Genomic DNA, 56,805 nt, shown 5'->3' with positions numbered 1-56,805 from the left:
CTCAACGCTTGCTTCGTGATCATCATCAATTTCGCGACGGACCTCATCTACACCGTCCTCAACCCAAAGGTGCGTATCTAGTGAGCGTCCCGGCGAAACAATCAGCGCGGAAGGCGCCGCGTCCGGTGAATCCAAACCGCTTCTCAGCCCGCTTGAAGAAGCAGCCCGTAGCAATGGCCGGCCTCGCCATCCTGTGCATTCTCGCAGTGGTAGCAATTGTGGCCCCGTGGATCACCCCCTACGACCCCAATGCAACTGACCTTAACACTGTGTTGCTACAGCCCGGAGCGCCAGGGCATCTGTTGGGAACCGACGAACTGGGACGTGACGTGGCCAGCCGGCTCCTGGTCGGAGGACGGGTGTCTCTGATAGCGGCGCTCCAAGGAACCGGTATTGCCTTGGTCATCGGGGTACCGCTGGGACTGGTGTCCGGATTCTTCGGCGCCTGGGTCGACAAGGTGATCATGTTCGTCACAGACGCCCTCATGAGTTTCCCGGCCCTGTTGCTGGCCATGGCGATCGCGGGAATTCTCGGTCCAAACCTGACGAACGCGATGACAGCCATCGGCCTCAGCACCGCGCCCAGGGCCATCCGGCTCGTGCGTGGATCCGTTTTGGGAATCCGCGAAGAGACCTATATCGAGGCCGCGAGGAGCATCGGCACCCCGTCCTATCAGATCGTGTTCCGTCACATCCTGCCGAATGTCCTGGCACCCTTGGTGGTCTTCGCGGCAATCCTGGCAGGCACCGTCATGTTGATCGAAGCGGGGCTGAGCTTCATCGGACTCGGAGTCCAGCCACCAGAAGCGAGCTGGGGAGCGATGCTTGGCAGCGCGTTCACCTACATCTCCCGCTCGCCGTGGTTGGCAGTCTTCCCCGGCGTCTGCATCGCCATAAGCGTGCTGGCCCTGAATGTCCTGGGCGACGGCGTCCGGGATTCGATTGGAAAGAAGGTACGTCGATGACCGGCGCCAAAGACCCATTGCTGAACGTCGAGAACCTCCGTGTTGAAATCGACTTTAACGGCGCTTGGGTGCCCCTGGTTGACGATGTGTCCTTCTCGGTCAAGCCCGGGGAGACCCTGGGCCTGGTGGGGGAGTCCGGTTCTGGGAAGAGCGTCTCTGCCATGTCGCTCATGGGTTTTATGGGGCGCCAGCGTGGCCAGCGGCTTTCCGGTACGGCGGCGTTCCAGGGCAAAGACCTGCTTCGCCTCAATGACCGTGAACTGGAAAGCATGCGCGGGAACGAGATCGCCATGGTGTTCCAGGAACCCATGACCAGCCTGGATCCTGCCTTCAAAGTGGGCCACCAGATCGCCGCCGGCATCCGCGTCCACCAACACGTGACCGCGGCGCAGGCCAAGGAGATGGCGATCGAGGCCATGGATAAGGTGCGGATCCCCAGCGCACGCGTCCGGGCTGACAGTTACCCGCACGAATTCTCCGGCGGAATGCGCCAGCGTGTCCTGATTGCCATGGCGATAGCGAACAACCCGTCGATGCTCATTGCCGATGAACCCACCACCGCACTTGATGTCAGTGTCCAGGCGCAGATACTGGCCCTCCTGACCGAGATGAAGGAGGACCTGGGGCTGGCGATGATTTTCATTACCCACAACATGGGCGTGGTCGCGGACATCTGCGACCGCCTGGCCGTGATGTATGCGGGCCAGATCGTGGAGGAAGGGGACGTATTCGAGACTTTCGCGGCCCCCCAGCATCCTTACACAGACCGCCTGCTGGCAGCCATGCCGAGTATCGCGAGCCGGCGGGGGAGCCTTGAATGGATTCCGGGATCTCCGCCCAAGCCCACGGATTTTCCCGCAGGGTGCAGGTTCGCTCCGCGCTGCCGGCACCGTCTTGACTCCTGCGAACAGCCTACGACGCTGTTGGAGATCTCCCCGGGGCGTTCGAATCGTTGTTTACGGGGAAATACCTGGATGGAGGAGAACGAATCATGAGCACGGATAAAATCGTGATGCAGACCGAAGACCTCAAGGTCTCGTTCCCCGTCCGGCGGGCCGGCCATTCCACCACCGTGCAGGCGGTCCGAGGAGTGGACATCACACTGCGCGCCGGTGAGACGCTGGGCCTGGTGGGGGAATCCGGCTCAGGGAAGTCGACACTGGCACGGGCCCTGATGCGGCTTATCCCGTCAGAGGGGACAGTCAAGCTGGACGGCCGCGACGTTTCGGGCTTGAAGCCGGGCGCATTCCGCAAGGAGCGCAAGCGGATCCAGATGGTCTTCCAAGACCCTTACTCATCGCTGAACCCATCGCTCACGGTGGGTGCGAGCATCGCTGAACCGCTGAAGGTCCACACGAAGCTGAGCGCAGCTGAGCGTGCCGAACGGATCAGCGAGGTACTCGCTCTGGTGGGCCTGAACGCCGATTACGCGGACCGCTACCCGGACGAGTTCTCCGGCGGCCAGCGGCAGCGGGTGGCGATCGCCCGGGCCATCGTACTCAACCCCGAGATTTTGGTGTGCGATGAAGCAGTCAGCGCCTTGGACGTATCGACCCAGAACCAAGTCATCAACCTGCTCGAAGAACTCCGTGACAAGATCGGTCTGTCCTACCTCTTCATTTCGCACGATCTTGCGGTGGTCCGCCACATATCTGACTACGTCGCCGTCATGTACCTCGGCGAGATCGTCGAAGAAGGACCGGTCGACCGAATCTTTGGAGCAGCAGCCCACCCGTATACGCAGGTCCTGCTGAACGCCGTACCGGTACCGGATCCGGTGGCGCAGAGGGCCACGACGAAGCTCTTGCTGCGGGGCGACATTCCCGATCCCACGAACCCGCCCAGCGGTTGTGCCTTCCACCAGAGGTGCCCGTTCGCCATGGAGATCTGCGCGCAGAAAGCCCCGCCCAAGGTGGAGATCCCGGGTGGCGGCGTCGCCAAGTGCCACCTTCACACCAGCGGCCCTGTGTTGGCCGGCCGAGCGATCAGCTCCTTGACGGAAGCCGGTACCGAAACCGGAATCGGCGCCGCGTATGACGGGACCCCCAAATCAACACTGCCCGCCGTAGCTGTGTCCGGAAACCTGGAGTCCTCGTTATGACCGGCCTGAAGGAGAGTCCCATTACAGAGATCAAGGCCGCCCCCGCGTGGAAGGGCGCGCGGAGCAAGAAGCGCCTCGCATCTTCGGCCGAGGCCACCGCCCTGAACCGCGCCTACACCACTCGGATGTGGGAGGACATCGCCAACGGCGAGTCGTTTGTCTTCGGCTACGGTCCCATGGAGCTGTTCAATGCCATGGATCTGTACCTGGTGTTACCCGTCCAGTACGGATCGGTCATGGCAGCAAAGCAGCTCTTCGAGCACTACCAAGGCGCGATCGATGAACGGGGCTACTTCCGCTCCCTCTCCAACTACGAGAGCCTTCCCCTGGGGTACTGCTTCCAGCCGGACCCGGAGATCGCACCATATGGTGGCTTGCCTAAGCCCTCCGCCATCGTGGGCGGCTACATGACCGAACCGGCCATCTACGAGTTGTACGCGCGGGAGTTCGGCTCGCCCATCTACCTAATGGATGATCCGCACCGCCAGGCCTCGATCCCTCCGCGGTGGTGGGAGGGCCCTGAGTGGCGCAATGAGAACCTGATCGACTTCAATGTGCGCGAGTTCGAAGGTTGCGTCCGGTTCCTGGAGTCGGTGACCGGCAAGCCGTACAGCGAGACGCGCCTGCGTGAATACCTGCAACGGGCCGACGAGATGGCCGAGTACTACTGGAAAATCACGGACCTGGCCTACAAGTCGGCCGGTCCGGCGCCCTACACTGCGACGGACGCATACACGGAGGTGGGCATCTTCGAGACCCACTTCGGGCATGAGTGGGCTTTGGACCACGTCAAGGGCATGTACCGGGAGGTCAAGGAAAAAGTCGAGAACCGTGAAGTCGCCGTCGAAGGGGAGCGGATGCGACTGCTCTGGGCCGGCACCCCGCTCTGGTTCAACCTGGGCTTCTACAACGCCTGGGAAGAAAGCCACGGTGCGATTTTCGTGGAGACGATGTATCTTCCCCGGGCGCAGCGCATGATGCAGCCGGACCGAAGGAATGCCCTGCGTGCGGCGTATATGCGCCGGCACATGAAGTACACGGGCCCGAGCCAGCGGTCAGCGGCGGAACTCATCGTCGCCCAATCGCGGGACTACCGCATCGACGGCGTCGTACTTCCTGCCAGGGGTGCTACCCGCGAAGCGTCCGCGAGTTCGCGCTTCATGGCTGAGGCCCTCCGCCGGGAGGGAATCGCTGTCCTGCTCCTGGACTACTCGCCGTTCGACAATGCGGCTTGGGACGAGGACGCGATGCGCGCCGAGGTCACCGAATTCATTGAACAGATCGAGGGATCCCGATGAAACAAGCCGTCAACTTCCCTGGATTGGAGCTGATTCCGTGAATGCCCTCAGTCTTTTCCGGCAAGTCGTGGAGAACCGCTTCGATCCGGACGCCGTCGATGCGCTGGCCTCGTTCGGCGGACGTCCGGTGATCGGATTCCTCGACACCGGCTTCCCTGAGGAGTTGGCGATCGCCGCCGGCTTCCATCCGATGCTTTTGACCGGCGACCCTAGCTCGGGCACCGCCACCGTGGATCCCTATCTGGATCTCTCGGTACCTTCGCGAGTGCGCCATCTGACCGAGGCGATGGTCACCGGCCGCCACGATTCGGTCGATGTGCTCTGTGTGACCGGCGGCGACCGCTGGCTGGCGAACACCCACGGGTTCCTTGAGGCCTACCGGCAGATTTCAGCTACCCCGGACTTCGGCGACGTGTACTACCTGGAGCGTGTGCGGGGCACGTACCGGGAGCATCGGGATTACAACCTGCGGTTGCATCGTGAGTTCCGCGCTTACCTTGAGGACCGCTCAGGTAATGTCATCGACGACGGCGAACTCGCGGCCGCGATCAGTCTCACCAATGAGACCCGCGCGCTGCTTCGCGACGTCGCCATTCTGCGCACGGGGGACGATCCTCGGATCTCCGGCGTTGACGCACACACCATCACCATGGCCTCGATGCTGATGCCGAAGAAGGCGTTCAACGCGGCCTTGCGACAGTTCTTGGCCAGCGAGGTGCCAACAGCACCGGCGGTGGCCCGAGACAGCACGCGGGTGTTCCTGTCCGGCAGTTCACTGGACCACCAACGCCTGCATGAAATAGTGGAATCGCTTCCTGCCGTGGTGGTGGGTGAAGACACCGAGTTCGGTGCGCGGTATGCCGAAACCCCCATCAACGAGTCCATCGATCCGATGGAGGCGATCGCAGACCGATATACCTTCAAGGCTCCGGAGTCATGGGCCTTCGGGATCAAACGACGCATCGCAATGAAGGTTGACGCTGCAGTGGCCGCACGTGCCGACGTCGAAGTCTTCCTGCACCTGCTCAACGACACAGCCACCGGATGGGACTTCCCCGACCAGCGGCGTGCACTCCAGGAGCAGGGGATCCACGTCGTTGCCCTCACCGACCAGGACTATGCCTTCGACGATGCGCAGGCCGTTTCCGAAAAGCTGGCGGAGTTTATCTCCCACTCCAGTGGAGAACACAACATTATGAAGAAGGCAGAGGCATGAATAAGGGACTCCTGAGCGGTGCTCGGGCTCTTGACCTGACGGACGAGACAGGATTCGTCTGCGGCAAGGTACTAACTGAGTTGGGCATCGATGTCATCAAAGTCGAACGGCCCGGAGGCGACGCCTCGCGGATGATCCCGCCGTTCCACCAGGACATCCCCGGGGTGGAACGCAGCCTGTACTGGAAAGCGTTCAATACCGGTAAGCGGGGCATCACCTTGGGCATTGAGAACCCACGGGGAACGGAAGTATTCCGTGATCTGGTCAGCCGCGTGGATTTCGTCATGGAGTCCTTCGAACCCGGCTATCTCGAGCGGATCGGCCTGGGCTACGAGGCGTTGCGAGCCATCAACCCGAAGCTTGTGGTCATCTCGATCACCCCGTTTGGCCAGGTCGGCCCGTACAGCCACTACAAGGGCTCTGAATTGATTGCGATCGCCATGAGCGGGGTCCTCAACAACACCGGCGACCCCGACCGGCCGCCGGTGAAGGAATCCCTGGACTCGGGTCTGTTCCATGCAGGGATCGCCGGGGCGTTGGGTGGGGTGATGGCGTACTACCACGCGCTGATGTCCGGCGAGGGCCAGCAGGTGGATGTCTCGGTCCAGGAGGTTGCCGCGAGCCGTCTGACGTCCTCAATCCTGGCCTGGGACATGGAACGGGTGTCCCTGACACGGGATGGCCACAAGTCGCAGATGGGACCGACGTCGACCGACTGGTTCTGGGAGTGCAAGGACGGGCACCTGTTCTGGCACATGCTCGGCGGCGCGTTTGGCGCTCCCGCCAACAAGGCCCTTTCCGATTGGATGGACGAGTACCTCGAGGAGAATCCCCTGCGCGAGGTAACGGACTGGATGAAATTCGACAAGGCCGGCATTCCGCAGGAGCAGTGGGACCGGTTCGCAGACGCGATCCGGCCATTCTTCCTCCGCTTCACCAAGGACGAAATCCGCGAACAAAGCCTCAAGCGCGGCACAAATGCCACGGTGGCCAACGACCCGCACGATCTGCTTGAGAGCGAGCAACTGAGGTCACGCGGCTACTGGACCCGTTTGGAGGACCCCGTCCTCGGAAGCCTCGAGTTCCCGAAATACTTCTTCCAGTCCCGGGACACCGAGAACTTCAGCCTCACGGCCGCGCCCCAGGTGGGTGCCGACAACGAGGTTGTCTTCCGTGACGAACTCGGTCTGAGCACCGAGAAGATCGACGAACTTAGGAGCGCCAATGCCATCTGAATCCGCCTCCCAGTTTCCGGCCGCCAAGGGCGCGTTGGCAGGAGTCAAAGTGCTCGACTTCGGTTGGGCGATCGTAGGGTCCTTGACGGGCAAGTTCCTAGCCGATCACGGCGCCGAAGTGATCCGTGTTGAGTCCACCTCCCGCCCGGACATGACCCGGGTGGACCGCCGTTATTCGAAGTCCTCCCACACCAGCCTCGATGACAAGCCCTGGTTCGCCCACCTCAACAGCTCCAAGTACAGCCTGTCCCTGGATTTGAAGAATCCCCGCTCCCGCGAAGTACTCGACCGCCTGATCGCCTGGGCGGACGTCGTGAACGAAAACTTCACCCCGGGAACGCTGCAGCGGCTCGGACTGGACTACGACTACATGAAGACCATCAACCCGGACATCATCTTCATCAGCGGCAGTCTCTTCGGACAGACCGGACCGCTGGCGGAGGAATGGGGTATTGACGGCACCGGCGCTGCCATTTCGGGCCGCCTCAACCTGACCGGCTGGCCGGACCGGGTGCCCGTCACGCCGAGCTCGGGCATCTACGGGGACTACGTCGTGCCGCAGATGAACGCCGTGGCTGTCGTCGCCGCTCTGGCGCACCGCGAAAAGACCGGCCGGGGGCAGTACATGGAGGCGAGCATGTTCGAAGTCACGACCCAGGAGATCACGCCTGCCGTGCTCGACTGGCAGTCCAACGGCCGCCTTGAGGGCCGCACCGGCAACCGTGTAGTGAACGCCGCCCCCCACGGCGTCTTCCCGTGCACGGGCGAGGACCGCTGGTGCGCTATCGCGGTCTTCTCGGACCAGGAGTGGAACGATTTCGTGGCCGCCATCGGCAATCCCGGCTGGGCTGCTGATGCCAGATTCGCCACTTTGGAAGCCAGGAAGGCTAACGAGGATGAGCTTGAGCGGCTGGTGGGGGAATGGACGTCCACCCGCGACCCCCACGACGTCATGGCGTACCTGCAGGAGCGTGGCGTCCGTGCGGCCGCTGTCCAAGGAGCGGAGGACATTATTGACAACGATCCCCAGTTGCGGGAACGGGGATTCCTGCAGACCGTGGAGCACTCGGTCCTTGGCCCCTTCGGCCACCAAGTGCCTCCATTCCGGCTCAGCGCAACACCAGCCCGGTTGCGCCCCGCACCCGGGATGGGCGAGCACAACGAATACGTCGCCACCGAGCTCCTGGGCATGTCCGACCCCGAATACATTGAGCTGCTGCTCGAGGACGTTTTCCGCTGAGGCGGAACCCACCGAACCTTTGATGAAGGGAAACAAAACCATGGATCGTCTGACTGGCAAAACCAGCATTGTTACAGGTGCCGGCGAGGGCATCGGACGCGCAATCGCCCGGATGTTTGCACATGAAGGAGCGCAGGTTGTTATCGCCAACCGCAACGAGGCGAAGGGCAAGGAAACGGTGGAGCTCATCAAGGACGCGGGCGGCCAGGCTACCTTCATCCGGACCGACGTCACCGACACCGAAGACGTGAAGCGGCTGGTGGAGGAGACCGTGGCCATCTACGGCAAACTCGATGTTCTGTGCAACAGCCACGGCGTCTATGGGCTGGACACGCGCGAGATCAGTGACCTACCCGAAGGGGACTGGGACCTGATGATGGACACCAACGCGAAAGGCGTGTTCCTCACTACCAAGTACGCCGTTCCGGCGATGCGCACCGCAGGTGGAGGCTCCATCGTCAACATCTCTTCGATTGCGGCCTTGGCCAAGTCCGCGCAGCCTGCCTACGCGGCTTCCAAGGGCGCAGTGAACGCCTTCACCAAGGGTGTTGCCACCCAGGTCGCCGAGTTCAACATCCGCGCCAACGTGATCTCCCCGAGCACGATCGAAACCGATCGTCGCACGGAGTTGGCGCAATCGGCCCAGTACAAAAACGACTTCCTTGCCCATACCTCGGAGGATGAGGCCGCGGGGAGCGTCGAGATCATCAATCGCGTACTGCCTGGTTTCGGAGAACCGGACGACATCGCCTACGCCGCGGTGTACCTCGCCTCGGATGAATCCGCTTACGTCACAGCCACCGTCCTTCCCGTCGACGGCGGCACCACCCGGACCCGCACTGACTAGTGCGACGTCGGATTTGTCCAGATTTGTGCAGGAAGAAAGCTAAGTGAGGGATCGAATGAATAGGCTCCAGGGCAAAGTCAGCATTATCACGGGCGCCGGCAGCGGCATCGGCCGCGGGATCGCGGAGAAGTTCGCCGAGGAGGGCTCCATCGTCGTCGTCGCAGATGCGTCACCGGCCGGCGGGGAAGAGACTGTCGAGCTTATCCGGGCAGCCGGAGGCACGGCCAATTTCCAGCAGGTGGACGTCACCAAAGCCGAAGACGTGGAGCGCCTCGCCCAGGACACGATTGAACGTTACGGGGAGATTTCGGTGCTGGTGAACAACGCCGGCATCTCTTCGGGGGACACCCTGCGGATCCACGAGGTCACCGAAGAGGCGTGGGATCGGATCATGAACGTGAACCTCAAGGGTGTCTTCTTCTGCTGCAAGTACGTGCTCCCTGCCATGCTCGAACGCGGCGGCGGATCGATCGTCAACATCGCCTCGGCTGCGGCCATGGGGATGGGCCCCCGTGCGGCCTACGCGGCGTCCAAGGGCGGGGTGGCCTCGCTGACCCGCAGCATCGCGTTCCAATACGGCGAGTACAACATCCGCGCCAACGCTATCTGCCCAGGCCCCGTGGATACCCCGATGAGCCGTGCAGCACGCGCAAACGGCACCTACAAGCAAGCCCCGATTGTGGATCTCTGCGTCGATCGCAGGGGCGAGCCGGAGGACATTGCCTACGCCGCGCTTTACCTGGCATCGGATGAGTCAAAGTACGTCACCTCGGACATGATGCTTGTCGACGGCGGCGCCATGCGCCTGCGCGCAGAGCAGTTCCGCAACAACTGAGTCCCCCAACAGAATTAGGCAAGGAGAATCATGTCCACCATCACCCCCGGACAGCGGTTGTACAGCGCAAGCTCGACCGCCGAGGTAATCGTCGTCAAAGCCGCGTCCGTTGAGCTTGCCTGCGCAGGAGAACCGATGCTGGCCACACGCCCTGAGTCCGCTCCTGCGGGCGGGTCCGATACGCCGGTGCTGCTGGGAAAGCGGTATTCGGATGAGGCGAGCGGCCTGCTGGTGCTGTGCACCAAAGGCGGTGCCGGGCCGTTGGCGGCCGACGGGCGCACGATGAACGAGCTCCAGACCCAAGCTCTTCCATCTTCGGACTGAATGCCATGAACATTTCGGTCCTCCTTTCCATCGTCGCCGAAACCGTGCCGGACCGGGCGGCAGTGCGCGATGCCACTACTGAGCTGAGCTACGAGGGGCTGAACCGTGCATCGTCCGTCCTCGGCGCGCAGCTGAAAGCCGCAGGCTATGGGAACGTCTCCATGGTGGACACCAACTCGGTGGTCTTTCCGCTGCTGTTCTTCGCGGCTGCCAAAGCCGGGATACCCTTCGTGCCGCTGAACTACCGGCTCGCCGACGAGCAGCTGCGCCGGCAGGTGGAGCGGCTGGAGAATACCCTTGTGGTGACCGATTCCGTCGGCGCGGCCCGCCTCGAAGGCCTGAACAATCCGACCATCCGCCTTCGCGCCGAGATCCTGGAGTCGGCGCTGGAACCTGCCGGGGACGTCGTCGTCGATAGCGACGATGACCAGGCCGGTACCGCGGCGTGCTGGCTCTTCACCAGCGGCACCACCGGTGAGCCGAAAATCGTGGTCCTCAAGCATGACAGCCTGGCGTCCTACGTTCTGGGCACGGTGGATGCCGTTTCGGCTGATGAGATGGAAGCCGTGCTGGTGAGCGTTCCTCCGTATCACATCGCTGGCCTGGCCTCGGTCCTGACGTCCATGTTCGCCGGGCGTCGGATGGTCTACCTCGATTCCTTCGAAGCCGGGAGCTGGGTTGCAGCCGTAGTCCGTGAGGGGGTCACCCAGGCAATGGTGGTTCCAACCATGCTTCAGCGGATCCTTTCCGTGCTCTCGGATGAGGGGGAGACCTTGCCCCAGCTGCGTAACCTTTCCTATGGGGGCGGCCGCATGCCGATCGAACTCATTGAGTCCGCATTGGCGCAACTGCCTCACGTTGGATTCACGAACGCTTACGGACTGACCGAAACCAGTTCAACGATCACCTTGCTCGGTCCCGATGATCACCGAGTAGCGTTGGAAAGCGAAGACCCGGCCGTCCGCGCCAGGCTTGGATCCGTGGGGCGTCCGATCCCCGGCCTGGAGCTTCAAGTTCGCGACGCCGACGGGATGCCGGTCGGTTCCCGCGTCCAAGGAGAGATTTGGGTTCGCGGCCCACAGGTCTCCGGCGAATACAAAGGCAACGGTTCGCAGCTGCTCGACGGTTGGTTCTGCACCCGGGACGAGGGCTGGCTTGATGAAGAAGGCTACCTGTTCCTCCTGGGACGCGTAGACGACGTCATCGTCCGCGGTGGGGAAAACATCTCCCCGGGCGAAATCGAGGACGTACTCCGTACAGACCCAGGAGTGGCCGACGTCGCGGTCGTCGCTGAACCGGACGAGACCTGGGGCGAGGTGCCCGTGGCGGTGATCGTGGCCTCTGAGGGAGCTGCCATTGACCGCGAGGCGCTAAAGGCCTTGGTCCGCAGCAAGCTTCGCTCCTCGCGCGTCCCCGCAAGCATCGTCGAGGTGGAGCAGCTTCCCTATAACGAAACCGGCAAGCTGCTGAGGCTTTCCGTGCGTGACTTGCTGCGGGCGCACACGTCCTGAGGGAGGCGCGGGGGCCTTCTTTCGACGCGGCTGTGTTGCTTATCGCCGTAGTTGTCCCCCGCCGCCCGCGGGCCAAAACCATAACGAAAAGGAATAAGAAAGAATGGATCTTGGACTTAAAGCTCGTGTGGCCCTTGTTACCGGCGCTGGCAGCGGTATCGGCCGAGCGGTCGCCCTTGAGCTCGCCGGCGAGGGCGCGCACGTCATTGCCGTAGACATAGATCCGACGCGTGCCGAAGCTACTGTGAAGGATATCGAAGAAGCTGGCGGATCTGCTCGCAGGATCGCCTGTGACGCTTCGGACGAGGATCAGGTGCTCGCTTGCGCCCATGAGGCTGGAGCCTGGCGCGGTCCCGTCACGGCCCTGTGCCTCGCTGCTGGCATCGGCGCCAGCGGCTCGATTGAGAATATGGACCTGGCGACGTGGCGCAAGGTCATGTCAGTCAACCTGGATGGAAACTTTCTTTTCCTTAAACACTTCATCCGCCCCATGGTGGAAGCCGGTGGCGGGTCAATTGTGACCATCGGATCGACTGGAGCGATCTTGTCGCGCCATGCAGACTCGGCAGCGGTATATGGGGCTTCGAAGGCGGGATTGGCCCAGTTCACCCGGCATGTAGCGGCTAGGTATGGCGGTGAAGGCGTGCGGGCCAATTGCGTCCATCCCGGATCAACGATGACGAATTTCGGTGAAAGCATCCTTGGAGGAAAGGCCATGGGGCACCAACCGATCACCGCACCCATTGGACGGCGGGCTGATCCAGTGGAAATCGCGGGGCCAGTCACATTTCTCCTTTCCGAGAGGGCATCCTTCATCACCGGGCAGGCTATCGCGGCCGATGGCGGGCTTACCGCGGTCTGAGCAGAACGGGGGTTGCGATCACAGCGGAGAATTCCCGCGATACGAGGACTGGGTTGGCGCTACATTTCGGGGAGCGCAGCGAGCCAATCGGCCAGCCAAGCCGCAGCGTCCGTGTGAACGTTGTGTCCACTCCGCGGGGCCACTTCAACAGTCGCTTGCGGCACGTATCGCAGGAATTCCTCCGTCATCCCGTTCGTAACCAGCTGTGAATGGCCACCCCGAATCAACGTAATGGGGATGTCAAGCGAAGCAAGCGAGTTCCATACAGCCATTTTCTCGGCCCGGCGCAGTTGCGCTGATTCGCTGAACCTTGGATCCCACCTCCACTCCACGAAGCCGTCGCTGCGTTTCCGGACGTTCCGTGAGACCCCTCTGACCAAGGATTGCCGATCCCGACCCGGGGCCCCAGCATGGACCGCGTCCACCAATTCGTCGAGGGTTCCGACGTGCTGAATCGGAACCACCGGATCTCCCGGGAATCCACCGAGCCCATGGGGTGTTGCATCCAGCAATACCAGGCGCTTGACGGGAAGCTGGTGGCGTGCCGCCAAGGCTATGGAGACCATGGCGCCAAGTGAGTGCCCCACGAGTGTGAAATCCTGCGGCACGTCACGGCGGATGGCATGGGCGAGGATACCGGCCATGGCAGAAATGGTGTATTCATCCGGCGCCAAATACCGGGAATGGCCATGGCCTGGCAGGTCGTAAGCCAGGGCGGGCACGCCGAGGCGGAGCAGCACCCCGTTCCAGGTGTGCGCCTCCAGACGGGCGCCGTGAAGGACTACGAGCCGGGGATTGCTTGCCCATTGGAGGCCGCTCACCTTCGCCGGCCCATCCGTCACCGAGAGTCTATCGACTGCGGGGACAGCGACGCCGAGAGCGCGTGCATGGTCTTTGATGAGGGAGATTTCGTCCATGTAATGACACCTAAATTGTGGGCAGCCATCCGAGATACATATAAGACATTATTTAATGCGACAGCGGCAAAAAAGTAGTATATCTCTTGAAGCATACCAAACAACTGGCCCCGGGGTGCGGTCAGGGTCGGTGCTAAGCGCTCACTGTCTCCCGGGCGGGGTTCGTTCTACCAAGTTCAGCGAAGGGGACTTCGGTAAGGGCCGCCATGTGCTCGCCGAGTTCGGGATCATAGCGGCTGAAAACCTGGCGGACCCTGATGGCGGCAAGGACGGCGAGCTCATCGAAAGCTTGCATGAACGCGTCCCGCGCAATCGGTCTCGGCCAGCCGGACGGCATCATGCGCAGCGGTAGTTCGGGATCCATGCGGACGGTCCTTCTGAAGCTGATAAGGAGTTCGGTCCTTCGCCTGAGCGCGGAGGCGGGATTCATGTCACCTTGCATGGATAGCTCGTGAAGAGCATCAGAACGTTCCTTGAGGTCGACGTACCTCTCGCGCACGGGATCCAAGTCCCATGCGTCCAAGGGCTGCCGCCCTATGATCTCGATGTCCGCGTGGGGGACTGTGAATACAGCTGCATGGTCCACATTCAGGGCTCGAATCTGTCCCAAAATTCCCTCGGTGCGGCAGCCGGGTGTGATCCACATGCCATCGTAGTACGGGGCAAAACCTTCAAACCTCAGTTGCGTGCGGAATGCTGCCCGGATCTCGCGGTGCTCCTCGGGTATGGAAAAGGCCACCATTGTCCAATTGCCATCCCAGGAGTCCGAGGCTCCGAAAGACAGCACCCGCTTGGTGCCGGATTCAACACGGGTAACCGTCTCATCGCTAATTCGATAGAGGGTATGGCGCCCAGTCCGTCGCAGTTCCAAAATCCCGTCCCGGGCCATGCGACTCAACGTCGCCCGGGCGTTAGCTGGTCCAACTTCAAAGCCGGCCATCAGCTCCACGAGGGCTGCCGAGGGAAGAAAGGCGCCCGGGTTGCGCCATACAAATCCAAACAATGTGACCATGAGGTCCCTGGCGAACGGACCCGGCTCTGCTTCGGTTACCCGGGCGAGCTCGTTCTGGACCTTCTTTGGCATGACCATGCAATACAGAATACATCCGATGGCGGCTCAAACTGTCAAGGGTTTTGCTGGTCCCGAGAGCGTGGGGCAGCAGCTTGCGGGTCGGGTATTGCGGCCCGGGGGATTCATCCCCACAATGCTTTTCGCAGCAGGGTTTTGAGCAGCGCGGCTTCCTCGGCGTCTAGCGCGGAGAGCACTTCCGATTCGGCCCGGCGGGCAGCGATAGCGGCTTGTGCCAGGAGCTGGTTTCCCTTGGCCGTGGCGGTCACGGTCTTGGCGCGGCGGTCCTGTTTGCCCGGCGCTCTGGCCACGAGCTTCCGCTTTTCAAGCTCGTCCACCAAGGCGACGATCTGGCTGGGATCGAGGCTGAGGAAGTCCGCCAACTCCCGTTGGGTGGGTTCCAGGCCGCTGTCGGCAAGAATGAGCACCGAGTAGGAGCGTTCCTTGAGGTCGAACTCCGCAAGGGCCCGGTTGTTGACGACCGAGCCGCCGGCATGGAGTTTGGCCAGCAGGAAACCCGCGTCCTGGCTGATCGGAGCGCCTGCCAGCCGGTCCTTCGCGGCAGGGTGCTGCTCAGCCTTCGCTTCGATCGTCATAAGAAACTCCAATAATCTTCAAAATAAATCGTTGACATTTTCAACTATACGTATTTTCATGGAAGAAGAACAGCATCCCATGCCCAACGGCTGGATGCATAGAGATCGAGCAAGGGAGCACAGCATGAGCTTGAACGGCAAGGTTGCCATCGTTACCGGGAGCGGGCAGGGCCTGGGTCTGGCTTATGCGAGGGAGCTGGCCCGCCAGGGTGCCGCCGTCGTGATCAATGACGTGAACGCGGAGACCGCTTCGGAAGCCGTCGCGCGGATTGAGGCCGACGGCGGCCGGGCCACCGCCGTGGTTGTTCCGGTAGGCACGACGGAGGCTGCGAAGGCGCTGGTGGCAGGTGCTGTCGAAGCCTTCGGCCGGCTGGACATCCTGGTGACCAACGCGGGGATCCTGCGGGACAAGTCCCTGCTGAAGATGACGGACGAGGATTTTGACCTGGTGATCAACGTGCACCTGAAGGGCACCTTCACCTGCGTCCGGGAGGCTTTCGCGTACTTCAAGGAAAACAATATTGCCGGCCGGATCATCACGATCGGTTCCCCTACGGGGCAGCGCGGCAACTTCGGCCAGAGCAACTATGCGGCAGCAAAGGCCGGCATTGTGGGCATGGTCCGGACCTGGGCTTTGGAGATGAAGAAGGCGGGGGTGACGGTCAATTCCGTGATCCCGGTGGCCGCCACGGCCATGACCAAGACTGTCCCGTACTTCCAGAAGGCCGTGGAAGCCGACGAGCGTGGCGAGGCCATGCCGTCCTTCTTCCGCCATGACCTGGGCTTCGGTACGGCCGACGACGTCGCCGGACTCATTGCCTTCCTCGCCTCCGACGAGGCTGCCAACATCACAGGCCAGGCCATCGGCGCCGGCGGGGACCGGTTGCAGGTCTGGACCCACCCCGAAGCGGCAACCACCGAATATCGCGAGGGCGGCTGGTCCTTCGATGCCCTGCAGGAAAACGCCGGGGCGCTGTTCAGCAAGGAAACGCTGCAAAGCTACGGCGAGGAATTCCTGCCGCTGCCCGAAGAGCTCAAGCCCGAACCGGCAGAGGCCCGTTGATCATGGCCGTACGTTATGAACCCGGCATCAACGCAGCAAAGCTTGATTCGATCGACATGCACGTCCATCTCGAAGTGGACGGCCACGGGCACGGATCGCTGCCGGAGGCGTTGACGGAAGCTTCGGCGAAGTACTTCAAGGCCGAGGACCGCACGCCCTCACTTGACCGGATCGCCGAGCTGTACCGCGAGCTGAACATGGCCGCCGTCGTGTTCACCGTGGATGCCCGGACCCAGCTCAAGCACGAACCGAACAGCATCCCGGAGCTGATTGCCGGGGCGGCGAAGAACAACGATGTGCTGATCCCGTTCGGCAGCGTGGATCCCCGCACCGGGGAAGAAGCGATCTCCGGAGCCAAACACCAGGCGGTCGAACTCGGTGCCCGGGGTTTCAAGTTCCACCCTTCCCTGCAGGGCTTTGACCCCTCCAACGAGCAGTTCTACCCGCTGTGGGAGACACTGCAGGAACTTGGCCTACCTTGTATTTTCCACACGGGTCAGAACGGCATGGGAGCGGGGCTGCCCGGCGGTTACGGGATCAAGCTGGGCTACTCCAACCCGTTACTCCTGGACGCGGTGGCCGCGGACTTCCCGGGCCTGCAGATCATCATGGCCCACCCCTCAGTGCCCTGGCAGGACGAGGCGAACTCCATCGCAACGCACAAAGCGAACGTGTTCATCGACCTGTCGGGCTGGTCCCCGAAATACTTCCCGGAGTCCCTCGTGCGCATGTCCAACTCAGTGCTCCAGGACAAGGTATTGTTCGGCACGGACTTCCCGCTTATCACGCCACAGAAGTGGCTAGGGGCTTTCGCGGACCTGCCGCTGAAGAATGAGGTCCGGCCCAAGATCCTCAAGCACAACGCCGTGCGCCTGCTCGGACTGGACGGCTGAGATGGGCACGGAGACCGTCATTGAGAGCGGAGTCCAGGAGCGCCTGTACGGGGCGTGCGACTATTACGACGCCGAGTCCCTCCTCAGCGAGGACGAGCGCCGGGTCCTGGCCCGGCTCCGGGTCTTCCTGGACGCCGAGGCCAGACCCTTGCTGGCCCAGTACTGGGAACGGGGCGAGTTCCCCGAGCAGTTGGCGCGGCCGCTGATCGACCTTGACCTGATGGAACCGGCTGAACTGACCGGCCCCGGGGCCACGCCCGCCCGCGGGATCTATCAGGGCTTCAGGGTCTTCGAACTCGCGCGTACGGACGCGTCCCTGGCCACCTGGTACACCGCCCAGGCTGGCCTGTTCCGCACCGCCATCCGCGTCGGCGCCTCCGCCGAACAGCAGTCCCGATGGATGCCCAAGGTCATCGACTTCTCCCTCAAAGGCGTCTTCTCCCTGACCGAACCCGAACACGGTTCGGACATCGCGGGCGGGCTCTCCACCACCGCCCGCTTCGAAGCAGACCCCGACGGCGGCACCTGGGTTCTGGACGGCGCCAAACGGTGGATCGGCGGCGCCGCCACCGCCGACGTCCTGGCCGTGTTCGCCCGCGACGTCAACGACGGGCAGGTCAAAGCTTTCCTCGTGGACCGCCAAGCAGCCGGGGTGAGGCTGGAGAAGATCCACGGCAAGACCGCGCTGCGGATGATGCAAAACGCACACATCACCCTCGACGGAGTCCGGGTCCCGGAATCCATGCGCCTGCACAACGTGAACTCCTTCAAAGACGTCGCCGCGATGCTGAAGGCCATGCGCTCGGACGTGGCCTGGATCGCGACCGGCATCCAGGCCGGCGCGTTCGAAGCCGCCCTGTCCTACGTCGGGGAACGGAAACAGTTCGGCCGCCCGTTGGCCTCGTTCCAGCTCGTGCAGGAAAAGCTCGCCCGCATGCTCGGCAACATCACCGCTTCGCTCTCGCTCGTGGTCCGGCTGACTGAACAGCAGGCCAAGGGCTTCTACCGCGACCAGGACTCCGCCCTGGCCAAGATGCAGACCAGCCTGCTGATGCGCGAAACCGTCGCCCTGGCCCGCGAACTCGCCGGCGGCAATGGAATCACCCTGGAAACCGACGTTGCCCGCTTCCACGCCGACGCAGAGGCCGTGTACTCCTACGAAGGAACCCACGAAATCAACGCCCTCATCGTGGGCCGCGCCCTGACCGGCGAAAGCGCCTTTACCCGCTAGACCCACGCTCTATCCACGCCCACAACCACAGGAGGCCACCATGCCCCGTCTCGTCGTCGACTTCGACACCCTGCCCACTCTGACCGGCAAGGACCTCGGCACCACCGACTACCGCCAAATCACCCAGGAACAAATCAACCTGTTCGCCGACGCCACGGACGACCAGCAATGGATCCACACCGATCCCGAACGCGCCAAAGACGGCCCTTTCGGCGCCCCCATCGCCCACGGCTTCCTCACCCTGTCCCTGATCATCCCGTTCTGGGGCGAGCTGTTCGACGTCGACGGTGTCACCACCAAGGTCAACTACGGCCTGGACAGGGTCCGCTTCACCTCCCCGGTCAAGGTCGGCTCCAAGGTCCGTATGCAAGCCACCATCGCCGAAGTCACCGAAGTCAAAGGCGGCGCGCAGATCAAGGTCTACGCCACCATCGAAATCGAAGGCCAGGAAGGCCCCGCCGTCGTTGCCGAATTCCTCGCGCGCTTCTACAAATAGGCCGTTCAAGGGGAGCGGCCGCCGGTAAACCCCAAGTGGCCGTTTCCCCTCGGTAGACAATCCGCGCCGCAGCGCGGTGACCCTCTCTTTCCCCTCTTGCTTTTCGCTCCGATAGGAGAGCCGTACACATGGACAACAACGGCGTTGGATCCTGGCTGCGCCGCCGCCGCCCCAAATCCGGTCCGAAGCCCGCCCTCGTCTGCGCAGACCGAGCGGTGAGCTACGCCGAGCTCGCCGATCGTGCAGACCGGCTTGCCAACGCCCTTCGGGCCCGTGGCGTGGCCAAGCGCGATCGCGTGGCGTACCTCGGTGAGAACGACACCTCCTTTGTTGAGTCCTTCTTCGCCTGCGGCCTGCTCGGCGCCATCTTCGTTCCCCTCAACACGAGGCTCGCCGCCCCTGAGTTGCAGTTCCAACTGCAGGACTCTGGCGCTCGTTACCTCATCAACGCAGAGAGCCTGGAGCCATTGGCTGCGGCCGCCGTCGACGGAACCTCCGTCGGCACCCGGCTAAAAGTGGACGCCGACGGCGGTCCGGCCGCTTCCGTCGGAAAGTTGCCATCCGGCGTCGAACATTATGATTCGGTGATCAACGCGGCGGCCGCCACACCAATCGATGAGGCGGTCAGCCTCGACGACGGCGCGATGATCCTCTACACCTCAGGCACCACTGGCCAACCGAAGGGTGCGTTGCTCACGCACGGCAACATCACCTGGAACTGCCTCAACGCCATCATTGACATGGACACGAGTCGCAACGACGTGGTGCTACTCATCGCGCCCCTGTTCCATGTGGCCGCCTTGGACATGGGACTGCTCCCGATCATCCTCAAGGGCGGAACCGCCGTTTTGGAGTCAAAGTTCGTTCCAGGCAGGGTTCTTGAGCTGATCGGTCGCTATCAGGTCACTACGCTCAGCGGAGTGCCAACGACCTTCCAGATGCTCTGCGAAGATCCCACGTGGGCTTCAGCGAACCTGTCGTCACTCGCGAAGCTCACCTGTGGCGGTTCGGCAGTTCCGATCCGGGTCCTCGACGCCTACGAGGCGCGCGGTATCGGCTTTTCCAATTGTTACGGTATGACCGAAACTGCCCCGGGAACCACCATGCTTCCCTCGGACAGGTCTCGGGAGAAGACAGGCTCGGCCGGCCTTCCACACTTCTTCACCGACATCCGCATCGTGAGTGATTCAGGGGCGCAGGCCGGGGTGGGGGAGACCGGCGAAATCCAGATCTCCGGTCCGAACGTCATCAAGGAATACTGGAACCGTTCCGACGCCACCGCGGCAGGCTACTCCGACTCAATCTGGTTCCGTTCGGGCGACGTGGGCCACGTGGATGAGGACGGGTTCCTGTTCGTCTCGGACCGGATCAAGGACATGATCATTTCCGGAGGAGAGAATGTGTACCCGGCGGAAATCGAAGCGGTCATCTCCGAACTCGACGAGGTAGCTTCGGTAGCTGTCATCGGCGTCGAGGACGAGAAGTGGGGTGAAGTTCCGCGGGCCATCATCACGCTCCGTGCGGGGGAACGTCTTACCGAAGCCCGGATTCGTGCCCATTTGGACGGCCGGCTCGCCCGCTACAAGATTCCAAAATCGGTGACATTCATAGACGAAATGCCACGGACAGCCAGCGGAAAAATCCGCAAGGCGGAGCTGCGGAATCAATTTGCGCACTGACGCCTGCGTACCTTTTCCGGAGCCGGGAGGTCCAATAATCAGCATTCTCGCAACGGATTTAAGAACGCCTCGGCGTTGTGGCCATCTCCACCGGAGATATCTTCCGCGCGAACGTGAAGGCCGGGACGCCGCTCGGCAGGGAGGCCAAGAAGTACATGGACAACGGAGATTTCGTTCCGGACAGCGTCACTAACAAGATGGTGCGTGACCGGATTGGCGGGTCCGAGGTCGAAAACGGGTTTCTCCCGGCCCTGCACCGACCGACTTCGTCAACAGGGACAACGGGCACGCGCCTCCCGGCGCCGCCAAGCAGCCCGCCCTCGCGCCCCGAAGGTGACGCAGAGGGCATCACCAGACACCACCACCAGCCAGTGGCTTCGCCGCCTTACAACTTCAGCGGCAGCACCAATTCGAAAGGAACCAAGAAAGGTCATGCAGATCATTGCCGACATCAAAATCCAGCACAAAGCGGAGTTGTACGAAAAGCTTGACGCTGTAATCGCAGCTGGCTATGCCGGCTCAGCTGCACATCGCAGAGGGGTCCTTGTAACGCGCCGCGATTTCGACCACTTCACCGTGGCGCTTTCACCAACCATTCCGTTCGGAATCATCCATGAAAAAGACCAGGCCCGCCGACGCCGTTTCGGAGAGTAGCTACCATGCCCTTACGTCGCCGCTCGCTCCCCAAACGCCGGCCTAAGCAACCAGACGCGTTCATACCGCACTGTTCCCCAAGAGAAGTGTCCTGCAGTGCTGTGTCCTGCTGACAAAAGCCGGTAGCTGCTTCCTTGAAATGAAACGGACGTTCGGGGCCTCCTTCCGAAGATCAGATCAAGGGGAACTTCGCGCGTTGATCCACACGGCTGCGCGATGCAACGACCCGCAAGACCCTGCTCTTGTCCGTTTCTGCGACGGACTTGGGCGCCCGCGGGATCAAAGGATTCACCCCAGACGACGCTTTGGGGCATCGGTTCGACTACATAGTATCCAAGAACCATCAGGTACTGGCTTGGTACCTTTTTGTGGGAGCTGCCGCGCGCAATCATCGGTTTGGCGCGCGGCGCCGCATTGGTTCCGCCCATGACTCGACCGAGCACTCGTGGAATCGATCCTTGCCGGTCAAACGGGAGCGCCTGCCGCCCACTTGAGGAAAACGCCGAAGAGTCCGCACATCGCTAACTTTCGCCAAAACCTGTATCCGGGTAGGATACAAGCATGTCCACCGTGTTGACGGATGAGCTCATCCAGAAGGTGAAAGTTGCTGGCGAGGCGGCCAATAAGGCGCGTCGGGAAATGGTCGCGGCTTCGGATAGCCGCGCTGAAGCTGTCTTTTCTTTGTGGGTCGAGGGCATGACGGTTCGGGGGATCGCCAAGGCGACGGCCGTCAGTCCTTCGGTGAGTCAGCGTCTGCTGGAGAAGGCCCGGGCCGGCCGGCCCGTGTTTGAACGGCGGGAGGAACGGGTGTCGTATGAGTTGCACCGGGCCGTTGCCGAGAAGTTGCGTGTCGATCCTCAGGCTGTGCTGGCTAAGGCGGGGGTGAACCTCGCCCGTCTTGCGACAAGGTCCCGAGGCTCCTTTGCCGACGGATGGGTGAGTGAATGGTCGGCGTTGCTCGCCGGCCCGGTTGAGAACCTTATTGAGGTGATGCTCCGCCCGGACGAGCGGTCCAGTGACCTGCGCCAGATGACGCCCTTCGCCGGAGTCCTGACAGATGAGGAGAGGCTCTTGGCCATTCACAAGGCTACGCGGCATGGATCGTAGCCAGTTGGAGCACGCCATTCGGGCTGCGACGGAAATCATCCGGCACGACACCGTCGTGATCATCGGCAGCCAGGCAATCCTGGGGTCATTCACGGAGGACGAGTTGCCGCTCGAGGCGACGATGTCCGAGGAAGTCGACGTCGCTCCGATGGAGGACGATGATGCCCAGTCGTTGGCGACCGAGCTGGACGCGGCCATCGGTGAGATGTCGTTCTTCCACGAAACACACGGGTTTTATGTCCAAGGCGTCGGCATGGACACCGCGGTGCTCCCCGAGGGCTGGACGGACAGGCTTGTGAGGGTCAATAACGCCAACACCAATGGCCGGACCGGACTCTGCCTTGAACCGCACGATCTATGTGCGGCCAAGCTCGTCGCCGGCCGGGCCAAGGACCGCGTCTTCGTGAACGCCCTCCTTGAGCATGGGCTGGTCGACGTGGACACGATTGCCGTGCGGCTTGAAACCGTACGTGGTGACGACATCCGCCGGGACCGGGCCCTGGCATGGGTGCGGAGTTCCGCCGGGCGCTGATAATCAGGCAGCGGCCTCGGTATCCCCGACGGCCGCTTGGTACAGAGTACCCCGCGTTTCAGCTCCAACCCGTTCGCTCGGTTCCAGGGTTCGGCGGCGACGTTGTCGTGCAGACTGCAAGGTGATCGGCGCTCCTGCCGTTCGGGCCTATGAGCTGTACGAAGGAGGACCGCCGTGCCCAGAATCGGGCCGACACAACTGTCGCGAACGGATGCATCGAGGACGAGTTGGCCGGATGCCGTTGCAACCGACGATAGAGCGACTGCCGCTCCTCCCAAAACGGGGGCGGCAGTCGCTCTGTGTTCTTCAAATTCTGGCAGAAAGGGGGTGTTGACAGTGTCAACAGATTTGGCTCCGTACTGGGCCGTACATCGGCCGGACTGGCTCGTATTACCTATGTTTTCGGGAGTTCCCTGTGTTTCCGGGGTTCGGAATGCGGTTCGAGTCCCACCTCGGGCACAGTGTTTCCGCAGGTCAAAGGTCTTTTGGCTTTTTAGTGTTGACAAAGCTTGACTTTTTGGAATTCTCCCTGGTGTATCGCGTTTTTCGCAACGGGCGTTGGATCCCGGAGTTCTCCGCACTGCCGGATCGGGTGTTTCCTTTGCAGTCGCCCGAATCACCTTGTGCGAGCTGGAGCATGCTGCGGGCTTCGAGGTCCGCAGCCGGTGGCACGCATTTGGCTCAATAAGGCTGCCGCTCCTTGCCGAGGCGCGTAGTTTCGGACCCCAGGTATGCACCGTCAACGTCGATCCTTCGTCCGCTGATGGCGGAGAACGAGCGGTTCACAGGCCACGTCGGTCCCGAGCACGCCTGCCTGGCAATCAGGACCGACGGCGTATAGCTGATGCAGGATCTGACGGACGAATACTTGGCGGGTCACAGCGTGTTGATGAACGGTTCTCGGGATGCTCGCCGTCATTGTTGACCTGTGACGACTGGACAAGACTTCTCGGACGAGATGGGGGCTGGGTTAGCGCCGCTGACCAGTGTGGAACGGGACCCATCTGACGAGTACATCGCAGAGCTGGCACAGTTACTGGGGCCATCACGCCTCTTCACCCGCGAAGAAGTGCTCCAGCGATCCTCACCTGTACCCAAGGTGTCCGGCGTGTACGCGTGGTACTTCGATGAGGTGCCGCCGGGTGTTGACGTCCGCGACTGCCACGCAATCCCTGAAGGAGTGATGCTCTATGTCGGGATCGCGCCCAAAGAGCCGCCGCGCAATGGCGCGTCGCCGAGGACCCAGACGCTTTGGAACCGGATCCGATACCACTACCGCGGCAACGCCTACGGTTCCACACTACGGCTGACACTGGGCTGCCATCTGGCAGACAAGCTAGGCATCGCGCTCCGCAGAGTCGGCAGCGGAAACCGGCTGACCTTCACGCACCATGGCGAACATCAGATCAACGAGTGGATGAGCCGGCACGCCCGCGTGACCTGGGTCCAGACGGATACGCCCTGGCTGCCCGAAACGTACGCGATCGAGCAGCTGAATTTGCCGCTCAACCTCCAGGGCAACAGTCACCATCCCTACTACCCGACACTTAAGGCCCTCCGTGCTAAGCACAAGGCAATAGCGCGTGCGCTTCCTATCGCGTGAAGTCGGGCGGCTAATCATTGGTAGGACAGGAAACAGCACGGAGTCTGGACGCCCAGCCTCAGGAGTTTTGCCATCAGTAGTATGTGCTTCGCGCAGCAGTGATGCGAAGTTCCCGCCAAAACCATCCGAAGCTGGCTTTCGAACCGCGCATCCATCGGGATACCGAACGGAGCTTACCCTGAGGGTTACGGGTTGAGATGATGTGGTGCAGGGCCGCGAGGTGACCTTCCGCGAGGTCGACGGCGCGGGTGTAGTCCAGCTCGCACGTCCCGTCCGGGGTGCCGTAGTCGCCGCCGAAGACCACCAGGTTTTCACGGAGCCCGACGGCGACCTGGGCGATGAGCGGGACGAGGTTGTTCGGGATGCCCTGGGGTCCTCGCCGATGCGGCCGGAGGGGTGCGTGCCCACCGGGTTGAAGCCCTCCACGCCCGCGGGAGTGGGTGCGATGCCGACGTCGATGCCCGTATAAGGCTTACGTTGGTTACCATCCACGAGCTGCGGTCTTCGAGGCTGCTATGGCATCCCCCTATGTCGCTTGGCATGACTCGGCAGGTCGAGGCCCACCTTTGTCAAAGAGCCGAGGTGAACCGCCGGGTTGCGAGGAAGGTGAAAGCTTCGTCCATGCTTGTATCTGTACTGCCCCCGGCGGCGGGGGATTTGATCGTTTCTCCAGCATTTGTCTGTGCCTCCACATAATGTGAGGGCATGGAAGACCTTTGTGTGGGACCGACTTACGTGCCCTCGGAGCAGTGCGGACGGCCCGTGAAGGTTGTCGAGCCACAGCCAATGTGTCAGGCGCATTTTTCGCAGTGGGAGAACCGGGGCGAGATGCGGCCCATCCGGATTCCGATCGGGAATCGGCCGTGTAGCGCACCCGCGGACGAAGGCGGCGGTGTTTGTGCACGCAAGCCGGGACATAACAGTCCTGGGGGTCCGCTCTGCGATTCGCACTACCGTTATTGGCGGAAACACCGAACGCTCAAACCACTTCACCAACAGATCCGCGGCGTGCAGGATCACACCTGTGAAGCGCCGGGCATGACTGAAACCTACTGCGGCAGGGAAGCCAAAAGGCTGACCCCCATACCCCTTTGTGGTACTCATTACGATCAGGTGCGGCGTGGAGTTGAGTTGTACGCCGCTAAGAGGTCGTACCCTTCCAGGGCGCGCGATGAGAACGGCAATAAGCGCTGCTGCATGTGGGAGCAGTGGCTGCCAGAGGACAGCTTTCCACCCAATTCCAATGCTCGGGACGGTCTCCGCAGTCAGTGTAAGCCGTGCGTTGCCGACGAACGCCGGGCACGAATATACGGGATCATCGGCCAGGCCTACAGGGCCCTTCTCGACTTGCAGAACGGCGTGTGTTACCTCTGCCGGGAAGTTTCAGAGGGCCGGCAGGGACTCATGGTTGATCATGACCATTCGTGCTGCTCCGATAGTCAAAAGACATGTGGGTTCTGTATACGGGGGCTGCTGTGTTGGAGTTGCAATGCGGCCATTGGGCATGCCAAGGACAGGGCAGAATTGCTGGAAAGAATGTCAATGTATTTGCGTGTGGGGGCCGATCACGTGGCGGCCTACTTAGCAGAGAAGAGAATCGCGGCAACTTAGCGGCATGTTGAATCGATCTGCCGAAAGTGGTTCGGCATACGCAAGCGACTATCTTTCGGTCGAGGCCACTTGCGGCGTTAATTGGATGCGACATGCCCCGGCTGCACCAAGAATGTCAGTGGTGCCGAAGATACTGGCCTCATGTACAAGCTTTATGACTCAGAGTCGTTCGTCGCGGGAGCTTTCTTGCCCGCTCGGTGCCTGCCGTGGTTTTTTTCGGAGGTTCCGACCGGCAAGGCCAGTTGTCAGGAAGATCGCCTAACAAAGGGCGATCAACAATGCGAAGCACTTGGGCGGTGGTGGTGAGCCTGGCGACTGGCATCGAGGGTGACGTCGCCCGCATCGAGGCTGCTCTTAATACACCGACCCTGAAACTGCTGGACCGCAAGTCCGCGGTCGTCGCCATGCCTCTCTTCGCTGCCGTGTTCCCCGACGATGCGCAACCGATTCCGGTCGAGCAGTTCCACACCCGCATCGACGCCCTCCTCGATGAGCTGCGAGCAGTCGGGTACACGGTGCCCTCCGCGGGCGGCAAGGCCCTCGCCATGCAGTGGGTGCGTGAGCGGTGGCTGTACCGGGACCCGGGGCGCGGGCAGGAAACCTATCAGCTCACCGGCGACGCCAGGCAGGCCCTGGACTACGTGATCCGTGCGAGCCGATCCCAGCTCAACGTCTCCGTGTCGCGCATCGAAACCATGCGGCGGGTCATCTCGGATGCCGCACAGGCGGCCAATCCGGACCGCGAGGAGCGTAAGCGCAGGCTCGCCGAAGAGATTGCGATCCTGCAGGAAGAGTACGACCACCTGGCCGCCGGCGGAGAGCTGCGGGAATCCTCGGAAGCGGAGTTGTCCGAGCAGTTCTCCAACGTGCTCCGCGAGCTCGATGGCCTGCCGTCCGACTTCCGCCGGGTCGAGGAGGCCGTGCGGAAGATGCACCGGGGCATCACCAAGAGGTTCCGTGAGGAAGAACGACCCGTCGGGGAAGTGGTCGACGATTACCTTGCGCAGGCAAGCAGCCTGCTGACCGGTACTGCGGAGGGCAGGGCCTTTGCCGGCGCTCTGGAGCTCCTACGCAAACCTGACTGGCTGACAAGGCTGCGCTCCGATCTGGAAGCCATCCTGGCCCACCCTGGGGCAAGCCGTCTCCTTGCCGATGAACAGCGCCAGATGCGCACGGCGGTGGACATCATCCGCCGCGGCATCGCCGACGTCCTGGATCAGCGCCAGCGCCTCACCGCCACCCTCCGGGAACACATCGAGAACTACGACCACATCCGCAACCGCGAGCTCGACACGGTCCTGCGCGGAATCGACCGGGAAATGCGGACCTGGATGCAGTCGGCACGCGCCCGGGACCACGTCGGCGTCCAGTTGATCCCGCCGGGCCTGGACATAGCGGCGTTGCGGTTCAAGACCTACGATCCGGAGAGCCAGCGTCCGCCCGAACCGCTCGCGGACGTCTCTGACGAGGCGCCCGCGTCGCTGTCCCTGGAGGACATCCGTAGGCAGGGCGGCCCGTCACTGGACCAGCTGCGCCGCCGGATAGAGGGAAAATCCGCCAATGGTGAGCTTGAGTCCGCCGCGGCGCTGTTCAACTCGCTGCCCGGAGACCTTCGCCGCCCCGTCGAGATCCTCGGGCTCCTGCACCTTTTCACCGGACTCGGGGCCGTTGCCGATCCCAACCAGCGCGAGGCCGTGTACGCAGTGCGGCCCGACGGAAGCACGCGCACATTCCTGATGCCTGCCGCCACGATCCGGCCCGCCGGGGACACGCAGGACACCGATACCGAAGGAGCACGCCAATGACAGACGTCGCCGCGATCGACGAGGACTCCGTGGACCCTCTGGACTTTCTGTCGGATGAGCCCCCGGCCGGGGACGAGGACGGCACGGAGAGCTCGCTGTCCATGTTCGAGAGCGATGCCTCGATCCTGTTTCCTGACCAGCGCCGATGCCTTCATGCGCTCCTGAAGCATCGGTACCTCTCGGCGGAGCGTCACCCCGACCACTGGCAGGTTCTCCTGGCCAACGACGACGTGATCCGTGGCCGGCTCAACGAGCTGTTCTTCGAGCTCTTCATAGACCGGGACCACCAAATCGCGTTCAAACGTCAGGCAGTTTCGGAGACGGGCGATCCTCTTCCTTCACTGCTGCGGGACGTGTCCCACACGAAAGAGGAGACCATCATGATGGTCTACCTGCGGCAAAGGCTCTTCTCCCAGCGCCAGGAGGGTGAGGACGTCGTCTTTGTGGACCGTCAGACGCTGCTCGATGAGGTGGCCGACCAGCGCCCCGAGCATACGACCCACCGCGCCATGGACCAGAAACGCGCGCTGAAGGCGGTTGACGGGCTGGCCACGGCCGGCCTGCTCCTGAAGACCGCCGATCCCGACAGGTTCCGGATCTCTCCCATCATCGAGATCCTCATGCCGGTCGAGAAGCTGCGCACTCTGTGGACGTGGCTCATGGAGCAGAACGGCACCGCGCAGGACGGTGACGGCGCCGGCGACGGCTCCGATACCGACGACGAAGAAGACGATGAACCAGACCTGTTGACCGAGCTGGGGAAGGACAGCGCATGACCCTCGAACTGGAAATACCCGACCTGCAGGTAGCCGCGACGGAGCACGCCCAATGGCGGGTTGAGGCGCTCCAGCTGGTGAACTGGGGTGGCTTCCACGGCCGCACCGAGGTGCCGTTCTCGCCTGGCTCCACCCTGCTCTCAGGGGCGAGCGGCACCGGGAAGTCGACGGTCCTGGATGCCTACATCGCGCTGATGATGCCCTCCAACACGCCGTTCAACGGTGCGTCCAACGACGCTGGCGGCCGGGCACGGTCTGCGGAGCAGCGGAACCTGCTGACCTATCTCCGCGGCAAGATGGACACCAGCCGGGTGGACGGCTCGGACGAGATGCGCGATCAGGTGCTGCGCGGTGCGGGCATGACGCCGGTCTGGGGTGCTCTGGCCGCGACCTTTGTCAACGATCAGGGCCGGCGCTACACGGCGATGCGAATCTATTTCGTCAAGGCCGGCGGCTCCGTCAACGGCGACGTCACGACGACGTTCGCTGCATACGAGGGCTATTTCGACACGTCCAGGCTCGCGCCGCTGGCCGCCAGCCGCTTCGACAAGCGGGCACTGAAGGCAGCCGCGCCCGGGCTCACCACGTTTAACACCTTCTGGGAGTTCGAGGGGACCCTCCACACCCGACTCGGCATCGGCGGGGCCGACGGCGGCCGCAAGGCCATGCGGCTTCTCGCTCGGCTCCAGGCCGGGATGGAGGTCAAACGGGTGGACGGGCTGTACAAGACGATGGTGCTGGAGGAACCCGTCACGTACCAGGCCGCCGATCAGGCGCTTCTGCACTTCGCCAATCTGGAGGCGTCGTACTCGAAGATGGTGGATGAAGCCAACAAGGTCAAGGTCCTGCAGCGCCTGCCCACGCTCCAGACGGAGCTCGCGGACGCCGAAGCCAGGGAACTGATGATCCGCCACTTCGGGGCTGACGAGGAGGGACCCTCGTCGTTCCGCCTGTGGAAGCTCCGCACCGAACGTGGCCTTCTTGACGACGCGGTGCTGGCGAACCGCCGGGACCACGCCGCGGCCAGCCGCTCCTTCGCCCAGGCCAAGGCGGACGAAGCGGAGTACGGGGCACGCCTTGAGAGGATTGCCCGGGACAAGGCCGCCAACGGCGGTAATGCGATCGAGGAACGCCGCCAGAAGATCGCGGCCCTTGAGAGCAGCCGTGACGGGGTTTACCAGGCAAATCTCAAGTTCCAGCTGAAGACCGAGGCAATCAACCTCGTCGTGCCCGAGACCGCCGGGCAGTTCGCCGAGGCCCAGTCCGCGGCCGGCGACTTCCTGTCCGGTTACGAGCCCCGCGAACGTGATTTGGACGAGCAGGAAGGGCATGCCCGCGAGGACCTTGCCCCGCTCACGGCACGGCGGAAGGACCTCACGGAGGAGGCCGCGTCCCTCAAGGACAGGGCCGGAATGGTCCCGATGAGGTTGCACAACGCCCGGCTGCAGATGGCGGCGGCCGCGGGCCTCGATCCGATGCGTGATCTTCCGTTCGTCGCGGAGCTCATTGATGTCCTTCCGGGTGAGGAGACCTGGCGTAAGGCCATCGAAACGACCCTCGGCGGCCTGGCCCGCACTGTGCTGGTCGACCGCAACACCCGTGACCGGCTGTCTGAAGCCATCGACGGCGTCACGATCAGGCCGCGCATCAACTACCGGGCAGTGACCCTGGCCGAACACGAGGACTGGCGCGGAGACTCCGCCCTGGTCTCGGGCAAGCTTGCATTCCTGGACTCGCCGTTCTCGCGCTGGGTCCAGGACCGGGTAGCCGGCAGCGGCGTCGACCACCTGTGCGTGGCCGACGCTGCCGGACTCGCAGGCCCCGGATCCCGGGTGACCAGGTCCGGACAGACCCGCTCGGGTGACCACGGCGCCCACGGGGAATCAGGTGAGGGCAACATCATCGGGTTCTCCAATGAACGCCGGCTCAAGGACATCGCGGAGCTGCTGGCAGAGCTGGAGCCGGAGATCGCCAAGGCGAACGACCGAGTCCGGGACATAATGCAGCGCCGGGCCGACCTCAGGCGGCAGCGTGACGCCCACCTGTTCGTCCAGGACAGCAACTGGTCAGCCATCGACCACCTCGGGATCGACCGGGAGATCACGGAGCTGCAGGACGCCATCAGCAGGCTGCGGAGCACCAATGAGATCCTCGATGCCCTTGAAGCTGAGGACGAGCAGATCAGGCCCCTTCACGGGCAGGCGAACCGGGCCCGGGTCCTGGCAGAACGCGACATGGAGAAGCTGCAGTCCGACTGGAGCTCCCTTGTGACGCGGCAGGACACCGTGCAGGCTGCGGCTGACGACATTGTCGACCGGCAGACGGCAACGATTACCGAGGCCCAGCAGGCGTACCTGGATGAGCTGTTCACCAGCAACTGGGAGGCCACGAGCCTGAAGTCATTCGAGCCGAACATCACCGCCCTGCGCAGGCGGCTCAGGGAGGAATCCGAGGCTGCCCGGCGCAACGCAAAGAGCGCCACCAACGCGATGGTGAGCATGTTCGAGGCGTACAAGAGCAACTGGACCGAGAACAATCTGGGCACCACCGCCGACTCGGCGGACGGTTACCGCGAGATCCTCGACCGGATCCAGTCCGAGGGGCTCTACGAACGCCGCAACAAGTGGCGGCGCGAACTGGCTGCGTGGTCCAGCGATGACCTGCTGCGGCTCAACGACGCCTTCGACACCGCCCTGGCAGACATCGAAGACCGTCTCCTGCCGATCAACAGGATTCTGGAAACGCTGCCGTTCGGGAACAGGGGCGGTGTCCTTCAGATCACCCTCCGCCGGCTTCAGAGCGAAGACCTGGGCAGGTTCCGCCGCGGCCTGCGTGAGCTGTCTTCGGGACTGGCTCTGGAGCTCACCGAAGACCAGATCGAGGCGAGGTTCAAGAAATTGAGCGAGTTCATGGCCCGCATCCGCATCCCGGAGGGCCACACCAAATCCTCGACGTCCCAGCGCGATCGCTACCTCGATGTGCGCCAGCACGTCGTTATCGCCGCGGCCTGCCTCGACAAGGACACCCGCCGCGAGATCGCCACCTACGACTACCTGGGTGATAAGTCCGGCGGCGAAACCCAGGAACTGGTGGCCTTCGTCGTGGGGTCGGCACTGCGCTATCAGCTGGGGGACGAGACCCGCTCCCGGCCCGCGTTCGCACCGGTGTTTCTCGACGAGGGGTTCGTATTATCGGACAGCGAGTTCGCGGGCCGGTCCGTCCGGGCCTGGCAGAACCTGGGGTTCCAGCTCATTATCGGCGCCCCGCTGGACAAGGTGACGTCGCTTGAGCCGCACATGGACCTGCTCCTGACCGTCACCAAAAACGCGCGGGGCTACTCCTACGTCAGCGACCTCCCCGACGAGCAGGACACCCGGGACAGCGTATGAAAACACCGCAAGCCGTCACCGAAGACATCCGCCGCAGACTGAGCGGGAAGTGGCATGCCCACTTGGCCGGGGACGAGGCCGCGTTTCCCCATGCCTTTTCCCTGGGCCGGCCGGCAACATCGGAGCTTCGGGCCGACTACTCCGCTGTGCACGCGCGGACCATGCAGTGGCAGGACTGGGCAAAGGCGCACGAGGTCGTCCTCGACTACGAGAACCGCACAGCAAAGGGCGGGACAACGCAGTCGGTTCCCACCCACGCGCGGGTGGTATCCATCGACCATGCCGCGGCCCTCGCAGCCGGAGACTGGGCCGACAGGCTCGCCCGTGCCCGCCTGCGGCTCGGCGTCCTGCGTGATAAGTATCCGCACTTGGACGACGTCGGGAAGACGCTCCGTACCCTCGACGCATACGGGGAGGTCGATTTCGGGCTGCTCCTGTCTGTCGCTGACTGGTACCGGCGGGACCCGGCCCGCGCCAACCTTGGTGTCACCCCCCGTCAGGTCCCGATCCCGGGTGTCCACGCAAAGTGGCTACAGTCCCACCGCCGCGGCGTTCAAGCGCTCACCGGGATAGACGACCTCGGCCTGCTGCCAGGCCACCCGCCCCGGATCCACTTCACTTACCTCGACCCCGCGCACCTCGCCGCCGGCCGCCGCGTCCATGACTCGGCGACAGCCGGCGACAGCTACACGCCGGCCTATCTCCCGGAGGTCGTGGTCATCTCGGAGAACAAGGACACCGCAATCCACTTCCCGGCCCTGGCCGGCGGCATCTGCGTCGAGGGGGTCGGCAAGGGCGGGAAGACGCCGGCATCGTTCCCGTGGATCCGGGATGCCGCCGTGCTGGTCTACTGGGGTGACATGGACCGCGACGGCTATGAGATCCTCGATGGCTACCGTGCCGATTTCGGCCGCGACATCGACTCGATCCTCATGGGCCCGGATGCCTATGCGGTGTACGAGCCGTTCGGCACCGAACTGGACCAGACGGGCAGGATTCTCCAGCCAGGCACTCCGAGGCCCGCGGACAGGCTCCGCGAGGAGGAACGGGCCGTCTATCTGCGTCTTCTCGATCCGCAGCACACTGGCCACCGGCGCGTCGAGCAGGAACGGATCCCTCTCACCAAGGCACTTGAAGAAGTCGAGTTGGTCTGCCGGAGGATGGCCAGCCGCGACGATCAGTGACCCGCATGGGAACTCTTGGGCCGTAGCAGCGAAGAGGAAGAGTGAACCATGAGCAAACCGAAATGCCCGTCGCGGTCAGAGCCACAGCGACCAGGAAGCAACGTCGCTGGTTGAAGACCCGGTACCGCAGCGTACGCCATGACGTTAGATCCGCTGACGGGCGCGAGGAGTACGGAATCCACTTTGACGCCGTCCTCCAGGGCGCCTGGTAGCCGGCTGGAGGTCAGCACATGTTGCCGACCGGGCTTGCCCGCAAGAAGGTGCCGGACCATGGGTGGACTATCCCTTCGGCCGGCCACCGGAGCCAGCTGAACTCCGGGAGACGTGAAGCCCGAGTTCAGCGGACACCGGGTGTCGGTGCACGATCTGCGGGATGGCATGGGCCACGCGGATCCGCAGCCCACGCGGCGGTACGACCGGGCGAGGGATATCCTGCAGAAGTCCGCCGGCTACGACGTCACCCTGGCCCTGGGATAGGGACCGCCCACGCCTCCGGCACCAAGTAGCTCGGAGTCGTGAACGATATGACCTCGGAGGAAACGACTCCGCCGGCGGCCGAGACCGTGACCGCGATCTACCAACTCCCCGTTCCGATTTGGATCTCTTCCAAGACTTTGACCGGACCTATCCCTCCGGTGTGGGCCGGGTGCGGTTCGACGGCGTGATACCGCGGGGCAACGGCGCCGCGGGTGGCCTCCCTGTCGACGACGGCGTTGTCGTGCCGGCCTCCGTGGAGGGCAAGCCGGTCGAGTGGACAACAGGAACGCAGCCACGATCGCCAAGGAGTTCCAGTCGGCGACCACCCTACGCCGAAGTGTCGTCACCGCGGTGGGGGCCCCGAGGATGCTACCAGGTCGTGGCGGGGCGCCGACCAGCGGCCTGGAGAGTACATCCAAATCTGGTTCGATCAGGTGCGCAATTGGGTAGAGATCCAGAAGGGGCAGGACCCCGATCTGAAATCCTTCGCAATCTGCGCCAGCGGCGCTTCCCCTTGCGGGCCACATCAATAACATCCTGGCGGAACTCCGCCCGATACGGCGTGGGCATGGTCAACATCCTTCCGCGAGCACAAGCTCGCTAGGTCAAGGAGTCAACAAAACCGGGGGCAGTCCCGACACTCTGACCGCCTTGCCCACACGAACCAAGCGTCCATCTGCGTAGTCCTAATCTCTGATAATGCCTGACCCGCATTAGGATGAACCCGCAGTGTCACCGTGGAAAGGATGCTTTCCAATACACCACGAGAGGAGAGTCACTCACATCGGCATCCTGCTCGTCGCTAATTCGCTTCAGCGACCTGTAGTTTGCTGGGATCGCCCAGCGCGACACAGGACGCCTTAGCGCGCGTCAGTGCCACATAAAGCACACAGTGCTCGGGTTCCAACTTTTGAAGCCCACCCGCAAGGGTCTGCTCGTCCTTCTCCGACAAAACGACACCTACTCGTTGCCACTCTCGACCTTTGGCCTGGTGAACGGTCAGGCCGGGGATTAGATCGTCTCTTTGGAGCCGTCGACGCAAGGCTTCAACTTCGAGGTGTCGGATCGGTTCTCCTTGTCGGGGAAGTCGGGAAGGCCGCCGGTTCGCACCTAGGTCCAGGGCTGTGTCACGTAGGAGGTGGAGCACTTGAGCAGCACTAACGCCATTGAGCATTGCGTGTAGGACTGGTTCGAGGACTGTGGCTTGGATGGGGGCCAGCTCCGATGGGTCGATCCCGAGGATGACGCAGGCGGACTGCTTTCCGAACGAGTCACGCCCAAGTTTCCGGCGTGAGACTTCGTCCAAGAGGAGGTTCAGCATCCCGTCAGTTGCATTCCCGACCGAGCGGAAAGCAATGGGAAGAACGTTGTCACCGACATTCCACAGGTGTACCCACCTGCGGGCCAGGGCGACGTCCACGACGTCACTGGTGTGCCGGGGAATGGTCACCGGCGCGCTGGCCCGAAGCAACCGTGACAAGTCAGGCATTTGCTCACCTATAAACCGGAACGACTCGGGCTGCTCGTACTCATGAAATGGGAGGCTGTCGATCAGAGTCTGCACCTTATCCGGGGTTGCGCCGCGCCACTCATAAAGGGCCTGCCACGGGTCCCCAATGAGCGTGAGATGGGTGGAATCGGTTTCATTCGACCCCGCCGTCATTGCCATCCAGAGGTCGAGCTCATCGGCGTCGTAGATTTCGTCAATGATGATGTGCCTGAAGTTTGACGAAAACCAGCGTTGGATTGCGTCGACAACGCCATCGAGACGTATCGCCGAGCGCAATATCCAACGGACGTCTTCATGGCTAGCAAACCCCTCCATTAGAACGGCACGGTGGTCAGCCACCCCACCGATACCGTACTCCGGTGCGCTTAGCTGAAGCCCGTGGCTCACGACCTGTCCAGACTGGTCGCATCTAGCGATGCGTTTCCAGTTGGTCACGGAAAGGAATCGGAAGCCGCGCCTTCCACGGTATTCATCTAGTACCTCGACAACGGAGTGCCCTCCTGGCCAGCGAATAAGTCCCCGGTCGATCAGGTGGTGCAGGATGCGAACGTGCAGATCGTCGAAGGTCGTGACCATGTTCGGCAGTTGAATCGTGGGCTTCCCCCACCTCGCGGTGATGCGGGAGCTCAGTTCCGCGACGGCGGCCCTGTTGAAACTCAAGCCCAAAACCCCGCGTCGGTCTGAGGAGCGCTGGGAAGCGAGGTATCCAAACCGTTCCGCTGCCACGGTTGTCTTCCCGGACCCGGGTGCCGAAATGATGTTTATGAAGGGCCGTTCGGAGACGGCCGCGACCACCTGCCGATCGGTCAGTCGAAGTGCCATCAGATTTGGCCGCCAGGCCCGCTCTCGGCTCCGGACTCCTTTGTCATCTCACCGTCGCCGTCGCCGTCGCCTCCATCCTCTACCGCGACGTGACCAGCCCAGAGCCAGTCAAACAATTCAACGAGTTGCTCCGGCACCTGCACAGTGGACGCGGTCTCATCTACAAGGGCAGCGAGTTCAAATGCGAATTCCCCCTTCGCTTTTTTCCCCGAGGAAGTCAGGAATAGGTCATCAATACTCTTCGAGGTCAAAGCCCCTATCACGGACTGGCCGAGCGAGGCCAAGGCTTTCTCTATCAGAAGGTCGTTTCCGTCCACTAAAGTTGGCTCGAGGGTCGGGCGAGACCAAAACACTTTGAACCGAGTCGAGTCAGCGAAGCCACTTTGCCATGCCGTTGGGCTTGGTTCCGGCAGGGGGTCGTCGCGTTTGTCAGTATCCGACAGCACGGCGACTTGACTAGCAAGTTCCCACCCAGGATGCGCCAGGAGACGGACCGGCCATTCACCGACCTTATTGCCGATTGGCACGATGGATAGCGCATCAATAAAAGCGAATTTGGCCCCATCAAGGCTAGCCCACGCTCGTCCGAACGCACGGACAAGGGCTGCCTCGGTAATGCCCTCGACCAACACAACTCGGTCTGCGAAGAGTGCACCCGAGCGGCTAGCGTCCAAATGGAGTGCTGTCATCCTGGTGATCTTTTTCCGATCTGCTTCCTTCCACGGAATGTTTGCCAAGGTGCGGGTGACCACGCGGCCATATTCCCTACGTACTACTACCATTTCTTCGGGCTTGCACGCAGCGACAATTTCGCTCGCGTGGGTCGACACGATTACTTGCAGGTCGGGGCGCTCGACGGTCACCTTGCGGAGATAGCGGATGAGCCCGTGTTGAAGCTGCGGGTGGAGGTGTGCCTCAGGTTCCTCTATGAGGACGGTGGCGTGGAACAGCTGCGGGAAGAACGAATCAAGCTGGTCTTCCGCCTCCTCGCTTCGCATTTCGAGTTTCCGTCGAGCATCCTCAGCGTTATCTGCCGGAGCGGGCTGATTGATATCTCCTAGGGGTTGATTGACACCGACCGCACCATCGGCAGCGCCGGAACTGTCGGCCGGGGCGTTCTCAGAGGTCGTCTCCGGGGATATTGACGGGTCGGGAATGCCGGCGAGAGTGACTGCGATGTGCAGAAGGTTTACGTAGCCGAGGCTCGAAGCCTCGAGACGCTGCGCTTGGTTCGCTTCGTTTGTCGTCGCAAGCATGAGTTCCAAGACACGGGCTAGGTATCCGTCATCCACCTTCTGGGTTCCGATGAACGGGAAATGCTCCTTCACCCCAGTGGTCAGAGTCTTCATATTCTCTGCAATGCGCCCCTGAACGTCGACTAGTAGTTGATGGGTCGTAAGGGAACCAAGCAACGACTCCGCCTGCCGGCGAACGTCACTGAGAGTTCCAGTGGAAGGATTCCGCAGTTGCTCCGCTCGCAGGAGTTCCAATAAGACCCTGGTTTCGCGCCGGGATAGTTCATCCACCGGGTTCCGAAGCGCAGGCAGGTAGATTAGTCGAAGCTGTTCCAGTTCATCTGGGGCCAGGCCGACGGTCCGAGCCCTGACACGGCCAAGCGACCGCTCTAAGGATCTCATCCAAAACGGAGCACTGGTTCCGATCCTCTGGAGCGCCTGACCGAGCGCTCCCTCGGTACGGCCCGGTCCCTCGAATGCGTATTCCATGGCAATATTGCGCGGCGCAAGGCCCAGAACAGCTGCGTCGGGCGGTGCGAGCCGCGGAAACCGATCAGGGTGCGCCAAATAGATGGCGTCATTGATCGTGGTCTTCCCGGCGCCGTTCGATCCGACCAAAAGGCTGAATCGGCCCGGGAGGTCAAGAGTGATGGGGTGCGGTACGGCAGCGCGGAACCCCTCGATCGTAATTCGCTTCAGGTACAAGACACTCCTCGGGTGCACTAATACTGGGTGGGGTGGCCGCGAGTGTCCGCAGCGATACACCTAACCCTTTCCCAATTCATCCGGCCACGGCCGAAACGCAAAATGAGACACCCTCGGGGGCCAGTCCGCGGGCACAATGGCCTGGCCTAAGGCGTGAGCGATTGAACTGCTCTCTTATTGTAATGTCTCAAATTGAACGACTCTGTGAGAGCCGATTTCCTACGTAGCTATCCTAATGACCGAGGCGTTCATGACGGTGTCCCCGATAGTGATCTTTCCCGTGTCCATGTATTCTTGGGAGAACTTTGGATAGATTCCCGATAGTTCTTGTTCGATCTTCACCATCGTGAACGGGAATCCGAATGGATAACTACTTACGTGCTTCAGCTTTGGTAACTTCTTCGCCAGCTGGTCCCTGTCTTCAATAACGTCAAACTCGCACCGGAAGTAGTCACCGTTGGCGTACGATACGAACAACTTCCGCCCATTCGGAGGGCACTCGAATGAAGCAGCACCTTTTGGATCTACTGTCCAAAAGTTGTCCACCAAGGCGGCCCTCAGTGGTTCACCAGGCAATGATGGAATGCGGAAGTTAACCATTTTCTCACCGTTTTTGTTGGTGCGAAACCACAGGACCGGTTCAACCCCCCTTTTGTACGATGATGTCCTCTGGCGCATCCAAGAAGGCGTTGCCACCTACAACGGCAATCATCTCTTGCCGCATCCAATCGAAGCGGCCCGAAACGGATTTTCCCCGCCCCTTGCCTTCCTTTTTTAAAGTCCGCAGTTGATCATCGGTGTAGCTCCTATTATCCGCTTTGTCAGCGTGCTCGCGACAAAGGGCAATCATGCCCTCAGGACGGTGGTGTTTCTCCACACGCCATGGAGGGTCGAAATGATGCCAAGTCAGATATGGGCTTCCGCAGATGTCCCCGTCCTTGTCCGCGGGACAATGGTAACCGACTTCCTCTCTCAGAATATTGAGGACCATAGGCGGAACTGTTCGCGTGACCATGCGAGAGATCAAGCGTGTAGATGCCAAATCAGCAAGTTCGGATCGCAACTGATCTTTCTTGCCTGATGTGTCTTCGTGGATGGTGGCTCGGAATCTGCCGTCCGGGCGTCCAAGAACGTCGACGTCGGCGCTGTTCCCACACAGGACCGAGAGTAATCCAGCCGGGCCACCATCCTCGATCACCGCTTCAGGCGTGCGGTTGAGGATGGCTTGCAGGCCGTACTCGACGACGGTCGCATGCTTTTTGCTTGTGGATTGTCGTGGAAGGACTCCTTCGCCTTAGGGTGACTGTATCGGGCGCCACATCGAGGATTCGTTGGTCGCCACACCGAGTTGCTTGACAAAGTCCTGGCCCGATTAACCCTTTTCTTATGAACCAGTCGAGCGGTTATTTATGCGCAGACGACATGAAGGTGGGCTCACATCTTTTGTCAGCCGCGGAGGGTATGTTTTGGACGTGAACTTCCCTAGACCGAACCAGCACACGGGACCATTGGCAGGTCACGTCCGGAAAGGACGCGTTTACAAGTCCCCGCTTGCCGCGACAGGGATGTTGCGAGCAAACGACTGGTTTAAGGATGACCTACCGGACTTGCTCTGGCCAGCGCTGGTTATGGCCGAGCAGGGCAACGAGAGCGTTCATCGCTTCATCAGCTGGCAGCAGGCAGTTCAAGAACAGCTTGCCCAGCATGGAGAGACTACCGTGATAGCGGAGTTGTTGGATGGGCGTCTGACACACCTAGCGGATCTTGCCGGGAAGTTCCCGGGCTCATCTGCAATCCTATTCGAGGAGGCAAGCCGTTATGGCCTGCTATCAGCGAGCATCCGTCGTGTACTTGGTTCGTATCCGTTCATCCCTGCACCCTGGCTTGCAGGCGAATCACCGCACACACCCCCCGAGCTTGCCGAACTGCAACTCATTCAAGAGGCTCTGCTCGGTGTTCTGCAGGACGGACACCGTGAGGCACTCATCAAGTGCTTCCGCACTTGGAGCACAGTCCATGCCGGGACCTTTCGCTCGGATGCACGGACAATCCAGCTATTGAAGTCCTATCCTGGCGATACCGGCACGAGGTCCGCAGCAGATACCGCTGTGCGAGCCGGTTGGGGGGCGCATAAGGGCATGCTGCTTGTCAAAGATCCGAAGCACTTCGATCATGCGATCAAGTGGGCGCGGGTGTTCTGGGGGGCGAACTCGATGACTTCCCGGTGTATCCGCAAAAGTGAGACGGAGGACGACTACGTGGATGGCACCGATCAGGAGGAGCATGAAATCGAGGTGCGGACCTCGGACAGTCTGCCTGTCGAGCACGCCGCTCCGACCCCAGTTCCTGAAGACGGAGCGCATCTTCGCCGTTTCACAATGGATGTGTTGAGCAGTTTCATTGAGGCCATCGAGACAGCGCCTGCGCGCCTATATGAGAAGGCGCGACAGGAGGTCATCTCGGGACTGGTGGCCCGTGCAGGGCGGGACCTCATCGCTGTGCTTTCGGCTCCCGATCTTTGGTGCATGGAACATGGTGCGCACATCGCGCGCATGCTTGTAGAAACAAAGATCTACCTCCGTTGGATGGCTCTTCAGGATCCATCTATCTATCGCGAGTTCCAGGAGTATGGCGCGGGCAAAGCCAAGCTCTATGCCCGCATTTCGGATGAACTACCTGTAAAAGCACGTACTGACGGTTTTCGTGAGGCAGCCGAGGAATTGAAGCGACTGAGCCACAATAACGACGTCGTGGATGACCGGGTTGTTGACACCCGTGACACGTTTGCGGGTGGGAAATCCATTCGGGCAATGGCTGACGAGGCAGGCCTTCTGGATTTGTACCGACAGGCCTACTCGCTTGCGAGTGGAGTCACCCACTCGGAGTGGTGGTCCGTTGAGACACATGCCATGGAGCCCTGTCTGAACGTACTTCACGGGCTGCACCTAGTTCCCAGTTTCTCACTGAGCTTTGGGGGCAATGTCTCACTAGCCTCATCGTGGGTTGACCAGTTCTACATGCTGTCACGCACCGGGTTATCCATTTTGGAAACTGATGAAGATGCAGTCGCTTCTGCCTTTGCCTGGCTTGAAGAGCCGGATCAGGAACCGCCGGAGTCAGCTTAGAATCTAGTGTCTCGCGTATTTCGCACTAAGGAATGATGTTGACGTCCTATTAGCGGCACGGTTCCCGATGGCAGGCGTTCAAACGCAGGCTACGAACAGGCGCCAGGGGTGCAGGGCACAAACATGCGGCGGCGCGAACGGGGAGGCCTGCCGCGCAGCCTCACGCCGCCGCTTCGGGAATGCCTAGAGCGTCTCCTGCCCCGAGGCACGACGAATTAGGTGTCAAGGCAAGAAAGACTTGCCCGGACCTACGGCCGGTAGCTGAGTGTAAAGCCAAAACAGGAGGTGTTGACAGCGTCAACACCTTTGGCGTTAGATCGGCTCGTACCTCCGTCGGACTGCCTCGGATTAGGCATGTTTTCGCGGGTTCCCAGTATCCACAGGGGCTGGAATGCAGTTCGAGTCCCACCTCGGGCACAGTGTTTCCGCAGGTCAGGGGCTTTTTGTTTTCCGGCTGTTGACAAAGCTTGACACTTTAGGAAGTCCGGGTGTAAGGCGGGAACATTCAGTGCGACTGATGGCGTGTGATGCCCTGACCATGTTGCCTGCTAAGCGGGCCACACGGCCCTTGCTGACCAGCTAAGGGCCGGCTGCTGGTCCTTCCGGTGGTGCTCGCCATCCAGTCCGACCACAACGAGCTGTTCCTGGGTATCAGCTGCTACCTGCCATCCTCACCCCCTATGGATCTGATCGCCATCAAGCCCTGCCGGACCATCCCACGCGGGGTGAGGCCGGTCTTGTGTTGCTCGGCTGGGCGGCTGCCTCCCTGGCCGTGCGCTGCTTACCGGGAAGCGCCGGGACGCCTGACCGGTTCCCCCGGCCGGCGCCAAAGCGGCATGACGGACGCTGCCAGCCACGTCATTTTGGCGCCGCTACCAACCCTGGTGCGTGAGCAGACAAACGCTTCTTCTTCCGTGCTGCACGCAGTTCGAGCTCCCTCCGGATCCTGATGCGCCGCATACGCCATTCCATGACATAACTGTCCTGTTTGGAGTAGTTGCAGGTGGGGCATGCCGGAAGAATGTTCCCCAGCGAATGCCGGCCTCCCCTTTCCAGCGGAATGACGTGCTCTTTGTGCAGCCGAGCCGAAAACTTGCCACAGTAAGAGCAGCAGTTCCGGTACCTGACCTTCAGCCGCTCCCAGTCTTTTAGCGTGAACAGGAACGTCTCCGCGCCCTTCTGCAGTGCCCGTCGCTTGCCGCTGTGCATGTTTCGCAGCGGCACGTGCGCGCGTGCGTACCGGCGGTTGACCTTCAGTCGGCGTTCACGATGGGTGCTGTAATCCACACGCGCCCGTGCGCGTAGGACGAGAACATAACCCGGGTCGGCAGCATGTCGCTTGGCGGTGTTTTCGCGGGCTTTCCTGGCGAAGTACGGCTCCCGGCCCTCGCGGTACTTCTTCATCCGCAGAAGGTGCCAGGCGTGGTGTCGGAGATAGTGGGCCTTTTGGTTGCAGGAGTTCGAGCAGTAGATCGCTTTCGGGCCGCGGGTCGCAGGCAGTTGGGTGCCGCAAACAGGGCAGGGCGGCCGGTCCAGCCTGCGGGCCGCTGCCCGTTCCCGCAGGCGTGCTTCGTGGTTCGCCTTTGAGCGGGCTACTTTCTCCGGGTTGTCTGCCTCCCATTTTTTCCGCCGGCAAGGATCCGAACAGTAGATGGCACTGAGGTTAAGATGCTCAGGCAGTGGACCGAGGCAATAGACGCAAAGACGTTCCGCCTGCAGTTTGGCTGCGATCTCGGCCCGCTGGCGGTACCGGTACTTGTGTCGGCACGAACTCGAGCAAAACAGGGCGGTTGCCACCCTTCCGGCCATGCTCCCGCCACACCCTTCGCATTTGCGTCCGGCGTCCCGCACAGCTGCCCGTTCGTCGCTCCGCTTCTTGTTGGCCGCCCTACGTCCGGCAGCGTCAGCCTCAGTGTTACGGGCACGCCACGCCGACCGAACACAACGCTGCGAGCAGTATCGGGCCCCGGCCTGGCGGCCAACAATTGGACCGTGGCAGAACTCACAAAGACCCTCCATGGAGCCAAGGTTACTTCGACAGGCCGCCCATGGCAGATCGGGCCGCCAGCTCAACATCAAGCTCCTCGTGCTGTTGAGAAAGGTTGACTTTCTCGACCAGTCGGGTTCCGGCCCGTCGCGCCCTGGCCTGATGCCCCCGGGTGATCGCGGAAGGGTGGGAAGCGCAGGACCCCGATCAGGGCCGCCTGCACATCTCACCAGAGCACCGTTGATGTCGGGGGTGCTTGTCATATCGCACGCATGTGCAGCGAATTATCTTCCGGGCCGCTCAGCCACTGGCAGTGAAGGCTCGAATGGCGGGATCGGCCCGGTCCATTGATGTCCTCGCGCTAGGTGATGGCCCCGACTTTCGCATCAGTGGCGGTCTTTCACCAGGAGTGAATCGCTGGTGTCGAAAGCCGGCTGATTCCTAGTATTGCTTGGCGAGGCGCTTCAGGCGCTCTTCGTCTCGTATAGCATGACTAGGCATGGCACTCTTCAGCCTACTTTCGCTTCAAGGGCCTGCGCTTTGAAGCAGGCACGTCGGCTACACCGCATTTTTGAAATGCCGCGCGAAGAGCGACTTTCCGTCGTCGGCAAGGGGCTGGAGCATTTAGGCGCACATGTTCAGCAATTGATGTGCTCGATAAAGCACCTCTTGAAGGAAAACCAGAAATCCGGGGCGGGGGCACTTCAAGTAATCTGCCTCGAGGAGAGCGCTAAGGCGCTCATTCTGCTTGACATCGCGCGAACGCATGACCAGAGGGTGGCTCGCAAAGGACGCGATTATTTCTATTTACATCTCCCTCGATTGATCTACACGAAGGTTCACGCGGGCAATCCTGCTGACTTTGCTGCGATCGAACGGTACCTAACATGGCTTCGTCCGAGTCATTATCTTGATGGACCCAATGACGTGGATTGGATCTGGCGTAATGATTTGCTCAGAACCCGGGAGAATGCCCTTTACGTGGATTACGAGGAGACAGATGAGGGTTATGTGGACGGGAGGTAACTCGGACCAGTTTTACGTCGACACCGCGGCACCCCGGCTCCTCCTCGCTATGAAGCATGCAGGGCTTCTCACAGAGAAAGGGGCGCGGGCCACGGCAGCGGTGTGGAAAGGAGCAGTGTTCGATTCGGATACTCGCTGGGAGTTTTGCCGGGAAAAGGCTCGGGAGGTACTCGCCGCGGTCCTGCCCGCGGACACAGTTCTTTCCGAGCGGCTGGGGTAGTGCCTTGCGTCTGATTCTTGAGAAATGGACTGTCCCGCTTCTGTCTCTCGACCTGAAGGAAGAGCCTATTTCCGTAGAGGCTCTGATGGAGCGCCAAGACCGATACCTCGGCCGCCAATACGGGCTGGTAGATCATTTTGGGTTGATGTCCCTCGCCAGATAGGCAGCAGCACGACGCAGAATCTCATTCTCCTGCTCCAACAGGCGGTTCAGCTTCGTCAGCTCCCGCATGTCGGCAGACTCCGCTCCCACGGTCCCTGCCGTCCCGGATTCCTTGCGCTCGTCGATGACAAGCCAGCCTTTCAGCGTCGTGACCGAAAGCCCGAAATCCTTCGCAATCTGCGCCAGCGGGCCTCGCCCTTGCGGGCCATATCAACGACATCCTGGCGGAACTCCGCCCGTACGGCGTGGGCATGGTCAACATCCTTCCACGAGCACAAGCTCGCTAGATCAAGGAGTCAACAAAACTGGGGGGGCAGTTCCAAGTACTTCCGGGGCAAATAAGTAAGAAACCCCGGCAGTCGTGATGCGCAGCATGGGACTGGGTTCGTTCGTAGCTAGCCGCTGCCTAATTGCTGCCTCGCGTCGTAGCTCTGCAGCTTCGACTAGCATATCCATTCTTTACAGAACCTAAATGACAGGTGCGACAGAGTGTCTCGCCAAGATCTATGGCGAATTACCTAGATCGCTCCCAGATAGCCAAGGTAGTTAGCCATCAATTGATCAACCATGTTCGCCTCCAACTGTCCGATCCGGTCATCCAGGAAGGCTTTGTCTAGTGGTTGAATCAGGCAAACACGCGCCCATCCTTTTGAACTCAGACCTCCGGTGTTGGCGGGGATCCTGACGTCGTATTCACTAACTTGAGCCCCCGATGATACTGGACAGACAACCACGATGGGCCAGTCAGAGTCATCATTTTTGTGATCCCCTGTCAGTACGACTACCGGGCGCCGGGGGTGCGTCGTGCGGTTCTGCTCTGGAGGCATGTCAATCTCTGAGTCAGCAACCCAATACAAATGCCCACGGCGGATCGGTGCAGGAAAAGACGTGGGGCTCAATGCATAGCTCGCGCCGCTGATCTCCGCATGTGTCGTGTCTCGCCGAGTTCACGCCTTATGCCTTGCCCGTCTTCCTGCATTTGTGCACGCTGAGTAGCCCGCAGGATAGATGAGTACCTGGCGAGGGTACTCTTGTAATCATCGGTTGTCGCGACGATACGCGGCTCTGCATAGCGCTCAAATTCAGTCCAGGAATTAGCGATTTCATCGTTAGGTAGCACGATATTCCGCGCTCCTTCTCTGAAATGTTGAGGCCATGGACCGACGGCGTGCGTAATAGCTCGGAGCTTGGACGCCGTGTAACCCCCAAAATACGTCCACACGCATTCCAGGTTCGCAACAACTTCCGGCGCCAGTTCAGGCTCTCTACAGGCGGCCAGCCGGATCGCTTGGCTACCAAAGGCACTGAACTGCCGATACACCTGTTGAACCACGGGGCCGTGATCCCACGCTTGTACAACTTCCCGAAGTAACGCGCGGCCCGTTTCATGCAGGTAGCGGCTCTGCGCGAGATACACAAGTTTTTGCAGCTTTAGGTTACTCAAGTCTTGTTCGGGATCGCCTTGCGCCTGAAGAACGAACCACTGGGCAACTTGGGTTGCAGGCAGTTCGGCGGCTTGCTGAGATTCAGTTGGCACGATGCGACACCTCCCCCGTGCAGTTCCTATCACTATCTTGACATACCTTGGCATGAGACTGGCTATCGGCTTGATAACAACTCCCCATCGGGGGACCCCATGAAATCCTCAAGGACAGGCACCCCACCCGGGCTTCCCATTGCCCTAATCAAAAACCACGCCGACGATCTGGACGCCGTAACAGGCGCCGTTCATGAAACCAAGCCCGCACCTCGCCACTCGGAGAGTGCATAGAGCGCTGAATAATGCGGTTAGGATTCACATCAATCGGCTTCACTGACTCGCCCCTAGCTGCTCTCTTGCTGACCTATTAGAGACGCTCCACCCCGACGACGACTTCTCCTTCGCCGCTAATCCCAGAGTCTCGAAGGTGTACTTGAATTGTTGGTAACCCAAGCCGAGCCACCGTTATTCCCAAAGAGTCACTAAGACTCACAAACAACGAGCAAAGCCGCGGTGCCACGGGACGAGTCGTCCCATGGTGTAGGGCGCACAGGCTCTCACTGCTCGATCCCAGCGGTCCTTGGGACTGTCTGAATAACGGTGTGTGGGTCCGGCCTGATCCGAAAGGAGACGGCCGTGTCGGAATCCACGACCGAGATGACAGGGGTGATGATCGATCCTGTGACGGGATAGATCATCGATCAGAAGGAGCTTGCGGAGTGGTTGCTCGCTCAACCCAAGGAACAGGGCGTGAGCCTGGTGGGCCCCGATGGGTTGCTGAACCAACTCATGAGGAACGTACTCGAAACCGCGAGTCAACCAAGGCCCGGGGTGTTTCCTTCGAGCAGCTCACCGATGAGGCATTCGAAGCTTTTGGTCGCGATCTTTGCAGAGGCCTGCACCCATCGTGGGAGGTCACCCGTAATGGTTCCACCGGCTACAAGCAGTTTGGCACAGGACCTGACACAAGGCACCAGACGCAGGGTGTTCCATGGCCTGCACTCTCCAACCCTCTACGGGTCCTATTCCCGTGCAGTTGGCCAAGACGACCCAGTGGAAATAGCGATACGAGATGGCGCCAGCGAGATAGCCACCCCCCGTTTCAGCTCCAATCCATTCGCCTCGGTTCCACGGTCCGCGGTGACGTGTCATGCACACTGCAAGGTCATGCGCGCTCCTGCACTTTGGACCTATGAGATGCACGAAGGGGGACCGCCGTGACCAGATTCGAACCGACATATCTGTCGCAAACGGATGCATCCAAAACGAGTTGGCCTGATGCGTTGCAACCGGCCACAGAGCGGACTGCCGTTCCTCCTCAAACTGGGGGCGGCAGTCGCTCTGTGTTCTTCAAATTCTGTCAGAAAAGGGGTGTTGACAGTGTCAACAGATTTGCCGTCGGACTGGGTCGTACATCGGCCGGACCGCGCCGTACTCGGCATGTTTTCGGAAGTTCCCTGTGTTTCCGGGGCCTGGAAGCCGGTTCGAGTCCCACCTCGGGCACAGCATTCCCCCTCGTCAGAGGGGTTTTTGCTTTAACGTGTGTACAAAGCTTGACAAGCGCCTCTGACGCTAGGTTCGCGGGCTGGTGCCTGGCCGCCGCGGTGGCCTATGAAGGTGTGTGGGTGGCGGGTTCAAGTCCCTGGCTGGTGGGCCCTCCGCCTGCTCTGGGGTGGGGTTATGCGGTTCCTCGTTCCCGTTCGGCCGGGTTGGTCGTGGATGGCCAACACCAGTTCATGGCTCAGGGCCCGGGGTACGGCATGATGAAACCGGCTTTGGCGCGGAGGTTTCTTTGGACAGCTAATCCTGGCTGCAGGGGAGTGCTGTGGCTGTCCGGTTGTCTTGCCAAAGGGGGTGTGGACAGTGTCCACACTTACATCTGATTTTTGGCAGTGCCTCTGGCGGTCGGCCCCTGAGTCTTCGACTTACCTGCACTCAATGCACGTGCGGGCTCGGAGCTACGTACCTGCATGAGGACGAGCGCGTGCTAGCAGTTGTACTGACCGACCCCAGCAGACGCGGGGGCGGAGCTATCGCGCACATCTCGGACCGGTTTCCCAAAATACTCTCGGACCTGACTATGGGCCGGGCCCTGGCACGCTGAGCGACCGGTCGTTACTTCTTCTCAGGGTCCTTTGTGACCACGAGAATTCCGTAGATGACTCCGGGGGAGTGCCCGAGCAGCTGCCACAGCAGTGCCCAGAGTACTTCCGGTTCTGGCCCTCGTGCAGGAGGACGGCCAGCGGCGGCAGGAAGAACACAGGACGATGAGCAGGATCTTCTTCATACCCCAATCCTGTTTCATTGGAGGTCGGGTGGGCCTCCGCTCGGGTTGGATTCACGCGCCGGCCGCATGGCTTCGACGTCGAGTTCCAGAGCGATCTTCTCGTCCTCGGTCAGCGGGCGCACCGCCTTCTCGAACAGGGCCACCCCGGCGGCCCAGTTGTCCCAGCGCCCGTCGCTGCGGATTGTGCTAGATCTTGATTCCAGCGCGCGCACCGCGGCAGCGATCAGGATGGCTGTGACGACGACGTCGTACGGCATGCCAGTGGTGGTGCAGAAGGTCCACATGTCCGGGTGGGACGGCTCAATGGTGCCCTGCAATCGGAAAGTCTCATGGGCCTCGCCGGCCACCGCGAAGCCGTTCAGACGGATCCCTTCCGCATCGTTGAGCATCGGAGGTCCCTGTCCCTTCGGCCCGCAGACAGTCACAGGGGCGGCTTCGATGATCTTGCGGGCGTCGGCAATAACATCGGCCGTCGCGATTAGGCCCGGGAAGTAATGCGTGTAGCCCATCAGCGCTCCTTAGGTTACTCAAAAAATCTATCCCCGTTGGGGCCATGAAGGCCCGACACCGGCATGGCGGCATTGTGGAAGGATTTACGCATGCTTCGGAATCTGCCACTACCTCAGACGATCCAGATTTACCTTCCCCAGGGTGACCCCGTGGGCATCCGAATGGCTGAGATCACCACGCGCACGGTGAGGTTATTCGAAGTGCCGCGCCCGCTTCTGCGGGATTTCCGGGACATGCCGGAGTCCAAGCAGGTTGGTGTCTATTTCCTGTTCGGCTCATCGTCCTCAGACCGTCCTTCCTGCTACATCGGTCAGAGCGGGGCTATTGGCGACAGGCTGAAGCAGCACTCGGACAAGAAGGACTTCTGGGACCACGCCTTGGTCGCAGTGTCCCTGACCAACACCTGGACGAACACCCACGCGGGATACATGGAATGGCAGGCCATCAAGCGGTCCACCGAAGCCGGGCGGTACGCGCTGGACAACGGCAATGACGCCTCAAATCCTCACACACCGGCGCCATTGGAATCAGACTGCCGCGAGTATCTGGAAACCATTTCAATCTGCTGACAACTCTTGGTTACCCGGTGCTTGAGCCGGTGCGTCAGATTTCTCTTGTGGGATCTAGTGGGGCCGCTGAGACCCTCGTCTTCCGTGAAGGAGGAACTGAGGCCAGAGCAAGGCCGACAACGGAGGGTCGTCTGGTTCTCGCTGGGTCCGTGGGTAAGGCAACGCATCGTCCATCCCTGTCCGCGTCCCTTGTCCGCCGGCGCCAAGACCTCGTCGAGCAGGGCATCGTGGAGATCCGCGGCGACGAGTACGTCTTCGTCAAGGACCAGTTGTTCAGCAGTCCAAGTACCGCCGGGGCTGTTGTCGTGGGCGGCAACATCAACGGCAGAATCACCTGGAAGACAACAACCGGCCGGACTTTCCAGCAGCTTGAGGATGAAGCCCTGAGTTAGCGCTGCATGGAAGATGCGGCTGCACGCAACCCTCCCAGGCCGCCCAAGAGGCTGGCACCTTCGAATCAATCCGCAATCAGATGGTAGCCCCGGCTGGACCCGCTTCTCCGGGCCCTACTACCAGTACGCGATTAGGTCCACGTTCAGCTGCGGCTATGCGAGGTGTTCCTCGTGTATGTCACCACTCTGGCTGCGACGTGCTGGCCGGGAGGCCTGTTTGGCGGCCAGCATCGAGCACGGCTCCTCATCGCCGTCGCCGGGCCTCGCCAACAGTATCACCGCGCCACTGGCCCAAGGAAAGGATGCCCCTGTGAAACTCGATGACACCACTGGCCAGGGTGACGGTTTTCGCCTGGCTGACATTCACTGCCTAGTCGATTCCTGGCTGGTCAAGCAAGGATTGGGCTGTTTCTGTGTAGCATGGCGTCCAGTGGCGGTGACGCGTCCGATTGCCTGTGGGGAGGGTTTGAATGGCTGAGGTGAGGTTCGTTCCGCGTAGCGAATGGGACACGCTGCCTGTTCAGCCGCCGGCGGGGAAGTGGCTGATCCGGGCCGTTCCCTTTATCAAGGGGATCCTGGCCGCTTTGGGGGTTGGCGCACCGCTGGCTCTGATCGACGCTGCGACCGGCTATGCCTTCCCGGCATGGATACCTCTGGTGCCCATCTGGCTGGCCATCGCCCTGTGCGCCGTGGCCATGGTTTTTGCGGTGCTTGCGATCGGCCCCTACTACGCCGAGCGGAAACGCGGCTACACCACCTGGCCAGAGCGAAACCCCGCACCGGGGCCAGGCAGCAGATGAACCAGCTCACGAAGGCCGAATGTCGACCTGGTCCGGTGGAAACTCCAGGAGGCACACGTGCTTCACACCATTAAGGACCAAGGCGGCGGCGTGGTCCTGACCGCGCTATGGGAGCCCACGGTCCGGTACCCCATGCTCCACGGTTTCAGCGCTGCCGCTTGGCAGCGGACCTCCACAACAAGTCTCCTGACGTTCCTAGGCGCCGGCATCCTCATGGTTGGTGTTGCGATCGCCAGCAACCATGACGCGAGGGTCGGGAACGTCGCCCTCGTGTTTTACGGGATCTTCGTGCTCGCGGGACTCACCGCGGCGGTGTCGGGAGCGGTGTCCACTTACAAGGCCCGCAGGGAGTACCGTCACGGCTACACGACCCTGCAGAGCTTTTCCAAGTTCGGCATGTACTACAGGACGCTCCCTCAACTCGACCCACGCTCCGGCGTGGAAATCAGGGCCGCCGGGGAAGCGAAGCTTGCGCAGTCGGAGCTCACCAAACGCTGGGCCGCTTCCCGCGCCCGATACCCCCGCGCGGACAGGATGTCCCGGCAGGACGCAGCCGAGGCGGCCGCGACGGCCGGCAAAATCAATGAGACAAACCTGGAACTGGTCAGGGCGAAGTCAACCCGTGCCCGACTCGTCAACAGATTCGGCGCCGCCGCCGGGAACATGCGCGCGGACGCCCGGAAATACACGTTCGCGGCCCTCCTGACGGCCGGCGGCGGGGGACCGGCGTTGATTTTCGGCCTTATGGGTGTGTCCCTTGGAAAATCGGTCTGGGTGCTTCCGGCAATTGTTCAAGCTTCCGTCATTGCCGTGCTAGCTCTGATCGGCCGGCGGAAGAACGCGCAGGCTGCGCGGATTGCTTCGGAGTTTCTAGGAGTGGCCGCCAAGGACCTTCCACCGTGGGCGAGCGTCGGCACACCGGATTCCCTTTTCCCGCTGGAACACGGACCGATCAGTTCCACGCCTCCTTTGAAGAGCGTGTCGCCGCCGTCCGATTGATCGACTGATCAAGGCAAGCTGAAGACGGATTAGGCGAGTTTCACCTCACGGTGAATATAGCCCTTGGGTTGTAGAACCTGTGGGTTGTATCATGGAATCGGTGTGGAATGTTGGCGTTGAGTTGGTGGAGTCGTGGCTGCTCGCGCTCGATCAGGACTCCTACGAGCAGGTGATCGCCGCGTCGGAGCTTCTTTCTGAGCACGGTCCGCGGCTTGGCCGTCCGCTGGTAGATACGGTGGTTCGTTCGCGGCACAGGAACATGAAGGACCTTCGACCGGGGTCGAGCGGCCGGTCGGAGCTGCGGATCTTGTTCGCCTTTGACCCTGAGCGGCATGCGATCCTGCTTGTCGCAGGTGACAAGGCCGGCAACTGGAGCAAGTGGTACAAAACGAACATCCCGATTGCGGATGAGCTGTTCGATGATCATCTGAGAATTCTGAAAGGAGGATCGTAATGGCAAGGACTATCGAAGAGATGCTGGCCAAGCGGCCTGTTGACCGGGTTGCTGTGGACGCCCACAAGAAGCTCCTGCTCGATGAGGTCCGGGCATACCGGCTTCGGGAACTCCGCGAGGCATCGGACCTGACCCAGGTCGAGCTGGCTGCGCGCCTGCACGTCAGCCAGAACAGGGTCTCTCGCATTGAGCACGGCGAGATCGACCGTGCCCAAGTCGACACCTTGCGGAAATACGTCGAAGCGGTCGGTGGCCGGCTTCGTGTCGAGGTTGAACTCGGCGACGAACGGATCCAGATCGCCTGACGCGGCAACCCGCCCCCCGTATGTTCGAACAAGCGGTTCGGAATTCGAACCGTCCTGACCTCGGGATTCCTTGGTACTGTTTTGGTACCATGAGGTATGGCTATGAATCTGCGTGTTCCGGAAGACCTCGACCGCCGTCTCGATGAGCTTGCCGCCGAGGAGCATACTTCCAAGTCCGCGCTGCTGCTCCAGGGAGCCGAGTTGGTCCTGCAACGGCACGGGCGACGCCGCGAGATCAATGAGGGTTTGGATTTCGTGATGAGCCATGACGCTGAGTTGCTCAAGCGCCTTGAGGATGCATGAGTTCGTACCTCGAAATTGAGGACGCGCTGCAGGTGATCGACCGGTACGGGTTCTACATTCGTGACATTGGGCTGCTTGCTTCGGCCTTGGCGCGCCCGGCAACGACGGTCATGGGCGCGGAGGCCTATCCTCAACTGGCCATGAAGGCCGCAGCGCTCCTCGAGTCCGTGGCGAGGTTTCATCCGCTGATCGACGGCAACAAGCGCACCGCTTGGACGCTCATGGTGCTCATGCTGTGGATCAACGGCTACCGGCACGACTTCAGCACCGAGGAAGGGTTCGACTTGGTCGTGGGCGTGGCCGCCGGCGACATTGACTTGCGGGGGAGCGCCGTCCTGATCGAGCAACATCTGATTCGACGATAGGTTGCGTGGACGGGAACCCAAGCTGATTGGCGGCATTCTTTGACGTGCGGTTGGCGGGGGAGTGTGTAGCGCTAGATTTGGGGTGTGTACAACATACACACTTTGGGCTTCGGACTGGGTCGTACATCGGCCGGATTGGCTCGGATTCGCTATGTTTTCGGGAGTTCCCTGTGTTTTCAAGGCCTGGAACCCGGTTCGAGTCCCACCTCGGGCACAGCATTCCCCCTCGTCAGAGGGGTTTTTGCTTTAACGTGTTGACAAGGATTGCGGTAGCGTCGCCAAGCTCCACCCGGCCGCATAGGTGAAGGAGATATGCCCGTCGCGGAACGTGAAGACCTTGGGGCCTGAGGCCGGCGTGTTCGCCGGTGCCTTTGCCGGGGCATCAGTGGCCGCGGCGGGAGCCGGGTTTTCGGCGGCTGCGGTTGTGGTCCGGGCCGGTGTGGCCGATACCGTGGGTGAGGCAGTCGCCGTCGGACTCGAAGCGGCCGGTGGTGTCGTCCCGGTGCCGGGAGCGCACGAAGACAGAGCCAGCGATACTGCCAGCCCGGCGACCGCACAGACGGTGAAAGTGGTGGAACGGCGCGAAAGCATGGAAAGATCCCCCTTTTTGGATACGCGAGCCCCGCCGTCTTGGTGTTGGAATGGCTTGTGGTGCGGGAGGATAGGGCGATGACTGAAGTTCACCTCAGCGGGCAGCTTTTATGCGTCGACATGGACGAGGTGGCGGCCGTCGTCAGGCACCTTCCCGGGCATGTGGCTCTGACGCGCGCCGAAGCCGGGTGCATTTCCTTCAATGTGTCCCGCACCGGGAATCCGCTGGTGTGGCAGGTCGACGAACGGTTCCGGGATGCCGATACGTTCTACGCCCACCAGGACCGGGCTGCGAGCAGTGACTGGGGCCGTGCCACCGCCAGGATCGAACGCCGTTACACGGTCGAAGGACTCTGAGTTCTTCGCGCATCGTCGGCTATCCCGAGGCCGCCTCGTGGCTTCGGGCAGTGACCTCATGCCAGCGTGGGCTTCGCCAATGCGACTTGTTCCGCATCCTGACGGTAAGGTGGACGGACAAAGTGAGGCGTACCACAGTGCAACGACGCGCTGGCGGTACTGGACAATGGGGGGACACCTAAAATGGCTGGACGTTTCGAGGTTCTGCAGGACGGTGCGGGCTACCATTTCCGGCTGATGGCGGCTGACGGATCGCTCGTCGCCGAATCACCGAAGTTCAAACATTTGAAGGCGCTGGTCGACGGCATCAACGCGGTCCGCGAAAATGCCGCGACGGGAATCGTCGTGGATCATTCCAACAAATCCCGAATCGCGGCATAGCTAGGTTCCCGCCCGGCGAACATCACCGGCCTGCTTCGCCGTGTACAGCGGCTGGGGCAAGCCGGATCCATGCACATCCTGATCTGCGCACACGAGCAAGGTCTAGATTCCGTTTGTCCCGGCCGTCGGCTTCACGGTAGGGACCACCTCAGACTCCCGGCTGCGAGGTGGCGATAGGGTTGCGAACAGTGTGCCGGGGCGGTGTCCGAACCCTTCCGAGACGCGCAAGCTGGCTTCGGTATCGTCGGGGCATGCGGAACAACCGCACGGGGTACCTCGTTAGGGATGAACGGGGTGAGCGTCGGACGAGGTTGCGGCAGAAACTGGCCTGTGTGGGGTCAGGGTATTGGCCGTAGCGACAGATCGTGTCGTCTTTTTGGCTCTGCGCCGCTGAGGTGGAGTCCTTTGGCGTCTAGCAGGTCACGGTGCCTGTGTAGGGCGCACCAATCCAGGTGTTGCCCGGTGCCGCCTGATAGAGGCCGTGGATCTGGTACGTCCAGGTGCCTTTGAGCGCCGGATGGGCTGCGGTATAGGTCCAGCCGGAGGTCGGGACGTTGGCGCCGGTGGGGTCGGTCAGGACGAAATCGTAGGACGTTGCCCGGGGCACGGTGCCGTGGTCGGCGACCACGATGCTGAGGATGCGCCCGGCCGGGCATGCGGCGACGACGGCAGTGCCGGTCGGGGCGGCCAGGCTCATCGTCGACGCGGCGAGGGAGGCGGTGTCCGTGCCGGTGAACATCGCCTGCGCGATACCCGGGGCGCTGACCAGCACAGCCGCGGCCGCGACAACGGCCGCGGCACGCCCGAGCGCGGGCGTGCCGGCGGCTGTGTTGCGTGGGCGTCGGGGCACGGTGGCTGGCTTTCGTTCAGTGCGTTTGGTTCGATTCCAATGTTCCCGTCTTGTTGGGGGTGGAACAACCCTCCTTGTCGAGCGCCTGGACCGGAAGGAGTTTGTTTCCAGGGACTCGCAGTACCTTCTCCAGTTCGGCTTGGTGCCGTGTGACGTCTTCACCTGCCGCGGCGGCCCCGGTACGGTCGGTCCGGGCAAGGGCGTCTTCCAGGCGTGCGCAGTGCTGTTCCATCTGCAAGGCCCCGACCATGGCGGAGCTGATTTTCAGGCTCAGTACCGCGTCCATGGCCTGGTGGTCATCGCCGTCGTCCAGGGCCTGGTTGATCCGTTCGACCCGGGCCGGGAGCATCCTGGTGTACGTTGCGGCGAACCGGTGTGCGGCGTCGGCGCCGGGCATGTCGCCGGCCAGGCGACGGAGTGTCCCGTGGTCCAGGGCCGGTAGCGGGCGGTCGGGTTCGTTCCGCCGGAGGGGCGGGAGGTCCGGCCAGATCATGACCTGCACCTCGCGTCGGCGGAGCCTCGTGTTGTGAGCATGGTCGGCTTTCTTCTCGGTCCGGTGAACGGCGTCCTCAGCTGGTGAGCCCTCCGCCGCCGACTCCCAGAGTTCGACGGCGGAGGGCTGGCCGGGGTGGTTACTGGTCGGTGGCCGGAGCGCCACCTTGCGCGGCAGCATCCTCGGCCGGCTTTTTGCGCCAGATGGAGACCAGGAGCATGCCCACGAGGGCGGCGGGCGCGCCGTACATCAGGACCTTGAGGACGATGGGGTCGCGGAGGGCGCGGATGGCGTTGCCGAGGTGGGGGATGGTGAAGATTTCGCGGTCGACGGTGGGGGTGGCGAGGGTGGCGGTCCAGGGGTCGGGGCCGTTGTTGGCGTCGCCTTTGGTCTGGACGGTCGCGGTGCCTTGGCTGTTGACGTCCAGTTTGATGATCCGGTGCGTCTCGACGCGTTGGTCCTGCACGGGGATGTGGTAGGTGATGATGTCGCCGATTTTGAGCTCGGAGACCGGGACGGGGACGGTGACGACGACGTCGCCGGGGTTGATGAGCGGGGACATGGAGCCGGTGAGCATGGTGGAGGTCTGGTAGCCCAGGACACGGGGCCCGACCGCGAGGAAGGCGAACCCCGCTACCGCCGCGACCATCACCACGGTTGCGATGACGTTGACCACCGCCCGGAGCGCCTTCGCTGCTGCCCCGCGCTGCCGGGGAGCGCCGACGGCGTCGGACCCGGTTGCCGCGTCGGTGGTGATGGTGGGACGGTCCAGTATTGCAGTCATGGCGGCGGTTCCTTGTCCTGTGGTGCTGTCCGTTGTTTTCTGGTGGGGCGCCCTCTGCCGCAGGCGGGAGACCGCGGCAGAGGGCAGATCAGGATGGTTACTGGTTGGTGGCGGTGCGCTGGGTGCCGGTGAAGGTGAACCCGACGGTGCTGCTCAGCCCCTGGAAGGTGTTGTCCGCCGTCGCCGGCAAGGTCATGGTCACGCGGAGGCTGTCAGTGTTGCCCGCGGTCAGGGAGGACAGGTTGGACAATGCCATGTTCGCGCCGACGACAGCGTGGGAGGCCAGGACAATGCTGGTCGTGCCCGCGCAGGTGTACGTGTAGGCGGGGGCCGTGCCGGCCTCAACCCAGCCCGTGGAGCAACGGTCGACGACAACCTGCAGGCCGTTGGTGGCGTCGGAGTCCAGCTTCGTGCTCGTCGTGGTCGCCGCCGTCGTCAGCGTGACGGCCGAGAGGTTCTGGTTCCCGGCTGCGTTGCTCAGGGTGACCGCGCGTTGGATGGTGTCGCCCGGGACGATGCCGGTGGCGGCGACGTTGAGCCGGTTGGTGGCGGCGGTGGTGCCGAGGGCAATGTTGAC

Annotated in this window: 56 protein-coding genes and 5 pseudogenes (1 of these 61 only partly in view); 42 read left to right on the top strand and 19 right to left on the bottom strand. The window is 62.0% G+C overall.

Annotation, left to right across the window (positions count from 1 at the left end):
- From E1809_RS01950 to E1809_RS01890, 13 genes are all read left to right on the top strand, one after another.
- On the top strand, window positions 1-81 hold the 3' end of the coding sequence (locus E1809_RS01950; protein ID WP_133202566.1) for an ABC transporter permease. It extends 951 nt beyond the left edge of the window; the window shows 81 of its 1,032 coding nt (coding positions 952-1,032); its start codon lies off the left edge, out of view; it ends in the stop codon at window positions 79-81.
- A 44-nt stretch (window positions 82-125) separates the two neighbouring features.
- Window positions 126-965 carry an ABC transporter permease gene (locus tag E1809_RS01945; protein ID WP_133202565.1) on the top strand — a complete coding sequence of 280 codons (840 nt, stop codon included), beginning with the start codon at window positions 126-128 and terminating at the stop codon, window positions 963-965.
- Window positions 962-1,960: an ABC transporter ATP-binding protein gene (locus E1809_RS01940; RefSeq protein ID WP_133202564.1), complete on the top strand. Its 999-nt coding sequence runs from the start codon at window positions 962-964 to the stop codon at window positions 1,958-1,960. The genes E1809_RS01945 and E1809_RS01940 overlap by 4 nt, the downstream gene beginning before the upstream one ends.
- The gene (locus tag E1809_RS01935; protein ID WP_133202563.1) at window positions 1,957-3,066 is read left to right on the top strand and encodes an ABC transporter ATP-binding protein; all 1,110 of its coding nucleotides are present in this window, start codon (window positions 1,957-1,959) and stop codon (window positions 3,064-3,066) included. Before E1809_RS01940 ends, E1809_RS01935 begins: the two co-directional genes overlap by 4 nt.
- Window positions 3,063-4,364 (top strand): 2-hydroxyacyl-CoA dehydratase family protein, encoded by a 1,302-nt coding sequence (locus E1809_RS01930; RefSeq protein ID WP_133202562.1) that lies wholly within the window; start codon window positions 3,063-3,065, stop codon window positions 4,362-4,364. The genes E1809_RS01935 and E1809_RS01930 overlap by 4 nt, the downstream gene beginning before the upstream one ends.
- A 37-nt stretch (window positions 4,365-4,401) precedes the next feature.
- Window positions 4,402-5,580, top strand: coding sequence for a 2-hydroxyacyl-CoA dehydratase family protein (locus E1809_RS01925; RefSeq protein ID WP_165962182.1), 1,179 nt, complete (start codon window positions 4,402-4,404; stop codon window positions 5,578-5,580).
- On the top strand, window positions 5,577-6,815 hold the full coding sequence (locus E1809_RS01920; RefSeq protein ID WP_165962181.1) for a CaiB/BaiF CoA transferase family protein: 1,239 nt from the start codon (window positions 5,577-5,579) through the stop codon (window positions 6,813-6,815). The genes E1809_RS01925 and E1809_RS01920 overlap by 4 nt, the downstream gene beginning before the upstream one ends.
- A complete protein-coding gene (locus E1809_RS01915; protein ID WP_133202559.1) occupies window positions 6,805-8,055 on the top strand; it encodes a CaiB/BaiF CoA transferase family protein in 1,251 nt (416 codons plus the stop codon). Before E1809_RS01920 ends, E1809_RS01915 begins: the two co-directional genes overlap by 11 nt.
- A gap of 40 nt (window positions 8,056-8,095) precedes the next feature.
- Entirely contained in the window at window positions 8,096-8,902 is an 807-nt protein-coding gene (locus E1809_RS01910) for an SDR family NAD(P)-dependent oxidoreductase (protein ID WP_165962180.1), read from the top strand.
- A 55-nt stretch (window positions 8,903-8,957) separates the two neighbouring features.
- Entirely contained in the window at window positions 8,958-9,737 is a 780-nt protein-coding gene (locus E1809_RS01905; protein ID WP_133202557.1) for an SDR family NAD(P)-dependent oxidoreductase, read from the top strand.
- A gap of 30 nt (window positions 9,738-9,767) precedes the next feature.
- A complete protein-coding gene (locus E1809_RS01900) occupies window positions 9,768-10,061 on the top strand; it encodes a hypothetical protein (protein ID WP_205754066.1) in 294 nt (97 codons plus the stop codon).
- 5 nt (window positions 10,062-10,066) lie between these two features.
- Entirely contained in the window at window positions 10,067-11,572 is a 1,506-nt protein-coding gene (locus tag E1809_RS01895) for a class I adenylate-forming enzyme family protein (RefSeq protein ID WP_133202556.1), read from the top strand.
- Window positions 11,573-11,675: 103 nt separating this feature from the next.
- Window positions 11,676-12,434 carry an SDR family NAD(P)-dependent oxidoreductase gene (locus tag E1809_RS01890; protein ID WP_133202555.1) on the top strand — a complete coding sequence of 253 codons (759 nt, stop codon included), beginning with the start codon at window positions 11,676-11,678 and terminating at the stop codon, window positions 12,432-12,434.
- 59 nt (window positions 12,435-12,493) lie between these two features.
- Here E1809_RS01890 and E1809_RS01885 read toward each other — a convergent pair whose 3' ends face one another.
- From E1809_RS01885 to E1809_RS01875, 3 genes are all read right to left on the bottom strand, one after another.
- Complete coding sequence (locus E1809_RS01885; RefSeq protein ID WP_133202554.1) at window positions 12,494-13,351, bottom strand: alpha/beta fold hydrolase; 858 nt, start codon at window positions 13,349-13,351, stop codon at window positions 12,494-12,496.
- Between the two features lie 133 nt (window positions 13,352-13,484).
- Window positions 13,485-14,441, bottom strand: coding sequence for a PaaX family transcriptional regulator (locus E1809_RS01880; protein ID WP_133202553.1), 957 nt, complete (start codon window positions 14,439-14,441; stop codon window positions 13,485-13,487).
- 104 nt (window positions 14,442-14,545) lie between these two features.
- On the bottom strand, window positions 14,546-15,016 hold the full coding sequence (locus E1809_RS01875; protein ID WP_133202552.1) for a MarR family winged helix-turn-helix transcriptional regulator: 471 nt from the start codon (window positions 15,014-15,016) through the stop codon (window positions 14,546-14,548).
- Between the two features lie 124 nt (window positions 15,017-15,140).
- Here E1809_RS01875 and E1809_RS01870 point away from each other — a divergent pair, with 124 nt between their 5' ends.
- The 10 genes and pseudogenes from E1809_RS01870 to E1809_RS01825 all read left to right on the top strand — a co-directional run bounded on the left by E1809_RS01870 (window position 15,141) and on the right by E1809_RS01825 (window position 24,274).
- Entirely contained in the window at window positions 15,141-16,079 is a 939-nt protein-coding gene (locus tag E1809_RS01870) for an SDR family NAD(P)-dependent oxidoreductase (protein ID WP_133202551.1), read from the top strand.
- Between the two features lie 2 nt (window positions 16,080-16,081).
- A complete protein-coding gene (locus tag E1809_RS01865; protein WP_133202550.1) occupies window positions 16,082-16,972 on the top strand; it encodes an amidohydrolase family protein in 891 nt (296 codons plus the stop codon).
- Window position 16,973: 1 nt separating this feature from the next.
- On the top strand, window positions 16,974-18,203 hold the full coding sequence (locus E1809_RS01860) for an acyl-CoA dehydrogenase family protein (RefSeq protein ID WP_133202549.1): 1,230 nt from the start codon (window positions 16,974-16,976) through the stop codon (window positions 18,201-18,203).
- A gap of 40 nt (window positions 18,204-18,243) precedes the next feature.
- Entirely contained in the window at window positions 18,244-18,699 is a 456-nt protein-coding gene (locus tag E1809_RS01855) for a MaoC family dehydratase (protein ID WP_133202548.1), read from the top strand.
- Window positions 18,700-18,827: 128 nt separating this feature from the next.
- Complete coding sequence (gene menE / locus E1809_RS01850; protein ID WP_133202547.1) at window positions 18,828-20,378, top strand: o-succinylbenzoate--CoA ligase; 1,551 nt, start codon at window positions 18,828-18,830, stop codon at window positions 20,376-20,378.
- Between the two features lie 62 nt (window positions 20,379-20,440).
- Window positions 20,441-20,623: pseudogene (locus E1809_RS27950) on the top strand (nucleoside monophosphate kinase); the annotation flags it as partial.
- 187 nt (window positions 20,624-20,810) lie between these two features.
- A complete protein-coding gene (locus E1809_RS01840; protein WP_133202546.1) occupies window positions 20,811-21,032 on the top strand; it encodes a hypothetical protein in 222 nt (73 codons plus the stop codon).
- 561 nt (window positions 21,033-21,593) lie between these two features.
- Window positions 21,594-22,139 (top strand): hypothetical protein, encoded by a 546-nt coding sequence (locus tag E1809_RS01835; RefSeq protein ID WP_133202545.1) that lies wholly within the window; start codon window positions 21,594-21,596, stop codon window positions 22,137-22,139.
- Window positions 22,129-22,671, top strand: a complete 543-nt coding sequence (locus E1809_RS01830; RefSeq protein WP_133202544.1) for a DUF6036 family nucleotidyltransferase — start codon at window positions 22,129-22,131, stop codon at window positions 22,669-22,671. The genes E1809_RS01835 and E1809_RS01830 overlap by 11 nt, the downstream gene beginning before the upstream one ends.
- A 928-nt stretch (window positions 22,672-23,599) precedes the next feature.
- Window positions 23,600-24,274, top strand: a complete 675-nt coding sequence (locus tag E1809_RS01825) for a GIY-YIG nuclease family protein (protein WP_235835386.1) — start codon at window positions 23,600-23,602, stop codon at window positions 24,272-24,274.
- A 139-nt stretch (window positions 24,275-24,413) separates the two neighbouring features.
- On the opposite strand, the pseudogene E1809_RS27250 reads toward E1809_RS01825, so the two are convergent.
- Window positions 24,414-24,691: pseudogene (locus E1809_RS27250) on the bottom strand (UDP-glucose 4-epimerase GalE); the annotation flags it as partial.
- Between the two features lie 288 nt (window positions 24,692-24,979).
- Here E1809_RS27250 and E1809_RS27945 point away from each other — a divergent pair.
- The 6 genes from E1809_RS27945 (at window position 24,980) to E1809_RS26515 (ending at window position 33,516) form a co-directional block, all read left to right on the top strand.
- Window positions 24,980-25,885 carry an endonuclease VII domain-containing protein gene (locus tag E1809_RS27945; RefSeq protein WP_133202543.1) on the top strand — a complete coding sequence of 302 codons (906 nt, stop codon included), beginning with the start codon at window positions 24,980-24,982 and terminating at the stop codon, window positions 25,883-25,885.
- A gap of 278 nt (window positions 25,886-26,163) precedes the next feature.
- The gene (locus tag E1809_RS01810) at window positions 26,164-27,690 is read left to right on the top strand and encodes a DUF3375 family protein (RefSeq protein ID WP_133202542.1); all 1,527 of its coding nucleotides are present in this window, start codon (window positions 26,164-26,166) and stop codon (window positions 27,688-27,690) included.
- On the top strand, window positions 27,687-28,466 hold the full coding sequence (locus tag E1809_RS01805; protein ID WP_133202541.1) for a DUF4194 domain-containing protein: 780 nt from the start codon (window positions 27,687-27,689) through the stop codon (window positions 28,464-28,466). The genes E1809_RS01810 and E1809_RS01805 overlap by 4 nt, the downstream gene beginning before the upstream one ends.
- Window positions 28,463-31,855, top strand: a complete 3,393-nt coding sequence (locus tag E1809_RS01800; RefSeq protein WP_133202540.1) for an ATP-binding protein — start codon at window positions 28,463-28,465, stop codon at window positions 31,853-31,855. Before E1809_RS01805 ends, E1809_RS01800 begins: the two co-directional genes overlap by 4 nt.
- Window positions 31,852-33,039: a Wadjet anti-phage system protein JetD domain-containing protein gene (locus E1809_RS01795; RefSeq protein ID WP_133202539.1), complete on the top strand. Its 1,188-nt coding sequence runs from the start codon at window positions 31,852-31,854 to the stop codon at window positions 33,037-33,039. The genes E1809_RS01800 and E1809_RS01795 overlap by 4 nt, the downstream gene beginning before the upstream one ends.
- Window positions 33,040-33,363: 324 nt before the next feature.
- Window positions 33,364-33,516, top strand: a complete 153-nt coding sequence (locus E1809_RS26515; RefSeq protein WP_165962177.1) for a hypothetical protein — start codon at window positions 33,364-33,366, stop codon at window positions 33,514-33,516.
- An 802-nt stretch (window positions 33,517-34,318) separates the two neighbouring features.
- On the opposite strand, the gene E1809_RS01790 is transcribed toward E1809_RS26515, so the two are convergent.
- The 5 genes and pseudogenes from E1809_RS01790 to E1809_RS26985 all read right to left on the bottom strand — a co-directional run bounded on the left by E1809_RS01790 (window position 34,319) and on the right by E1809_RS26985 (window position 38,779).
- Entirely contained in the window at window positions 34,319-35,848 is a 1,530-nt protein-coding gene (locus E1809_RS01790; RefSeq protein ID WP_133202538.1) for a UvrD-helicase domain-containing protein, read from the bottom strand.
- Window positions 35,848-37,572, bottom strand: a complete 1,725-nt coding sequence (locus E1809_RS01785) for an ATP-dependent nuclease (RefSeq protein ID WP_205754064.1) — start codon at window positions 37,570-37,572, stop codon at window positions 35,848-35,850. The genes E1809_RS01790 and E1809_RS01785 overlap by 1 nt, the downstream gene beginning before the upstream one ends.
- A gap of 63 nt (window positions 37,573-37,635) precedes the next feature.
- A pseudogene (locus tag E1809_RS27940) lies at window positions 37,636-37,806 on the bottom strand (AAA family ATPase); the annotation flags it as partial.
- Window positions 37,807-38,007: 201 nt separating this feature from the next.
- Window positions 38,008-38,388, bottom strand: a complete 381-nt coding sequence (locus E1809_RS01780; protein WP_133202536.1) for a hypothetical protein — start codon at window positions 38,386-38,388, stop codon at window positions 38,008-38,010.
- Between the two features lie 40 nt (window positions 38,389-38,428).
- Complete coding sequence (locus tag E1809_RS26985; protein WP_133202535.1) at window positions 38,429-38,779, bottom strand: hypothetical protein; 351 nt, start codon at window positions 38,777-38,779, stop codon at window positions 38,429-38,431.
- Window positions 38,780-39,395: 616 nt separating this feature from the next.
- Between E1809_RS26985 and E1809_RS01770 the strand changes: the two genes are divergently transcribed.
- Entirely contained in the window at window positions 39,396-40,913 is a 1,518-nt protein-coding gene (locus tag E1809_RS01770; RefSeq protein WP_133202534.1) for a DUF5677 domain-containing protein, read from the top strand.
- Between the two features lie 858 nt (window positions 40,914-41,771).
- Here E1809_RS01770 and E1809_RS26505 read toward each other — a convergent pair.
- A complete protein-coding gene (locus E1809_RS26505) occupies window positions 41,772-42,317 on the bottom strand; it encodes an HNH endonuclease (RefSeq protein WP_165962174.1) in 546 nt (181 codons plus the stop codon).
- A 1,123-nt stretch (window positions 42,318-43,440) separates the two neighbouring features.
- Between E1809_RS26505 and E1809_RS01760 the strand changes: the two genes are divergently transcribed.
- Window positions 43,441-43,926, top strand: coding sequence for an AbiV family abortive infection protein (locus E1809_RS01760; RefSeq protein WP_165962173.1), 486 nt, complete (start codon window positions 43,441-43,443; stop codon window positions 43,924-43,926).
- Between the two features lie 355 nt (window positions 43,927-44,281).
- Here E1809_RS01760 and E1809_RS01755 read toward each other — a convergent pair.
- The 3 genes and pseudogenes from E1809_RS01755 to E1809_RS01745 all read right to left on the bottom strand — a co-directional run.
- A pseudogene (locus E1809_RS01755) lies at window positions 44,282-44,561 on the bottom strand (transposase); the annotation flags it as partial.
- Between the two features lie 265 nt (window positions 44,562-44,826).
- The gene (locus E1809_RS27935) at window positions 44,827-45,165 is read right to left on the bottom strand and encodes a type II toxin-antitoxin system PemK/MazF family toxin (RefSeq protein WP_407921053.1); all 339 of its coding nucleotides are present in this window, start codon (window positions 45,163-45,165) and stop codon (window positions 44,827-44,829) included.
- 38 nt (window positions 45,166-45,203) lie between these two features.
- Window positions 45,204-45,845 carry a Panacea domain-containing protein gene (locus E1809_RS01745; RefSeq protein ID WP_165962172.1) on the bottom strand — a complete coding sequence of 214 codons (642 nt, stop codon included), beginning with the start codon at window positions 45,843-45,845 and terminating at the stop codon, window positions 45,204-45,206.
- Between the two features lie 612 nt (window positions 45,846-46,457).
- On the opposite strand from E1809_RS01745, the pseudogene E1809_RS28100 reads away from it, so the two are divergent.
- Window positions 46,458-46,601 (top strand): annotated as a pseudogene (locus E1809_RS28100) (IS256 family transposase); the annotation flags it as partial.
- A 1,488-nt stretch (window positions 46,602-48,089) separates the two neighbouring features.
- Here E1809_RS28100 and E1809_RS01740 read toward each other — a convergent pair.
- Complete coding sequence (locus tag E1809_RS01740; protein WP_133202529.1) at window positions 48,090-48,584, bottom strand: hypothetical protein; 495 nt, start codon at window positions 48,582-48,584, stop codon at window positions 48,090-48,092.
- Window positions 48,585-48,674: 90 nt separating this feature from the next.
- Here E1809_RS01740 and E1809_RS26980 point away from each other — a divergent pair, with 90 nt between their 5' ends.
- The 8 genes from E1809_RS26980 to E1809_RS01705 all read left to right on the top strand — a co-directional run bounded on the left by E1809_RS26980 (window position 48,675) and on the right by E1809_RS01705 (window position 52,772).
- Window positions 48,675-49,154, top strand: a complete 480-nt coding sequence (locus E1809_RS26980; RefSeq protein ID WP_205754063.1) for a GIY-YIG nuclease family protein — start codon at window positions 48,675-48,677, stop codon at window positions 49,152-49,154.
- 149 nt (window positions 49,155-49,303) lie between these two features.
- Entirely contained in the window at window positions 49,304-49,546 is a 243-nt protein-coding gene (locus E1809_RS26975; protein WP_205754062.1) for a DUF4357 domain-containing protein, read from the top strand.
- Between the two features lie 470 nt (window positions 49,547-50,016).
- On the top strand, window positions 50,017-50,346 hold the full coding sequence (locus E1809_RS01730) for a hypothetical protein (protein WP_133202528.1): 330 nt from the start codon (window positions 50,017-50,019) through the stop codon (window positions 50,344-50,346).
- 57 nt (window positions 50,347-50,403) lie between these two features.
- Complete coding sequence (locus tag E1809_RS01725) at window positions 50,404-51,345, top strand: hypothetical protein (RefSeq protein ID WP_133202527.1); 942 nt, start codon at window positions 50,404-50,406, stop codon at window positions 51,343-51,345.
- A gap of 91 nt (window positions 51,346-51,436) precedes the next feature.
- A complete protein-coding gene (locus E1809_RS01720; RefSeq protein WP_235835385.1) occupies window positions 51,437-51,799 on the top strand; it encodes a type II toxin-antitoxin system RelE/ParE family toxin in 363 nt (120 codons plus the stop codon).
- Window positions 51,799-52,104, top strand: a complete 306-nt coding sequence (locus E1809_RS01715) for a helix-turn-helix domain-containing protein (RefSeq protein ID WP_133202526.1) — start codon at window positions 51,799-51,801, stop codon at window positions 52,102-52,104. The genes E1809_RS01720 and E1809_RS01715 overlap by 1 nt, the downstream gene beginning before the upstream one ends.
- A 102-nt stretch (window positions 52,105-52,206) precedes the next feature.
- Complete coding sequence (locus tag E1809_RS01710) at window positions 52,207-52,407, top strand: ribbon-helix-helix protein, CopG family (protein WP_133202525.1); 201 nt, start codon at window positions 52,207-52,209, stop codon at window positions 52,405-52,407.
- Window positions 52,404-52,772 (top strand): type II toxin-antitoxin system death-on-curing family toxin, encoded by a 369-nt coding sequence (locus tag E1809_RS01705; RefSeq protein ID WP_133202524.1) that lies wholly within the window; start codon window positions 52,404-52,406, stop codon window positions 52,770-52,772. The genes E1809_RS01710 and E1809_RS01705 overlap by 4 nt, the downstream gene beginning before the upstream one ends.
- A 246-nt stretch (window positions 52,773-53,018) precedes the next feature.
- Here the strand turns inward: E1809_RS01705 and E1809_RS01700 are convergent, their stop codons facing one another.
- On the bottom strand, window positions 53,019-53,363 hold the full coding sequence (locus tag E1809_RS01700; protein WP_133202523.1) for a hypothetical protein: 345 nt from the start codon (window positions 53,361-53,363) through the stop codon (window positions 53,019-53,021).
- A gap of 78 nt (window positions 53,364-53,441) precedes the next feature.
- Here E1809_RS01700 and E1809_RS01695 point away from each other — a divergent pair, with 78 nt between their 5' ends.
- A complete protein-coding gene (locus tag E1809_RS01695) occupies window positions 53,442-53,720 on the top strand; it encodes a putative quinol monooxygenase (protein ID WP_133202522.1) in 279 nt (92 codons plus the stop codon).
- Window positions 53,721-53,903: 183 nt separating this feature from the next.
- Window positions 53,904-54,101 (top strand): YegP family protein, encoded by a 198-nt coding sequence (locus E1809_RS01690; protein WP_133202521.1) that lies wholly within the window; start codon window positions 53,904-53,906, stop codon window positions 54,099-54,101.
- Window positions 54,102-54,513: 412 nt separating this feature from the next.
- Here the strand turns inward: E1809_RS01690 and E1809_RS01685 are convergent, their stop codons facing one another.
- From E1809_RS01685 to E1809_RS01670, 4 genes are all read right to left on the bottom strand, one after another.
- The gene (locus E1809_RS01685) at window positions 54,514-54,951 is read right to left on the bottom strand and encodes a hypothetical protein (protein ID WP_133202520.1); all 438 of its coding nucleotides are present in this window, start codon (window positions 54,949-54,951) and stop codon (window positions 54,514-54,516) included.
- Window positions 54,952-54,967: 16 nt separating this feature from the next.
- Entirely contained in the window at window positions 54,968-55,624 is a 657-nt protein-coding gene (locus tag E1809_RS27245) for an Hpt domain-containing protein (protein ID WP_235835384.1), read from the bottom strand.
- On the bottom strand, window positions 55,584-56,228 hold the full coding sequence (locus E1809_RS01675; protein ID WP_133202519.1) for a signal peptidase I: 645 nt from the start codon (window positions 56,226-56,228) through the stop codon (window positions 55,584-55,586). The genes E1809_RS27245 and E1809_RS01675 overlap by 41 nt, the downstream gene beginning before the upstream one ends.
- Window positions 56,229-56,325: 97 nt before the next feature.
- On the bottom strand, window positions 56,326-56,805 hold a 480-nt coding region (locus E1809_RS01670; protein WP_133202518.1), incomplete at its 5' end, for a TasA family protein.

The organism is Arthrobacter terricola (assembly GCF_004354015.1).
Classification (GTDB): Bacteria; Actinomycetota; Actinomycetes; order Actinomycetales; family Micrococcaceae; genus Arthrobacter; species Arthrobacter terricola.
The sequence above is the reverse complement of the archived record's forward strand: the minus strand, read 5'-3'. Positions and strand labels throughout refer to the sequence as shown.

Coding starts and splice junctions, on each gene's coding strand:
- E1809_RS01940 (WP_133202564.1), top strand. CDS start 962: ATGACCGGCGCCAAAGACCCATTGCTGAACGTCGAGAACCTCCGTGTT.
- E1809_RS01935 (WP_133202563.1), top strand. CDS start 1,957: ATGAGCACGGATAAAATCGTGATGCAGACCGAAGACCTCAAGGTCTCG.
- E1809_RS01930 (WP_133202562.1), top strand. CDS start 3,063: ATGACCGGCCTGAAGGAGAGTCCCATTACAGAGATCAAGGCCGCCCCC.
- E1809_RS01920 (WP_165962181.1), top strand. CDS start 5,577: ATGAATAAGGGACTCCTGAGCGGTGCTCGGGCTCTTGACCTGACGGAC.
- E1809_RS01915 (WP_133202559.1), top strand. CDS start 6,805: ATGCCATCTGAATCCGCCTCCCAGTTTCCGGCCGCCAAGGGCGCGTTG.
- E1809_RS01910 (WP_165962180.1), top strand. CDS start 8,096: ATGGATCGTCTGACTGGCAAAACCAGCATTGTTACAGGTGCCGGCGAG.
- E1809_RS01905 (WP_133202557.1), top strand. CDS start 8,958: ATGAATAGGCTCCAGGGCAAAGTCAGCATTATCACGGGCGCCGGCAGC.
- E1809_RS01900 (WP_205754066.1), top strand. CDS start 9,768: ATGTCCACCATCACCCCCGGACAGCGGTTGTACAGCGCAAGCTCGACC.
- E1809_RS01895 (WP_133202556.1), top strand. CDS start 10,067: ATGAACATTTCGGTCCTCCTTTCCATCGTCGCCGAAACCGTGCCGGAC.
- E1809_RS01890 (WP_133202555.1), top strand. CDS start 11,676: ATGGATCTTGGACTTAAAGCTCGTGTGGCCCTTGTTACCGGCGCTGGC.
- E1809_RS01885 (WP_133202554.1), bottom strand. CDS start 13,351: ATGGACGAAATCTCCCTCATCAAAGACCATGCACGCGCTCTCGGCGTC.
- E1809_RS01880 (WP_133202553.1), bottom strand. CDS start 14,441: ATGGTCATGCCAAAGAAGGTCCAGAACGAGCTCGCCCGGGTAACCGAA.
- E1809_RS01875 (WP_133202552.1), bottom strand. CDS start 15,016: ATGACGATCGAAGCGAAGGCTGAGCAGCACCCTGCCGCGAAGGACCGG.
- E1809_RS01870 (WP_133202551.1), top strand. CDS start 15,141: ATGAGCTTGAACGGCAAGGTTGCCATCGTTACCGGGAGCGGGCAGGGC.
- E1809_RS01865 (WP_133202550.1), top strand. CDS start 16,082: ATGGCCGTACGTTATGAACCCGGCATCAACGCAGCAAAGCTTGATTCG.
- E1809_RS01860 (WP_133202549.1), top strand. CDS start 16,974: ATGGGCACGGAGACCGTCATTGAGAGCGGAGTCCAGGAGCGCCTGTAC.
- E1809_RS01855 (WP_133202548.1), top strand. CDS start 18,244: ATGCCCCGTCTCGTCGTCGACTTCGACACCCTGCCCACTCTGACCGGC.
- menE (WP_133202547.1), top strand. CDS start 18,828: ATGGACAACAACGGCGTTGGATCCTGGCTGCGCCGCCGCCGCCCCAAA.
- E1809_RS01840 (WP_133202546.1), top strand. CDS start 20,811: ATGCAGATCATTGCCGACATCAAAATCCAGCACAAAGCGGAGTTGTAC.
- E1809_RS01835 (WP_133202545.1), top strand. CDS start 21,594: ATGTCCACCGTGTTGACGGATGAGCTCATCCAGAAGGTGAAAGTTGCT.
- E1809_RS01830 (WP_133202544.1), top strand. CDS start 22,129: ATGGATCGTAGCCAGTTGGAGCACGCCATTCGGGCTGCGACGGAAATC.
- E1809_RS27945 (WP_133202543.1), top strand. CDS start 24,980: ATGGAAGACCTTTGTGTGGGACCGACTTACGTGCCCTCGGAGCAGTGC.
- E1809_RS01810 (WP_133202542.1), top strand. CDS start 26,164: ATGCGAAGCACTTGGGCGGTGGTGGTGAGCCTGGCGACTGGCATCGAG.
- E1809_RS01805 (WP_133202541.1), top strand. CDS start 27,687: ATGACAGACGTCGCCGCGATCGACGAGGACTCCGTGGACCCTCTGGAC.
- E1809_RS01800 (WP_133202540.1), top strand. CDS start 28,463: ATGACCCTCGAACTGGAAATACCCGACCTGCAGGTAGCCGCGACGGAG.
- E1809_RS01795 (WP_133202539.1), top strand. CDS start 31,852: ATGAAAACACCGCAAGCCGTCACCGAAGACATCCGCCGCAGACTGAGC.
- E1809_RS01790 (WP_133202538.1), bottom strand. CDS start 35,848: ATGGCACTTCGACTGACCGATCGGCAGGTGGTCGCGGCCGTCTCCGAA.
- E1809_RS01785 (WP_205754064.1), bottom strand. CDS start 37,572: ATGGAATACGCATTCGAGGGACCGGGCCGTACCGAGGGAGCGCTCGGT.
- E1809_RS01780 (WP_133202536.1), bottom strand. CDS start 38,388: ATGGTTAACTTCCGCATTCCATCATTGCCTGGTGAACCACTGAGGGCC.
- E1809_RS26985 (WP_133202535.1), bottom strand. CDS start 38,779: ATGGTCCTCAATATTCTGAGAGAGGAAGTCGGTTACCATTGTCCCGCG.
- E1809_RS26505 (WP_165962174.1), bottom strand. CDS start 42,317: ATGAAGAAGTACCGCGAGGGCCGGGAGCCGTACTTCGCCAGGAAAGCC.
- E1809_RS01740 (WP_133202529.1), bottom strand. CDS start 48,584: ATGGGCTACACGCATTACTTCCCGGGCCTAATCGCGACGGCCGATGTT.
- E1809_RS26980 (WP_205754063.1), top strand. CDS start 48,675: ATGCTTCGGAATCTGCCACTACCTCAGACGATCCAGATTTACCTTCCC.
- E1809_RS01730 (WP_133202528.1), top strand. CDS start 50,017: ATGGCTGAGGTGAGGTTCGTTCCGCGTAGCGAATGGGACACGCTGCCT.
- E1809_RS01720 (WP_235835385.1), top strand. CDS start 51,437: ATGGAATCGGTGTGGAATGTTGGCGTTGAGTTGGTGGAGTCGTGGCTG.
- E1809_RS01715 (WP_133202526.1), top strand. CDS start 51,799: ATGGCAAGGACTATCGAAGAGATGCTGGCCAAGCGGCCTGTTGACCGG.
- E1809_RS01710 (WP_133202525.1), top strand. CDS start 52,207: ATGAATCTGCGTGTTCCGGAAGACCTCGACCGCCGTCTCGATGAGCTT.
- E1809_RS01705 (WP_133202524.1), top strand. CDS start 52,404: ATGAGTTCGTACCTCGAAATTGAGGACGCGCTGCAGGTGATCGACCGG.
- E1809_RS01700 (WP_133202523.1), bottom strand. CDS start 53,363: ATGCTTTCGCGCCGTTCCACCACTTTCACCGTCTGTGCGGTCGCCGGG.
- E1809_RS01695 (WP_133202522.1), top strand. CDS start 53,442: ATGACTGAAGTTCACCTCAGCGGGCAGCTTTTATGCGTCGACATGGAC.
- E1809_RS01690 (WP_133202521.1), top strand. CDS start 53,904: ATGGCTGGACGTTTCGAGGTTCTGCAGGACGGTGCGGGCTACCATTTC.
- E1809_RS27245 (WP_235835384.1), bottom strand. CDS start 55,624: ATGCTGCCGCGCAAGGTGGCGCTCCGGCCACCGACCAGTAACCACCCC.
- E1809_RS01675 (WP_133202519.1), bottom strand. CDS start 56,228: ATGACTGCAATACTGGACCGTCCCACCATCACCACCGACGCGGCAACC.